We start from the raw sequence: 41476 nt of genomic DNA on the forward strand, positions 1-41476 counted from the left end.
TGCCCGATCGATATCTCTTCGGTAGGCAAAAAACAGGTCAAGCGCCCTGGACGGGACGGTTCCGGATCGATGCCGGTCAGTTCATCGTCGCCCCGATGGTCGTGCTGCCCGTCGTCAGGAATGTCGTCGCGGGCAGGGTGCCGCTCGAGCTGCGGGCGTTGTACGTCGTGGAGGCGTCCGTCGACTTGAACGCCGGTGTCGAGATCCCGGAGTCCCAGTTGTTTCCGGCCGAGGTGACCGCGGAGCCCTTGGTGACCGAGCCGCTGCCGTTGCTCACCGCGAGGTTCTTGCCGAGCTTGGCGGAGCTGGTGGCGAAGTAGTAGCCCCACTTGCCGTTGGCGTAGGCGGTGGTGCGGTTGATGACGATCGAGCCGGTGTTGGAGTTCTCGGTGAAGCCGTTGCCGGCGTTGCCCCAGGCGGCGGAGTTGTTGACGACGTGCGCGGGCGTGACGCCGTTGCCGCCGAGCTTGTAGCCGTTGCCGTTGCCCTCGAAGGCGGAGTCGCCCCAGCGGTTGACGCCGTTGCCGAAGGACCACGAGTGCTCGATGGTGACCGGGGACGAGAACGACCAGAGGTCGATGCCGTCGTCCGAGTTGTTGTACAGGCGCGCTCCGGTGACCAGGTTGCCGGTGCCGGAGCCGAATTTGATGGCCACGCCGTCCGCGTTCTGACCGTGGTTGGCGGCGTCGTAGTTGCCGTAACTGTCCAGGTTCTTGACGGTGTTGTTCACCGTCCCATCCCCGGTGAGCGTGAAGCCGGAGTCGCCGCCGTTGATGGTCTTGATGTTGTTCCAGTTGGTGCCGGTGCAGGACTGGCAGACGACCGCGCTGTCCGGGGAGTTCTGGAAGGTGATGTTGGAGACGTTCCAGTAGTCCGCGGTGAGCTTGAAGATCCAGGAGCCGGAGGGCAGCGAGGAGCCGTCGATCTTGACGGTCTCCGAGCCGTACGCGGTGAGGGTGATCGGCGACGACGAGGTGCCGTTGGCCGTGGACTGCAGGGTGGCCGTCGGGTAGTAGGTGCCGCCGCGGACCTGGATGACGGTGCCGGCGGTGGCGCTCTTGATGGCGTTGGACAGGTCGGTCGAGTTGCTGACGACCACGGTGGCGGCCTGGGCCTGGGTGGGGAGTACGGCGAGGCCGGCGCCCAGGGTCAGGGCCGCCACGGTGGCGAGTGCGGTACGACGAGACATGGAGAGCGGTTCCTTTCTCGTGCTGCTCGTGCGGGTTGGGGGACGGTTCACAGGACGGCCCTACGCACCGGGCCGCCAGTCGCCGAGGTATGTCTCCCGGGTGTGCAACCGCGCCTCGTCCTCGGTGAGTTGAGGCCGGTTCTCCGGGACCGTGATCACGGCTCCCGGGCCCGTGTTGCGGTACTCCCTGAAGCGCATGCTCTGCCAGGGGTAGGCGTCGCGCATGTTGATGTAGGGGGTGACCGGGTCGATCCCGGGCCCGATCCGGGAGTCCCGGACGACGAGGGACGGCCGGGCGGTCGTCTCGTACGACGGGACCCAGGGCCGGGCCAGCTTGTACGCCGCGTCCTCGGCGCCGGAGGTGATGCGGGAGCGGACGGCGAGGATGCCGTGCGGGTTGGCGCGGGCGGTGGAGGGGGCGAAGACCATGCCCTTGGGGGTGAAGTCCACGTCCCGCTGCAGGGTGTGGAAGTGGCACTCCTCGAACACGGCGGTCGCCCGCCCGAAGACGAAGTCGACGTCGCCCTCGATGTAGCAGTGGCGGAAGTACTGCCGGTCGAAGGCGTCGAGCGCGGTCGTGTCGACGAAGAGGGTGTCCTGGTGGGCCAGCAGCCGGACGTTCTCGAAGTGGGTGCGGTCGCCGTAGGTGTACGCGGCCACCGCCTGGGTGCCGGTGATGTCGGGGAAGTGCGCACGCAGCCAGTCGTTGGCGAGGGTCAGATCGCGGACGGTCAGTCCGGGGGCCGCGGAGGTGAACGTGGCGGAGCCCGGTGTCCCGTAAGTCGTGCCGTCGGGCTTCTTCGTGCCGTTCGCACGGTCGAAGACGATGACGGTGTCGCGCGGGTCGCAGGTGGCGCCGCGCATCGTCAACTCACCCTTGTCCGCGGGGATGTTGACGACCTCGCGATACGTCCCCGGATGCACGACGATCGTCCCGCCGGGCCCGTCCACCGCGTCCACGGCCGCCTGGACCGAGTCGCCGGGGCGGACGTGCAGAACCGTGCGGAGGTCCGGCTCGGGGCGGGCGCGCGCGAAGGCCGGTGTGGCGCCGACGGCGACGAGACCCCCGGCGATCGAGGTCAGGGAAGCCAGGAGGGTGCGCCGGGACAGCGTCTCAGCGGTCCTCATCTCAGCGGTCCTCGTCTCAGCAGCCCTCATCTCAGCAGCCCTCCGTCCATGGCGCCCAGTCGCCGAGGTAGGCCTCGCGGGTCGCCGACTCGGCCTGGGCGTCGGTGAGTTGGGGCCGGTTGTCCGGGACGCTGATCACGGCGCCGGGTCCGGTGTTGCGGTACTCGGCGAACCGCTGGTTCTGCCACGGGTGGGTGTCCGACATGTTGGTGTAGGGCGCGACCGCGTCGATGCCGGTGCCGAGGTGGGTGTCCCGGACGGTGAGCATCGGGCGGGCGGTGGTGTCGGAGCCGGGCACCCAGGGGCGGGCCAACTTGTAGCAGGCGTCGGGGGCTTCGCTGCTCACCCGGCTGCGCGTCACCAGGTAACCCCGCGGGTTGGCGACCGCCGTCGAGGGCGCGAAGACGAAGCCGTACGGGGCTGCGGCCAGGTCGGTGCGGTTCAGCGTCCGGAAGTGGCAGTCCTCGTACACCGCGGTCGCCCGCCCGAAGACGAAGTCGACGTCGCCCTCGACATAGCAGTGGGCGAAGTACTGGCGGGCGAACGTGCCGAGCGCCGTCGAGTCGGCGTACAGGGTGTCCTGGTGGCCGAGGAACCGGCAGTGGGTGAACGAACTCCGGTCGCCCTGCACCTTGATGGCCACCGCCTGTGTACCGGTGATGTCGGGGAAGTGCGCACGCAGCCAGTCGTTGGCGAAGGTGATCCAGCGAGCGGTGAAGCCGTCCGCCTGCACGGTCGTGGTGGCGGAACCGGTGGTGCCGTAGGTGCCGCCGCCGGGCTTGGGGGTGCCGGCGGCGTTGTCGTACACGATCACGACGTCACGGGGGTCCTCCGAGGCACCGATCCAGGTCGCCTCCGTGCGGGTGACGTCGACGGCGACCGTCTCCCGGTAGACGCCGGGGGCGAGAACCAGCGTCCGGCCGGTGCCGCTCGCGGCGGTCACGGCGGCCTGGACGGTGGTGAAGTCGCCGCGGCCCTGCCGGTCGACGTAGAGGGTGCCGGGCGTGCGGCGGCGGTCCGGCGAACCGTACCGGCCGAACGGGCGCGCCTTCGAGTCGGCCCGCGCGGGCGCCGAGGCGAGTCCGAGCGTGGCGGCCGCCCCGGCACTTGCGACGAGGAAACCCCTTCTGGACAAGGGGAGTTGAGGATGGAGCGAGGGCATACGGATGCTCCCTTGCAGTGCGGCTCTTGAGGGAAGCGGCCGGGGCGAGCGGTGCCCCGGCCGAGGGGCGTCAGCGCAGGCTGCCTGCGCCCGCGCAGTGGTCGACGATCCCGGGGACCGCCTCGGCCGGATCGACCTTGGTGCGCAGGGCCGGCGTCCAGCCGGCGCCCGACCGGAGGATCTCGGTGGGCACTTGGGCGTTGTGGACGGCGATCAGATCGGTCGGCTCACCGTTGACGTAGTTGTCGTCGGCGGTGAGCGGCGAGTCCTTCCACTTCTTCAGGATCTTTCCGGCCCCGACCCCGTCCGGCAGCGTGAACGCGTTGTGCTCGGCGACGAGTTGGGACTCCATGCCGATGCCGTAGCTGTAGGAGTAGCCGTCCTTGGCCACGAAGTGGTTGTTGTACGAGTCGACCTGTCCGAAGCGGACGCGCGGAGCCCGCTCCACCAGGTTCGAGAACAGGTTGTGATGGAAGGTGACCTTCAGATGCCCGCGGTCCACGGCGGCCGTCGAGGCGCTGTCGCTGTTGCCGATCAGGATCGTCTTGTCGTGGTCCTCGAAGACGTTCCAGGAGGCCGTGACGTAGTCGGCACCCTTGACGATGTCGAGCTCGCCGTCGTGCTGCTCGTAGATCCGCCCGTAGTAGTACGGCAGTGTGCTGTCCGGGTGGTCGCCGTCCGTGAACGTGTCGTGGTCCATCCACACATGGGTGGATCCGTAGATCACCGCGCTGTCGTACTCGGAGTTCCAGTTGCCGTCGGCGGTGTCGGTCGGATCCCACTGCGGGAAGCAGTCGAGCGGGCTCTCGAAGGTCAGGTTCCTGACGACGACATTGTCGACGGCCTTGATCTGCAGGCTGGCGCCCTTGAATCCGGCGTCCTTGCCGACGCCGATGATGGTGGTGTCGGCGGGCACGGCGGCCTTGATGTAGGCGTCCTGGTTGGCCTCGGAGGCGCGGCGCAGGCCCTCGGGGCTGTTGTCGGGCTCGCCGTCCAGGTTCTTGTCGTGGCCCCAGACCGCGGGGTCGTACGTCTTCAGATAGGTGTCGAAGTCGTACCCGGGCGCCTCGAAGGAGGCGCAGCTCGGGCCGTCGGCGTCGATCGTCCCCTTGACTCTGATGATCTTCGGCGCGCTGCCGCCGTCGGCGAGGGCGGCCTTGAAGCCGGCCCAGTCGGTGACGGTGTAGACGTGCGCGGCGTCCGCGGCCGCGCCACCGGTGGTGCCGGTGCCGTAGGAGCCCCAGCCGTCGTTCGCGCCGAGCGTCTGCCGGCCGAGGTCGCGGACCTGGGCGTGGGCGGAGGCGGCCCCCGTGACGCCGAGCACCAGGGCGGTGCACCCCACGAGGGACACTATGACGCGTCCATGACATTTCTGTGTACGCACTGTGCGGCTCTCCTTGGTCAGGCGACCGAGGCGCTGCTCGCCTCGGGCCAGGTGATCCAGGACGTGGGAATCTCCTCGTCCAGCCGGATGACGTCCCGCGGCGCGAGCACCCGCGTGCGCAGCAGCTCCCGCGCCACGAGCCGCGCCACGGCGATCGCGCCCGGCGGATTGAAATGGGTGTTGTCCTGCTCGGTCCCGGTCCAGTTGAAGTAGACCTTCGTCTCCTCGACCCCGAGCCGCTGCCACAGCGCGAGCGACAGCGCCTCGATGTCGAGCAGCGCCACCCGCTCCTGCTCGGCGAGCGCACGCATCGCCGCCGGATACTCGCCGTGGGTCGGCACGGCGTTCCCGTCCGCGTCGAACCTGCGACGCTCGACGGGCGTCGCCAGCACGGGCCGGGCACCGTGCGACCGCGCGCCCTCGATGTACTGGCGCAGATAGTCCTGGTACGTCGTCCAGGGCTCCGTGTAGCGGGTGGGGTCCTCGCTCTTCTCGTCGTTGTGCGCGAACTGCACGAGGAGGACGTCGCCGGGCCGGATCACGGAGAGGATCGCATCGAGCCGCCCCTCGTCGACGAAACTCTTCGAACTGCGCCCGTTCACCGCGTGATTGGCGACGGAAAGGTCCTTGCGCAGAAAGAAGGGAAGAGCCATGCCCCACCCGGTCTCGGGAGCGGCGTCGGCGTATTTCTGGGCGGCGGTGGAATCACCGGCGATATACAGCATGCGATGGCGCTGCACGGCCTGCGCACTGCCGATGCCCGCGAGCGCGAGAGGAACGGCGGCAACAGCCGCCAGGCCGACCTGTCTACGGGTAAGGGACACAACGGTTCCTTTCAGAACAGGGCTCGGGGAAATCCCCCTAGGGGCGCGGGGAACTGCGCGACCAGCCACAACGGCCCCGCAGTCCCCCACAAACCGAAACCACCCGATCTCAGTGGTTCTTCTTCCAGTCCACCTGCGCCTTGTTCAGCTGATCGGCCAGCGTGTCCAGAAACTCCTTCACGCTCATCTTCCCGAGCAGCACCTTCTGGAAATTCGGCTCGTTGTCGGCCTTGGAGATCGTGTTCCAGTCCGGCAGGTAGTACGGCAACTGCACGATCTTCGTGTCGGCCCCGTTCAACGCGGCAGCAGCCAGCTCCGTCGGCTCGGCCTTCTGAATCCACGCATCCTTCGCCGCTTCCGTGTTCGCCGGAATCTGCCCCGCGGACTCGTTGAACTTGGAGTTCTCCTCGTGCGAGACGGCGAACTCGACGAACTTCCAGGCGGCCGCCTTGTTCTTGCTGGACTTGAAGACACTCAGCCCGTCGACCGGGTTGGAGATCTGCACCCGCGTGCCGTCGTCCTGTGTCGGGTTGGGCAGCCCCCGGAACTTGTCCGCGCCCAGCGCCTTCAGATGGTCCTGATACGAACCGAGGTTGTGGCTCAGCATGCCGATCGTGCCGCTGTCCCACTGCGCGACCATCTTGGTGAAGTCGTTGTTGACGTCGGCGGACGGGGTGTCCTTCTTGTAGAGCGCGACGTACTTCTCCAGCGCGGCGACATTCCTCGGGTCGTTGACCGTGGTCTTGTCGCCGTTCCAGAACGAAGTGATACCGCTCTGGCTGTACGCCGCGTCCAGGGCCGGCGCAATGGAGCCCTCGCCGCCCCGAATGGTGAACCCGAACTCGTTCTTGCTCTTGTTCGTGAGCTTGTCGGCGGCCGCATAGAACTTCGACCAGGTGGTCGGCGCGTCCAGACCGGCCTTCTTGAACAGGTCGGTGCGGTACCACAGCGTGCCGTTGTTGGACGAGGTCGGTATCTGGTACAGCTTGTCGCCGCCGCCCGCGGCCTTGCTGCCGGCCAGCAGGTTCTCGCTCAGCTTGCCGTTCAGCGAGCTCTTCTCGAGGCGGCTGTCCAGCGGTTCGAGGGCGCCCTGGACCGCGACCTCGGCGAGCATCGCGGTGCCCACGCCGCCGACGTCCGGCAGTCCGCCGCCCTGGATGGCGGTGTCGTACTTGGACTGGGCACTCGCGGCCGGAATCCCGACGTAGTTGACCTTGATGTCCGGGTTCTTCTTCTCGAAGTCGGCGATGATCTCCTTCCAGATGTCGGTCCGGACACCGCCGTTGTTGTCCCAGAAGGTGATCTCGCCCTTGCCGGAGCCCTCGTTGCCCTTGTCCCCCGCGCTGCCGCTGCCGTCGTCGCCGCAGGCGGTGGCGGTCAGCGCGAGCACGGAGCCCAGGGCGACGGCGACGGCCGCGCGCCTGCTTCTGCGGATGCTGCTCTTCATTGGTCGGCTCTCTTCTTCTGGATCCAACGGAGATATGAAGTTGTGGGGGGTCTGCAGGGCCGGTCCGCCGTCACACCCGCCCCCGGCCCGACGTTGCGTAGGTCGTGCCGATCCGCTTCTGCGGCCCCGAGAACCGCGTCACCAGCGCCGGCACGGCAGCGGCCGGGTCCAGCCGGTAGTCGTAGAACTCCCGCGGATCGAAGGCGGCACCCCACTCGTCGGTCCGCCCAGTGGTGTTCTTCAGGATCGATCCGCGCTGTACCAACTCCGCGGTGGCGTCAGCCTGGTAGGGGTGCTGGACACCGTCGTAGTAACTGTTCTCGATGACCATCTTGGTGTGGCCCCGCGACCAGTTCCCGTATGTCCACACCGGGTCGCCGTCGGACACCTGCGCCGACAGGTAGTTGTTGTAGAGGTGGGCGTACGCGCAGTTGTCCGCGGACGGATTGCGCTGTTTCGTACCCGTGAACCAGTTGTGGTCGATGGTGACCTGGGTGATCACATTGGGTGTCCAGCCGATCCCGAACGCCTTGTTGTGATTGCTGAACACGTTGTACGAGACGGTGATGTACTGACTGTCCTTGCGCAGGTCGATCAGTCCGTCGCCCATGTGCGTGAGGCGGTTGTGGTCGATCCAGACGTGGTCGACGGTGTCCATCTGGATGGCGTCGAAGTCCTGCGTCTTGCCGTCCCAGTCGCCCTCGACGTAGGAGTCCCGGATCGTCAGATTGCGGATGATCACGTTGTGCGTGCCCGGGTTGAGGTGCAGTTCCCCGTGCACGATCTCGCCGGAGTCTCCGGCGCCGATGATGGTCTTGTCGGAGCCGACGACGATGTTCGACCCGAAGGGCTCGACGGCGATCGATCCCGAGACCCGGATGATGTACGGGTCCTCGGCCGCCGCGTACTTGGCCAGCGAGGCCTGGTCGGTGACTGTCACGACCCTGCCGCCCGCCCCGCCGGTGGTGCCACCGGCGAGCGAGGCGAAGCCGTGCGGCTTGTCGGTCCAGCGATCGGCAGAGGCAGAAGCCGATGCGGGTGCCGAAGTCCCCACCGGGCTTGCGGCCTTGGCCTGCCCGATCATCCCGAGGCTCAACGCGGCCACTGAGCCGATCACGGCGGCCAGAACTCTGCCGGCCCCCGGTCTCAGTCCTGGCAAGCGCTTGCTATGAAGGTGCTGCGTCATTGCGGCTCCCAACAGGCTTACGGGTGCGGTGGGTTACTCGGATGCGATGGGTGACAAGGGGTCGATCCTGAAGTGCGCGAAGGTTGCCGCGCCGGCGTGACCCGTGCCGACGGGCGCGAGCGCGAACAGGCCGAGCAGGGCGCCGACCCAGCGCCAGGGGGTGGCGGCGAAGACGGGGCCGGACGGACGCAGGCCCTCGCCGATGTCGTAAGAGAACCGGCAGCGCGCCCCGGCCCCGAGCTCGATCCGCAGCCGTACCCGCCCCTCTGGGGCGAGCCGCGGATGGGCGGCGTCCCGTTCCTGCTCGGCGACCCCCTCGGCGAACCGGTGCACGAGATGCACCGCCCCGTCGGCGCTCCGTTGCAGGCCGATCCAGCTGAACGCGTCCCCGAGGACGGCGAGCCCGGCCCGGGCGCCCGGCTCCTCGCTGTGCAGGGCGAGCTCCACCTCGACCGCCGACGGCGTGCCGGGCAGCCTCTGCGTAAGTACGTTCGCGAGTTTGCGCAGGTCGTGCGCGTCGGCCGAGCGGACGCAGGACAGCCGCAGCCCGTCGCCGGAGTGCTGGGTAGCCCAGCCGTCCTGCGGATTGGCGGTCCACGACCACTGGCGGCCGAAGCGTCCGCCGGGGAAGTCGTCGTCGGTGGCGGGCGCGGCGGGCGGCTGCGGCGGCAGGTCGGGACGTCGGTGTACGGCGACGGGGGCGCCGTCGTCCCCGAGCACCGGCCAGCCGTCCGTGCCCCAGCCCATCGGCTGGAGGTGCACGACCCTGCCGTAGGCGCCCCGCTGCTGGAAGTGCAGGAACCAGTCCTCGCCGGACGGGGTGCGCACCCAGCCGCCCTGGTGCGGCCCGTTGACGTCGGTGTCCTTCTGCTCCAGGACGACCTTCTCCTCGTAGGGCCCGAAGAAGCCGCGGGAGCGGAAGGCGCCCTGCCAGCCGGTCTCCACTCCCCCGGCGGGGGCGAGGATCCAGAACCAGCCGTCGTGTTTGTAGAGCTTGGGGCCCTCGAGGGTGAACCAGCCGGGGATGCGGTCACCGTCGACGATCAGCTTGCCCTCGTCGAGGAGTTCGGTGCCGTGGGGGTGCATACGGTGGCCGGTGAGGCGGTTCTTGACGCCGGAGCGGGACTTGGCCCAGGCGTGCACGAGGTAGGCCTCGCCGGTCTCCTCGTCCCACAGGGGGCAGGGGTCGATGAGTCCCTTGCCGGCCTTCACCAGGTGCGGTCGGGTCCAAGGGCCGCGTATCTCGGGGGCGTTGATCTGGAAGATGCCCTGGTCGGGGTCGCCCCAGAAGATCCAGAAGCGGTCGTCGTGGTGCCGGATCGAGGGTGCCCAGATTCCGCAGTCGTGGCGGGGGGTCCTGAACTCGCCTGCGGGTTCGAGGCGTTGGAGGGCGTGGCCGACCAGGGTCCAGTTGACGAGGTCTCGGGAGTGCAGGAGGGGCAGGCCGGGGGCGCGGCCGAAGCTGGAAGCGGTGAGGTAGAAGTCGTCGCCGACGCGGACGACGTCCGGGTCGGACCAGTCGGCATTGAGGACCGGGTTCGTGTAGACGTCGAGAACCGGGGTCGTGCAGCCGTCGTTCGTCACTGGCTCACCGCCTTGCGGACCAGCGCCGCCGCCTCGTTCCGGCTCGGGCGGCCGTCGGCGACGACGGTGACGATGCGCCGTACGACGGTCTCGCCGGGCGGGATCGGAAGCCGTTCGGTGTGCGCCAACGACGAGCCGACCCCCGGGTATTCGGCGGTGCGCACGAACCACGGGTCCCGGCGGGTCGTGTCCGTGGCGCCGGCGAAGACCAGGGTCCAGGTGGTGCCGGCGAGGGCGAGCCAGGCGGCGCGGGTGCCGTGCACCTCCGGTTCGCCCTCGCGGTCGGCGGTGAAGACGTGCGGGGTGTCGTGCTCCTTGCGGGCACGCCAGAAGAAACCGCCGTAGGCCGCGCCGGGGCGTCCGTTGGTGGCGGGGCTACCGATGGACAGGGGCCCGTCGGTGACATTCGTGAGCGAGAACGTGAAGTCCAACGCCCAGGCGGTGTCGGTGAGTTCGGTGGCCGCGACGGTGCGGCGCTCGCGCAGCAGTTCACCGCCGGACGCCACCCAGCGCAGTTCCTCCACGAAGCCGTCGGGGTCGCGGAGCTGGAAGGAGGTGTGGCGCTGGGCGCCGTGGTTGTCCAGCTCGGTCGGCCCCTGGTCGCGGACGAAGGTCCGCCCGCCCCAGAAGTTGTGCCCCTCGACGTCGGGAACGGCGACACCGACGCCGAGGTGGTGGGTGTGGTCGGCGGGGCTGAGCTCGGTGACCGCCGTGCCGGCCAGGGTGGTGACGGGGTGCAGATAGGGGCGCGGGGAGAGCCGGGCCGGCAGTTCGGGCCGGGTGACGTAGCGGCCGACCGGGCGGCCGGCGACGCGCAGGACGGGCGAGTCGGTGGTGGTCATCACGTGCTCACCTCTTTCGGTGGCACCCAGGTGGCGCCGAGCTCGGAGTAGAGGGAGAGGGTGTCGGCGGCGGCCGCGACGAGTCCGTCGATGCCGTCCACGACCCTGCGGCCCTCGTCGGGGATCAGGTGCCAGGCCCCGGCCGGCAGCGGGGCCGGGTCGGGGGCCTGTCGAATCGCTTCAACGACCTTCATGAAGGCGCCCGTCGACGCGGGAGTGACCAGGAGGTCGGTGCCGTCGGTGAGGTGGTCGACCAGGTTCTCCAGCAGGTCGGTTCGGCCGTACTCGTACTCCTCGGGCCCGTGGCCGGCGCGCTGGAGCAGGACGCGGTCCTGCTTGTACCAGAAGGTGATCCGGCCGCGGGTGCCGTGCACGACGACGTACGGCTCGTCGTCCCGCTCGGCGCACAACGTCGCTGCCACGGTGACCTGGCGGTCCTGTGCGGTGGTGACGCGGACACAGGAGGTGTCGTCGGACTCGATGTCGTTGGCGCGCAGCAGCTCGAGCTCGATGCCGGTGACGTCCTCGGCGTGTGTGGTGCCGTTGAGGGCGAGGGCGGTGGCGACGGCGTGCGCGAGGGGGTTGGTGAGCACTCCGTCGATCACGTCGACGCCGTTCAGGCGCCGCTTGCCCGCCCAGGGCGCCCGCCGGTAGTAGGCCTCGGCGCGCACCCAGGCGCCGGCCCCGCCGACGCCGACGACCTCGCCGACAGCTCCCTCGGCGACCATCCCCAGGATCGCCGGGACGGCGTGCGAGCCCAGCGACTGGAAGCCGATCTGGCAGACCACGCCCGCCTTGGCGACCCCGTCGGCCATCCGCTTGAACTGCGCATACGACGGCGCGGGCGGCTTCTCAAGCAGCAGGTGCACGCCCCTGCGGGCGGCCGTCAGCGCCAGGTCGGTGTGGGTGGGGATCGGTGTGCAGACGACGGCGATCCGGGCGCCGGTGGAGTCGAGGAGGGCGCCGAAGTCGGCGGACTGCTCGGGCGCGCCGAGGCCGTCCGGGATCTCGGCCCCGGTCAGCGGGGTCAGCTCGCAGATGCCTGCCAGCCGTACGATCCCCTTGTCCTGGAGGCGGCGGATGTTGTCCAGGTGCCAGCGGCCGTGGCCGCGTGCGCCTGCGAGAACGATGTCTGTGCTGCTCACGGGATCCTCCCTGCGCCCGCGCCGCGCGCCACCTCTCGGTCGGCCACCTCGGCGCTGTCAATCTTTGTGTGCAGGGTAGGCGTCCAGCCGACGTCGGCCGTGAGGTCGCGCTCGCTGCCCGAGTTGTAGGCGTTGTGGATCGCGAGCAGGTCGACGGGCCAGCCGTTGAAGAGGGTGCCGGTCTGGTGGAGGGCGGTGCCGTTCCAGCTCTTCACGAGGTCGGCGGCCTCGACATGGCCGGGCGTGTGGAAGGCGTTGCTCTCGGCGTAGATGCCGGACTCGGTGGAGACGCCGAGGGAGTACCGGTATTCGCTGCCCTCGGGGACGACGTACCGGTTGTCGTAGAGGTGCACCTGCCCGAAGCGGACGCGGGGTGCGCGCTGGACGACGGACTCGAACTGGTTGTGGTGCAGGGTGACCCGCAGCTTGCCCCGGTCGCCCGTCGCCGAGTCGCTGTTGCCGATGAGCATCGCCTTGTCGTGGTCGGCGAACCGGCTCCAGGAGACGGTGACCAGGTCGGAGCCGTTGGTGATGTCCAGCAGGCCGTCGTGGCGCAGGTAGTTGCGGGCGAAGCAGGTGGGCTCGGCGGAGTCCGGGTGCCCTTTGTCGGACGCGGTGACGTGGTCGATCCAGACGTGGGTGGCGCCGGTCAGCCAGATGTTGTCGTACGACGTCTTCCAGTCGCCGAGGCCGCCGGTGTTGGGCTGCCAGACGGGGAAGCAGTCGTAGGCGTCGCGCAGGTCGAGGTTGCGGATGATGACGTTGCTCGCGTCCTTGACCTGGAGATTTGCACCCTTCAGGACGGCAGAGTCGCCGAGTCCGACGAGGGTGGTGTTGGAGCCGACGGGCAGTGTGACCCGCTCCGCCTGCCGGGCCGCCGAGGCCTGCCGGGCCTCCTCCGGCGCGCCGCTGGGTTTGGCCGAACCCCAGGTGCGGGGGTCGTAGGCGGTCAGGTACTTCTTGAGGCTGTAGCCGTCGGTGGCGTAGTCGGCGCAGTCCAGGTGGTGGCCGTCGTCGTCGGTGTTGGCGTCGACGGTCCCGGCGATCTTGATGATCTTCGGGGTGTCGCTGCCGCCGTCGAGGGCGCGGGCGAGGCCGGCGCGGTCGGTGACGGTGTAGACGTGTGCGTTGTCGGCGGCCGACCCGCCGGTGGTGCCGGTGCCGTAGGCGGCCCAGCCGTCGTCGGCGGGGAGGGTGTCGCGGCTGATGTCCCGCGAGTCCCGGGAGTCGGCGTGTGCGGGGACGCACAGCGCCCCCAACACGGCGGCTGCTACGGCAATCTGACGGAGTCTCATCCCTTCACCGCCCCCGCACTGAAACCGGTGATCAGCCACTTCTGGATGAAGGCGAACACGATCACGACGGGTACGGCCGCGATGATGCCGCCCGCGGCGAGCGCGCCGAGGTCGACGCTGTCCGCGCTCATCAGGGTGTTGAGGCCGACCGGGATGGTCTGCTTGCTCTGGTCGCTCAGGAACATCAGGGCGAACAGGAAGTGGTTCCAGGCGTGCACGAAGGCGAAGGAGCCGACGGCGATCAACCCGGGCCGCAGCAGCGGGAGTACGACGATCCGGAAGGCGGTGAACCGGTTGCAGCCGTCGACCCAGGCGGCCTCTTCCAGCGAGTACGGCACGTTCCGGATGAACCCGCTGATCAGGATCATCGACAGCGGCAGCTGGAAGACGGTCTCGGCGATGATGACGCTGGCCAGCGAGTTGATCATCCGCAGGTTGGCGAAGATCTCGAACAGCGGCACCAGGAGCAGCGCGCCCGGCACGAACTGCGTGCAGAGCAGGGCCAGCATGAACGCCTTCTTGATCCGGAAGTTGAAGCGGGCGAGGGCGTAGCCACCGGCCAGCGCGACCAGGGTCGTCATCACCAGGGTCGCGACGCCGACGAGCACGCTGTTCTGGAAGTAGGTGCCGAAGGCCCGCTCGTTCCAGACCTTCTCGAAGTGGTCGAACGTCATCGGCCAGGGCACGAGCGAGGTCGAGCCGGCCGGGCGGAGAGCGAACAGGAGGATCCAGTAGAAGGGGATCAGAGTGAAGAGGAGGTAGATCGACAGGGGGACGTAGATCTGCCGGCGGGGGACCTCGTCCCAGGACCGGCGCTTCTTTCGCGGCCGGGCGGGCTCGGCCGCCAGGCGCTGCGGCGCGGGGGCGATCTCGGTGATCACTTCTCCTCACCTCCGAACTTGCTCAGCCGCAGATAGACCATCGAGCAGAAGAGCAGAATCACGAACGCCACCGTGGTCAGGGCGGATGCGTAGCCGAAGTTGTGGGCGTCGACGCTGGTGTTGGCGATGTAGAGCGGGAGCGTCGTCGTCTCGCCGGCCGGTCCGCCGCCGGTGAGGGTGTAGAGCAGGTCGACGTTGTTGAACTCCCACACCGCGCGCAGCAGCGTCGACAGGACGATGGCGTCCTTCAGGTGCGGCAAGGTGATGTGCCAGAACTGCTTGATGCGGCTCGCCCCGTCGACCTCGGCGGCCTCGTACAGGTCCTTCGAGACGGACTGCAGGTCGGCGAGGATGAGGATCGCGAAGAAGGGGACGCCTCGCCAGAGGTCGGCAACTATCGCCGCGGGGAAGACGGTTGAGGTGTCCGACAGCCAGCTGGTGCCGTACGAGCCGATGCCCATGTCCGCGAGGTAACGGGTGATGCCCGTCTGGGAGTTGTAGAGCAGCACCCAGATCGCGGAGGTCAGCACACCGGACACGGCCCACGGGGAGAAGACGAGCGCACGGCCCACCGCGCGCCCCACGAAGGTCTGGTTGACGATGAGGGCGAGTGCGAGACCGAACAGCAGCTGCAGACCCACCTCGACAATGACCCACTTGGCGCTGAAGGTCAGCGTGTCCCAGAACTGGGTGTCCTTGGTGAAGATCTGGACGAAGTTGTCGAAGCCCGCGTAGCCGTTCCGCCACGGCTTGGTGGGGTTGAAGTTCTGCAGGCTGTAGTAGAAGACACTGATCACTGGGTAGGCGATGAAGCCCAGCATGAGCAGGGCCGCCGGGGCGATCAGCAGATACGGCAGTCTGCGCGGCGTGGCGGAGGCACGGCGCCGCCGGGGTGGCGCGGGCGGTTTCGCCACGGCTGCGGCTTGGGCCATGACTGTTCTCCGTTCTCGGTACGTCGTGTCTTGCGTCGTACGGGAAGCGCTTTCTCCCTGTGCATGCGTGTGCGCTGTCGTGCTGCTGTGCGGGTCAGCCCGCGTACGGGTCCGCGACCTTGCCCGGACGGGCCAGGAACTCGAAGTCGCAGCCGGTGTCGGCCTGGGTGATCTGTTCGTTGTAGAGCGCGCCGTAGCCACGCTCGTAACGGGTGGGCGGCGGCGTCCACTCCGCCCTCCTGCGCTCCAACTCCTCGTCGTCCACGTTGAGTTGAAGGGTTCGGGCCTCGACGTCCAGGGTGATCGAGTCGCCCGTGCGGACAAGTGCGAGTGGCCCACCGATGTACGACTCGGGCGCGATGTGCAGCGCGCACGTGCCGTAGCTCGTGCCGCTCATCCGGGCGTCGGAGATCCGCACCATGTCCCGCACGCCCTGCTTGAGCAGGTGGTCCGGGATGGGCAGCATCCCGTACTCGGGCATGCCCGGGCCGCCCTTGGGTCCGGCGTTGCGCAGCACCAGCACGCTGTCGGCGGTGATGTTCAACTCCGGGTCGTTGATGGTGCGTTGCATGGTCTTGTAGTCGTCGAAGACGACCGCGGGACCGGTGTGCTTGAGCAGGTGCGGCTCGGCGGCGATGTGCTTGATGACGGCGCCGTCGGGGCAGAGGTTGCCGTGCAGGACGGCAACGCCGCCCTCGCTTGCGACCGGGTTCTCTCGGGTGCGGATGACGTCGTCGTTGTGGACGACGGCGCCCTCGATCTGCTCTCCCAGGGTGCCGTTGACCGTCGGCCGGTCCAGGTGCAGCAGGTCGGCGATCCGGGAGAGGAAGGCGGGCAGGCCGCCGGCGAAGTGGAAGTCCTCCATGAGGTACGTCCGTCCGCCGGGGCGGACGTTCGCGAGCACCGGCACCGTACGCGCGACGCGGTCGAAGTCGTCGAGAGTCAGGGGCACTTGGCAGCGTCCCGCCATCGCGATCAGGTGGATGACGGCGTTGGTGGAACCGCCGAGCCCGAGCACCGTGGTGACGGCGTCCTCGAAGGCCTCGCGGGTGAGGATCTCCGACGGCCTGAGCCCGCTCCAGGCGAGCTCCACGGCGCGGCGCCCGGATGCGGCGGCCATCCGCTCGTGCCCGGAGTCGACGGCCGGGATCGAGGAGGCACCCGGCAGTGTCATACCGAGTACTTCCGCCGCCGCGGTCATCGTGGACGCGGTCCCCATGGTCATGCAGTGACCGGGTGAGCGCGCCAACCCGCCCTGGAGCTCCCGCAGTTCGCAGTCCGACAGGTTGCCCGCGCGGTGCTCGTCCCAGTACTTCCACATGTCGGTACCGGACCCGAGGGTCTCCCCGCGCCAGTGCCCCGGCAGCATCGGCCCGGCGGGCACGAAGATCGACGGTACGTCGGCCGAGGCCGCGCCCATGAGCAGTGCCGGCGTCGACTTGTCACAGCCCCCGAGCAGTACCGCCGCGTCGACCGGGTACGACCGCAGCAGCTCCTCCGTCTCCATCGCGAGCAGGTTGCGGTAGAGCATCGGGGTGGGCTTCTGGTACGTCTCCGAGAGCGTGGCGACGGGGAACTCGAGCGGGAAGCCCCCGGCCTGCCACACGCCCCGCTTGACCGCTTCGGCGCGCTCGCGCAGATGGACGTGGCAGGGGTTGATGTCGGACCAGGTGTTGAGTACGGCGATCACCGGGCGGCCCCGGTACTCCTCCGCCTCGTAACCCAGCTGGCGCATACGGGCGTTGTGCGACCAGGTGCGCAACTGGCCCTCGGCGCCGTACCACTGGTGGCTTCTGAGCTCCTCCGGCGACTTCATATGGCCCAACCGGCGGCTATGGCGGCGACCTCGGCGCGCTCGTCCTCGGGCAGCAGCTTGCTCGGCGGGCGCACGTCACGGCGGCACAGGCCGAGGGAGGCGAGGGCCTCCTTGACGACGGTGACGTTGTTGGCGGAGCCGCCCGCCGCACGGAGTTCCTCGAAGCGGCGGATCTGCTCCCAGACCTTCATGGCGGCCGGATAGTCGCCGGATCGAAGCGCTTCGATCATATTCAGCGAAACGGACGGGGCGACGTTCACGAGTCCGGAGGTGAAGCCGGTGGCGCCCGCGGAGAAGTACGAGGGCGCGTACGGCTCGGCCAGCCCCGCCACCCACACGAAGCGTTCGAGGCCCGCGTCCCGGGCGAAGGCGGCGAACTTGGCGGCGTCCGGGACGGCGTACTTGACGCCGATGACGTTCGGGCAGGCATCGGCGAGTTCGGCGAGGCGGGCGCCGGCCAGCTGGGCGTTGCGGATGTACGGGACGACGCCCAGTTCGGGGACCGCCTCGGCGATGGCACGGTGGTAGTCGACCCAGCCGCCCTGGGAGACGTACGGGTGGACGGGCTGATGGACCATCACCATCTGGGCGCCGTGCTCGCCGGCGTGCCGCGCGGAGGCGATGGCGGTGGGCACGTCGTGGCCGACGCCGACGAGAACGACGGCGCGACCGCCGGTCTCGTCGAGGGTCAACTCGGTGACGAGCCTGCGTTCTTGGGGGGCGAGGGCGTAGAACTCGCCGGTGTTTCCGTTGGGGGTGAGGATGCTGATCCCGCCCTCGAGCAGCCGACGCAGCAGGGCCCGGTGGGCGTCCTGGTCGACGGTGCCGTCCTCGGCGAACGGGGTCACCGGGATCGCCACCACGTCGGCCAGGGCCGCCCGTTGGGTCTCGAACGTCACGCTGCTCATGCGGTGCCTTCCTGGTTCGCTGCCGGGTTCGCTGCCTGGTCCGTTGCCTGGGGGAACGCTCGCTCGACGAAGGACGCGATATGGGCGTGCAGGGCGCGGGCCGCGCCGTCGGCGTCACCCCCCAGGGCGAGCCGCAGGATCTCCCGGTGCTCGCCGGCCTCCCGCTCCCAGGAGGGCGAGGCCGCCCAGGCCACGGCGGAGACGAGGGCGGCCTGGTCGCGGACCTCGTCGAGCATGCGGCCGAGCAGCGGGTTGCCGCAGGGCAGGTACAGGGCGCGGTGGAACTCCCGGTTGGCGAGAGACCGTTCGGCGGTGTCGGTGGCGTCGTCGGCCCTGGTCAGTGCAGTGCGTGCGGCGTCGAGGGAGGCCCCCCGCCGCACCGCCCGCCTGAGGGCCTCGGGCTCCAGCAGCAGCCGCACGTCGTACACCTCGCGCGCCATGTCCGCGTCCACCATGCGCACCGTGACGCCCTTGTACTGGCTCATCACGACGAGCCCGGTGCCGGCCAGGGTCTTGAGCGCCTCGCGCACGGGGGTCTTGGACACCCCGAACTGCGCGGCGAGCTCGGTCTCGACCAGGGCCTGGCCCGGCGTCAACTGCCCGGTGAGGATGCGGTGTTTGATCGCGTCCAGCACGTACTGCGTGCGGGACGGGATCGGGGTGGGCACAGAGGTCATGCGCGCCTCTCGGATCTCGCGTATCGGATCTCGCGTATCGCGTCTCATATATGACGTACGAAGTACGACGCGTTGAAGGTAGGAGGGGGCGCATGTTTCGTCAATGCTTCTGACAAAGGGAGTTGGGGTTGCCGGGGCGGGTGGCTCAGACGGTCCTGGTCACGCCCTCGCGCGCGGTGGAGGTCGGTCCGCCGAAGGCCCAGGCGGCACGTTCGGTGGCCGACTCCGGGGTGAGCGTGGGTCCGACGTGGGTGATGAGCAACTCTCGTACGGCGGCGACGCGGGCGGCGCGTCCCGCATCCTCCGGCGTCAGATGCACCTGTTCACCTTCGCGATGCGCGTCGATGTCAGCCTCGCAGAGGAACAGGTCTGCGTCGGCGGCGAGTTCGGTGAGTCCGTCGCACGGCCCGCTGTCCCCGGAGTAGGCGAGCACCCGCCCCTCGCACTCGGCACGCAGCCCGTAGGCCTCGACGTCGTGGGCGACGGCATGGGAGGTGAGGAGCAGGTCGCCGTGGCGGGCGGTATGGCCGTCGTGGAGCGGACGGAAGTCGAAAATGCCGCTCAGGAAACCGGCGTCGGGGCGCCCGAAGAACCCGGCGAGGCGCTGGGCGCATTCGCCGGGGGCGTACATGGGGATGGGCGCGGGCGGGGTGAGACCGCCGTACGCGAGGCCGTAGACGGCGGACAACAGATCGGCGTTGTGATCTGCATGGAGGTGCGAGATCCAGATCCCGCTCAAGCGCGCCGGATCCGTGTGCCGCTGCAACTCAGCGAAGGTCCCGGGCCCGGCGTCCACCCATACTTCGGCGCCACCGCCACGCACCAGATACCCGGAGCAGGGGCGACCGGGCTGCGGGTGCGGGGAGGCGGTGCCGAGGACGGTGAGGGTGAGGGGCATGCGGGGAGCGTACGGTCCGGCCGTGGGCCGCGCGCCCGGTTTACGGGCGGGCGCCGGGCTCGACAGCGGGCACGCCTTGCTCGCCGGGTGCCGGGCCCGGTATCCGTGTCTGGTCCGATGCCGGCGTGGGCTCCCAGCCGGTCTGCGGCATCCACGCCCGCTCGTCCACAGCGAACGGGCCCGGCCGCCGCCCATACGAGGCGGCGTGCGCGCCCGGCCCGATGCAAGCGTCCACGCCCGCGCGTCTACGACGTGCGCGCCCAGTTCGGATCCCGCCCGCTCAGCCCCACCGCCCGGTCCAGCAGCGAAGCATCCGCCGGCACCGGTACCACGGGGCCGAAGATGCCGCCGCCCCGGCTCGGGTCGTTGGCCGCCGCCAGCAGGAAGTCGTGCGAGGCCTGCAGCGCGGCCGGGTCGGGGGCGTAGTCCTGGCCGGTGGCACTGGCCAGGTCCCAGCCGTGGATCACCAGTTCGTCGACGGCGACGAGACCCGCCACCTCGCCCGGGAGGTCCACGCCGCCCGCGCGGGTCATGCCGGTCCAGGCGGCCGGGTCGCGCCAGGCGTCGGCAAGTTCGTCGAGGACCTTCGGCAGCTCTTCGCGCCAGCCGGGGCCGATGTCGGGCGCGGCGGCGTCCGGGGCGGTATTCGTCGTGACGCCCAGGTCCTTGCGGGCGGCGTCGCGGAAGGCGACGGACAGCCCGAGCACATGGCCCAGCATGTTGCGCACCGCGCAGTCCGGGCAGGGCGTCGCGTCCGCCAGCTGCCCGTCGCTCAGGCCCTCCGCGAGCCGCGCGATCACGCGTGTCTGGGGTCCCAGGTCGAGGGTCGTGTCAGTCATGCACTGCTCCTCACGATCGTGTCTCGTGGATGTAGACCGACGGCGCCCGGGAAACTCATCGGCCCGCTGTTTCCAGGGCATCTGCCCGATGCTCACGCCGCCGCCTTAGACCCACGATGACCAGGCATGACGACACCGACACCGACATCGACTTGGACGGCCCTTCGTGTCCTGCGAAACCGCAACGCGGGCCTGTATCTCACCGGCGTGGTGGTCTCCGGCTTCGGCACCTCCGCGCTGTGGCTCGCCTCGGGCGTCTGGGTCAGGGAGCTGACCGGCTCCAACGGCCTGGCCGCGCTGTGTCTGCTCGCCATGTGGGCGCCGACCCTCGTCGGCCCCCTGCTCGGCACGCTCGCCGACCGCGTCCCTCGCAAACCCCTGCTGATCGGCGCGAACCTCCTCCTGGCCGGCCTCCTGCTCACCCTCTTCACCGTCGACTCCCCCGGCCGCCTGTGGCTGATCTACACGGTCCTTTTCGTGTACGGCGCCGCAGGCGTCGTCCATGACGCGGCCGAGTCGGCGCTCGTCGCCGCCGCCGTCGACCGCGCCCTGCTGGGCGACTTCAACGGGCTGCGCATGACGGCGACCGAGGGCATGAAGCTGGTCGCCCCGCTCGCGGGCGCGGGCCTCTTCGCGGTGTACGGCGGCCCGGGCGTCGCCCTGCTGGACGCCGTCACTTTCGTGCTGGCCACGGGCGTGTACGCGCTGCTGCGCGTCCGCGAGGAGAAGCCGGAGCCGCCCCTGAGCGGCTGGTGGGCGCGGACGGCCGAGGGCGCGCGCTTCCTCTGGGCGCACGCACGGCTGCGCCCTCTGGTACTGGCGGGCGGCGCCATGATGCTCTGCGCGGGCATCACCGGGGCGCTCCTTTATGCCGTCATCGACAGCCTCGGGCACTCCCCCGCCTACGCCGGTGTCCTTTACGCCGTCCAGGGCGTCGGCTCGGTCGCCGTCGGACTGGGCTCGGGCCCTGCTCTGCGGCGGCTGGGCGAGCGCCGGTTCGCGGCAGCCGGGATCGCCCTCACGGCGGTGGCGGTGGCGGCGCGGGCGGTCCCGTCGGACCCGGTGGCACTGGCGTCCAGCGTGATGAGTGGCGTGGGGCTGCCCTGCGTGCTGATCGCCGCGATGACCGCCGTGCAGCGCGAGACGCCGGATGCGCTGCTGGGCCGTGCGGCCGCCACGGCCAACACCCTGATGTTCACGCCGAACGTGCTCGGGTTGGCCGCGGGGGCGCTGCTGGTCGAACTGGCCGACTACCGGCTGGTGTTGGCCGCCGCAGGCGCAGGGCTACTGCTGACCGCGGCCGCGCTGCTTCAGATCCCGGCGAGCGCCGACCGCACCGCCTCCAGGTCGCCGTCCGACGCCAACCCGGCGTGATACAGCCGCAGTTCGGTCGCTCCCCGCCGCCGCGCCTGCGCCGCGTCCGCGGCCAGTGTGTGCGGGCTGCCGCCCATTCCCGAGACCACGGGGAAGTTGGCGGCGATGACGGCCCCTTCCCGGTTCTGTTCGGCGAAGGGTGCCAGCAGGCCCGTACCGCCCGCGCACGGCACGACCACGCCGTCCGCGACGGACAGGATGTGTTCGGGGTCGACGCCCGGGTTGGCGCCGACGTGGTAAGTGACCGGGTCGGCGTGCAGCAGCACCTGGAAGCCCTCGGGGGCCGCCTCGCGTACCACGCGGACCGCCGTCTCCTGGAGCGTGCGAGAGGTTTCGTCACGCCACGCGCGCGTGGCCGCCGACTTCGCCTCGCCGAGCAGCTTCTCGACCCCGGCCCAGCCCCCGTCGTCGGGCGCACCCTGCCACAGCGGCTCCAGCGCGTCGCGTACGGCGGCCGCCAACTCGTCGGCTTCCAGGCCCTGTTCGCCGTAGCCCTCCCGGCAGGCCGGGCAGAAGCAGAGCGCCATCAGGTACATCCCGGCGTCGCCGAGGCCGACCCCGCCGGTCTTGTCGTGGGCGTGCAGATGCTGCAGCCCGTACCAGCCGAGCGACTCCAGCTCGGTGCCGCGCGCTCCCGGCCGTACGGCCGCCTCGGCGGCCAGGTCGACGAGGTACGCGCGCGTGGCGGGCTGGGCGATGCACGGGGCCCAGGGGTAGCGGTCGCCGTAGGCGTTGACGACGGAGGTGTCCGGATGGTCGGCGCCCAGGCGGGAGTTGTGGGCGAGGACGACCCAGGTGTGCACCTCGAGGCCGGCGTCCGCGAGGGCTGCGGCGGCCTCGCCGTAGGCGTCGCCGGGGGCCCAGTCCCCGGCCGCGTACGGCTTGAGCTCCCGTCCCTCCCAGCGGCCGTCGGCCGGATACAGCACGGCCGCGTGCTCGGCGGTGACGATGCGGTGGCGCGGGTGGCGGGGCGTGAGCGCGCGTGTGGAGTGGTACGCGGAGGCGAGCGTCACCTGCTGCACGCCGAGCGCGGCGATGCGGCCCGCGGCCTCCGGGTCCCCGTTGACGTCCCAGGGGTAGACGAAAGTCGACGCCTTCACGTGCTCTCCTCCAGCAGCGCATACCCGCGCTCGATCAGCCCGGCGAGCTGCTTGACATGATCCTCGGTGGGCTCGTGCAGCGGTGGCCGGACCTCGCCGACGTCGAGCCCGCGCAGCCGTACGCCCGCCTTGACCAGGGCGACGGCGTAACCGCGCCCCTGTGCGCGCAGTTCGACGAACGGCCGGTAGAAGCCGTCGAGGAGCCGGTGCGCGGTGGTGGTGTCGCCGGACTCCAGCGCCTGATGGAAGGCGAGCGCGATCTCCGGGGCGAAGCAGAACACGGCGGAGGAGTAGAGCGGGACCCCGATGGCGCGGTAGGCGAGCTGGGTCTGTTCGGCGGTCGGCAGGCCGTTGAAGTAGAGGAAGTCGCCGGGAACCTCGGTGCGTACGGCGCTGACGATGCGCTGCATCAGGTCGAGGTCGCCGAGGCCGTCCTTGAAGCCGATGACGCCGTCCGTGCGGGCCAGTTCGACGACGCTCTCCGGGGTGAACACGGCGTTGTCGCGCTGGTAGACGATGACCGGCAGCGCGGTTGCGGCGGCCACCTCCCGGTAGTGCCGCAGCAGCCCCTCCTGACCGGCGACCACGAGGTACGGCGGCATGGCGAGCAGCCCGTCCGCCCCGGCGGCCTCGGCCACGCGCGCGTACCGGACGGCGAGCGCGGTGCCGTACCCGGCACCGGCGACGACGGGCACCCGGCCGTCCGCCGCCTCCACCGCCGCCCGCACGCATGCCTCGAACTCCTCGGGCGTGAGCGCGTGGAACTCGCCGGTGCCGCAGCACGCGAAGACCGCGGCGGCCCCGGCCTCGACTCCGCGGCGCACATGGGCGCGGTACACGTCGAGGTCGACCGAGCCGTCGGGGCCGTAGGCGGTGACCGGGAAGAACAGCGGCCCGCTGGGGATGCTGAGTCGAGCGGCGAGAGGGACTGGCGTCACGGGCACTCCCGATTCCATGTTCATGATCTGCGTCTACATTTCTGAACGCCACCACGCTAAGGTGCCCCTTTATGGCCGGTCAAGCGCACCTACCGGCATCACATCAGCGGATTTCCGCATTTCGCAGAGCAGTGGAGCACTTGACGGGCTCCGCCCCGGCTCCTTAGCGTGTCCATGGATGTGAATATCGTGCACGCATGCGCCCGCCGACCGAAGGAGAAGCGAGGATGCCAGCCCCCCGCACCGTTCTGCTCACTGGCGCCGCCGGCGGGCTCGGCACCCTGATGCGGAACCTGCTGCCGGCCTTCGGCTACGAGCTGCGCCTCCTCGACGTGCGCCCGATCGAGGGCGACCCGGACGCCGTCACCGCGGATCTCGCCGACAAGAAGGCCGTGCGCGAGGCCGTGCGGGGCGTCGACGCGATCATCCACCTGGCCGGCATCTCCCTGGAAGCCCCCTTCGAGAAGATCCTCGCCGCGAACATCGAGGGCACGTACAACCTGTACGAGGCCGCGCGGGAGGAGGGCGTCGGCCGTATCGTCTTCGCCTCCTCCAATCACGCCGTGGGCTTCACCCCGCGCCCCCAGGGGGACACGCCTCTTGATTCAAGCAAGCTGATCCCCATCGACACCCCCCGCCGCCCGGACACCTTCTACGGCCTGTCCAAGTCCTTCGGCGAGGACCTCGCGCAGCTGTACTGGGACAAGCACGGCCTGGAGACGGTGTCGGTGCGCATCGGCTCCTGCTTCCCGGAGCCCACCAGCGTGCGCATGCTGTCGATCTGGATGAGCCCGCCCGACGGCGCCCGCCTCTTCCACGCGGCCCTGACCGCCGAGAACGTCGGCCACACCGTCGTCTACGGCTCCTCGGCCAACACTCGCCTGTGGTGGGACCTGTCGACCGCGCGGGCGCTGGGCTACGAGCCGCAGGACGACTCCGAGCCGTACGCGGAGAAGCTGATCGCCGACCAGGGCGAACTGGACCCCGACAACATCGCGCACGCCTACCTGGGCGGCCACTTCGTGAGCGACCCGCCGATCTGGCCGTACTGAGGTCACCGACACCGCCGGAACAGGCGGTGCGCAGTCCGCCGCGGTCCGGCAGCGCCCCGTAAGGGGCGCGGGGCTGCGTCTATATGCGGCTCCGCCGCGTGGGCGCGACCAGCCACGAAGGCGCCGCAGACGACCGCCGCCCCAACTCGGCACCCCAGCGGAGCGCCCGGGCACCGAACGGGCCCGCCCGCCCACATATTCGGGCATCGCACCTGCCCGATCCCACGCCCCCACCCACAGCCACGCAGGTCCGAGGCGGGCACTCCGCTGCGCAAACGGGCATACACGGGCAGCATCGGACCTGCAACAGGCCTGGTCAGTGCCGCACACCGGGGGTAGAACTTGCTCCGTGGGCCCCATCGGGCCCGAACGGGCAGTGAGCAGGGAAGCGGGTGCGGCGATGACGGCGAACACTGCGAAGACGGCAGAGGAACGCCAGCGGGAGATCGTGCGGGCCGCGCGCGCCACCGGCTCGGTCGACGTCACCGTGCTCGCCGCCGAACTGGGCGTGGCCAAGGAGACCGTACGGCGGGATCTGCGCGCCCTGGAGGACCACGGCCTGGTCCGCCGCACCCACGGCGGCGCCTACCCCGTGGAGAGCGCCGGCTTCGAGACGACGCTCGAGTTCCGGGCCACCAGCCATGTACCCGAGAAGCGCCGGATCGCGGCCGCCGCGGCCGAGCTGCTCGGGGACGCCGAGACGGTCTTCGTCGACGAGGGCTTCACCCCGCAGCTCATCGCCGAGGCACTGCCCAGGGACCGGCCGCTGACCGTGGTCACCGCGTCCCTGCCGGTCGCGGGCGCGCTCGCCGAGGCCGACGGCATCTCCGTGCTGCTGCTCGGCGGCCGGGTCCGCTCCGGCACGCTGGCCACCGTCGACCACTGGACGACGAAGATGCTGGCCGGTTTCGTGATCGACCTCGCCTTCATCGGCGCCAACGGCATCTCCCGCGAGCACGGCCTGACCACCCCCGACCCCGCGGTCAGCGAGGTCAAGGCGCAGGCCATCCGGGCCGCGCGCCGCACGGTGTTCGCGGGCGTGCACACCAAGTTCGGGGCGGTCAGCTTCTGCCGGTTCGCGGAGATCGGCGCACTGGAGACGATCGTCACGAGCACCCTGCTCCCCTCGGCCGAGGCCCACCGCTACTCACTGCTGGGCCCACAGGTCATCCGCGTCTAGAAAACCCGTCCACGCCCGGAAAGCGCGCGTCCGAGAATCCAACTCACCCTCCCCGGGGCACCTCCACGCCCGCAACCGCCCTTTATCCCCCCATATGTTCAGGAGCGATCCATGCGCACCCAGAGCCGACGACGGCCACCGCGAGCCACGCTCGCCATGGCCGCCGCAGGGACGCTGCTCGCCCCGCTGCTCTCCGGCTGTTGGGTCGGGGCGGGCGGGTCCGGTTCCGGCGGCAACTCCGTCAACGTCCTGATGGTCAACAACCCGCAGATGGTGGAGCTGCAGAAACTCACCGCCGCGCATTTCACCAAGGAGACCGGCATCAAGGTGAACTTCACCGTCCTGCCGGAGAACGACGTCCGCGACAAGATCAGCCAGGACTTCGCCAACCAGGCGGGCCAGTACGACGTGGCGACGCTCAGCAACTACGAGATCCCGATCTACGCCAAGAACAGCTGGCTGCACGAGATGAACTCGTACGTCGCCAAGGACCCGTCCTACGACGAACAGGACGTCCTCAAGCCGATGCGGCAGTCCCTGACCGCCGACGACGGGAAGCTCTACGGCCAGCCCTTCTACGGCGAGTCGTCCTTCCTGATGTACCGCAAGGACGTGTTCGCCGAGAAGGGTCTGACGATGCCGGCCCACCCCACCTGGGACCAGGTGGCAAAGCTCGCCGCCGAGGTCGACGGGGCCAAGTCCGGGATGCGCGGCATCTGCCTGCGCGGCCTGCCCGGCTGGGGCGAACTCATGGCACCGCTCACCACCGTGGTGAACACCTTCGGCGGGACCTGGTTCGACAAGAACTGGAAGGCCGAACTCGACTCCCCCGCCTTCGAGAAGGCGACCAAGTTCTACGTCGACCTGGTGCGGCGGCACGGTGAGTCCGGCGCCGCACAGTCCGGCTTCGCCGAGTGCCTCAACAACATGACCCAGGGCAAGGTCGCCATGTGGTACGACGCCACGTCCGCCGCCGGATCCCTGGAGGCCAAGGGCTCCCCCGTCAAGGGCAAGCTCGGCTACGCCCCCGCCCCCGTCGAGAAGACCGACTCCTCCGGCTGGCTCTACACCTGGGCCTGGGGCATCCAGAAGGCCTCCCGCAACCCCGACAAGGCCTGGAAGTTCGTCTCCTGGGCGTCCAGCAAGCAGTACGAGCAGCTGGTCGGCGACACCAGCGGCTGGTCCAACGTCCCCGCCGGCAAGCGCGCGTCGACGTACACCAACGCCGACTACCGCAAGGAGGCCGGCGCCTTCCAGGAGATGACCAAGGAGGCCATCGAGGGCGCCAGGCCCAACAATCCGGGGGTGCAGCCGCGCCCCGCGCCCGGCATCCAGTTCGTCGGCATCCCCGAGTTCACCGATCTCGGCACCAAGGTCTCCCAGGAGATCAGCGCGGCCATCGCCGGACGCCAGTCCGTCGATTCGGCCCTCAAGAGGTCTCAGCAGCTCGCCGAGAAGATCTCGAAGGAGTACGAGGGACGATGAGCGCCACGACAACCGCCCCCATCACGGCAACTCGCGTACGCATGACACGCCGGCCCTCCGCCCGGCTGCGCGCCTGGTCCACCCGGGCCCCGCTGCTGCCCGCCCTGGTCTTCATGATCGTGGTGACCCAACTGCCGTTCGTGGCCACCCTGGTGATCTCGTTCTTCGACTGGAACGCCCTGTATCCCAAGGCCCGGCACTTCACCGGCGTCGACAACTACAAGCAGGTCCTGACCGACGCCGACCTGCGCCACTCGGTGTGGACGACGATCCTGCTGACGGTGACGGTGGTCCTGGTCAGCCTGGTCCTGGGCCTGGTGCTGGCGCTGCTCCTCGACCGGAAGTTCCGGGGCCGAGGAGTGGTCCGCACCCTTCTGATCGCCCCGTTCCTGGTGGTCCCGGTCGCCGCGGCCCTGCTCTGGAAGCACGTCCTCTACAACCCCGAATACGGCCTGCTCAACGGCCTGTTGCACTATGTGGGCGGCCCACAGCCGGACTGGATCTCCAACACCCCGCTGCTGGCGGTCGAGGCATCCCTGATCTGGCAGTGGACGCCGTTCATGATGCTGATCCTGCTGGCGGGCCTGCAGAGCCGCGACAACGAACAGCTCGAAGCCGCGCGAGTGGACGGCGCGAACGACTGGCAGATCTTCCGCCATCTGACGCTCCCGCACCTGCGCCGGTATCTGGAGTTGGGCGCCCTGCTCGGCTCGATCTACATCGTCCAGAACTTCGACGCGGTCTTCACCATCACGTCCGGCGGCCTGGGCACGGCGAATCTGCCGTACACGGTCTACCAGAGCTTCTACCAGGCCCACGAGAACGGCCTCGCCTCGGCCGCGGGCGTCCTGGTGGTCATCGGCTCGATCATCATCGCGACCTTCGCCCTGCGCGTCGTGTCGTCCCTGTTCCGCGAGGAGGTGTCCCGCGCATGAGCACGGTCGCCGTACGAACCAGCCCCCGCCGCAAGGGCGCAGGCCTGGGCCTGGTGGCCTGGCTGCTCGGCATCGTCTTCTTCCTGCCCATCGCCTGGATGGCGCTGACGTCCTTCCACTCGGAGTCGGACGCGGCCACCAACCCGCCGTCCTTCGGGGCCGCCCTCACCCTGGACGGCTACCGCGAGTTCTTCGGCACGGGCGGCGGCGCGAGCCCCTGGCCGGCGCTGGTCAACTCCGCGGTGGCGTCGGTGGGTTCGACGGTTCTGGTCCTGCTGCTGGCCCTCCCGGCGGCGTACGCCCTTTCGATCCGGCCGGTGAAGAAGTGGACGGACGTCCTGTTCTTCTTCCTGTCGACGAAGATGCTCCCGGTGGTGGCGGGCCTCCTCCCGATCTACCTGTTCGCCAAGAACGCGGGCATGCTGGACAACATCTGGCTGCTGGTCATCCTCTACACCTCGATGAACCTGCCGATCGCGGTGTGGATGATGCAGTCCTTCCTCGCCGAGGTGCCGGTGGCGGTGATCGAGGCGGCGCAGATCGACGGCGCCCGGCTGCCGACGATCCTCGCGCGCGTGGTGGCCCCGATCGCCCTGCCGGGCATCGCCGCAACCGCCCTGATCTGCTTCATCTTCAGCTGGAACGAGCTGCTGTTCGCCCGAGTCCTGACGGGCGTGGTCGCGGAGACCGCCCCCGTCTTCCTGACCGGCTTCATCACCAGCCAGGGCCTGTTCCTGGCGAAGGTCTGCGCCGCGTCGCTCGTCATCTCCCTGCCGGTGCTCGCCGCGGGGTTCGCCGCCCAGGACAAGCTGGTCCAGGGCCTGTCACTGGGAGCCGTGAAATGAAGGCCGCCGTCATCGAGTCCGTGGGCCGTGCCGTCGTCACCGAGGTCCCCGACCCGACACCAGGCCCCCGCGAGGTCGTCGTGGAGGTGGCCGCCTGCGGCCTGTGCGGCACGGACCTCCACATCCTCCAGGGCGAGTTCGCCCCGAAGCTGCCGATCGTGCCCGGGCACGAGTTCGCGGGCCAGGTGGTCGGGGTCGGGACCCAGGTCACGGAGGTCGCGGTCGGCGACCGGGTGGCGGTCGACCCGTCCCTGTACTGCTACGAGTGCCGGTACTGCCGTACGGGCCACAACAACCTGTGCGAGCGGTGGGCCGCGATCGGGGTCACGACGGCGGGAGGCGCGGCGCAGTTCGCAGTGGCGCCGGTGGCGAACTGCGTGAAACTGCCCGAGCACGTACGCACCGAGGACGCGGCCCTCGTGGAGCCCCTGTCGTGCGCGGTCCGCGGCTACGACGTCCTCCAGTCCCGCCTGGGCGCGCACGTCCTGATCTACGGCTCGGGAACGATGGGCCTGATGATGCTGGAACTCGCCAAGCGCACGGGGGCGGCCAGTGTGGACGTGGTGGACCTGAACCCGGCGCGGCTGGAGACGGCGGTACGGCTGGGTGTGTCGGGGTCGGCGGCGAACGCGGACGAGCTGGACCGGCCTCAGGGCTGGGACGTGGTCGTCGACGCGACAGGCAACGCGGCTGCGATCCAGGACGGTCTGGACCGGGTGGCGAAGGCGGGCACGTTCCTGCAGTTCGGGGTGGCGGACTATGCGACGCGCGTGACGATCGACCCGTACCGGATCTACAACCAGGAGATCACCATCACGGGTTCGATGGCGGTGCTGCACAGCTTCGAGCGCGCGGCGGAGCTGTTCGCGAACGGTGTCCTGGACCCGGAGATCTTCATCAGCGACCGGATCCCGCTGGACCGGTATCCGGAGGCACTGGACCAGTTCGCGGCGGGGGTTGGCCGCAAGATCGTGGTGGTGCCGTAGGGGGTTCACCCGTCCCGGGGGCCGGCCCCCTTACCCTGCGGCCAATTGGCCGCAGGGTAAGGGAACGGTAAAGCGCCCTCGCTCGTTCACCGGGCATGACAGCTATGACCCCCGGCTCGAACATCCCTCTCTCCACCGCCCGCGTGACGGTGGACGTCGCCGCCCCCGTGCGGCTCGACGTATCGGGCCTGCTGCTCACGGGCGACGGCAAGGTGCGCTCCGACGACGACTTCATCTTCTACAACCAGCCAGTCGGCCCGGGCGTGACGTACCGGTCGGGTGGGGGTACGGCCCCCGACGCGATCGTCGTCGACACCGCCGCCGTCCCGCCGGGAATCGAAAAGATCGTCGTCACCGCCAGCCCGGACGCCCAGGGCCAGACCTTCCAGGGCATCGAACCGACAGCCACGATCCGCAGCGCGGACGACAACACCGTCCTGGCCACGTTCACGCCCCCGCAGCTCGGCACCGAGACCGCACTGGTGGTCGTCGAGATCTATCTGCGAAACGGCCAGTGGAAGGCCCGCGCGGTCGGCCAGGGCTACGCCAACGGCCTGGCGGGCATCGCCACAGACTTCGGCGTCACGGTGGAGGAGCCGGCCGCGGCCGCCCCGCCCCAGCCGGTCGCCCCGCCGACGCCCACGATGCAGCCCTCGGTGACCCCGCCGACCCCGCCCCTGTCCACCACGCCGCCGCCTCCCCCGGCCCCGCCCGCCGCCGCGGCCGCCGCGCCCGGCACCGGAAAGATCAACCTCGACAAGGGCCGCGTCAACCTCCAGAAGAACCAGACGGTCTCCCTCGTCAAGGGCGGCCGCCCGCTGCTCTCCCAGGTCAAGATGGGCCTCGGCTGGGAGCCCGCCTACGGCGGCAAGGACATCGACCTGGACGCGTCGGTCATCGCGTACGGCCCGCAGCGCAACCACATCGACAGCTGCTACTTCGGCAAGCTGTCCATCCTGAACGGCGCGATCAAGCACTCCGGCGACAACCTCACGGGCGAGGGCGGAGGCGACGACGAGGTCATCGTGGTCGACCTCGGCCGTATCCCGCAGGATGCCACCGGCCTCGTGTTCACGGTCAACTCCTTCTCCGGCCAGAAGTTCACCGAGGTCGCCAAGGCCTACTGCCGCCTACTGGACGCGGCAACCGGCGAGGAACTCGTCCGCTTCGACCTGACCAACGCCGAACCCCAGACGGGCGTAATGATGGCCAAGTTGATCAAGCAGTTCTCAGGCGAGTGGGAGATGACAGCAATGGGCGAGTTCGTAAAGGCCCGCACGGTACGGAACATGGTGAAACCGGCGGCCCAGGCGCTGTAGAAGCACTCAACTGCTGACACGGGTGCCGCTCCGGCCGCCGCAGCTACAGGCGCGCGTGCCTCTCCGGCCGCCGCAGCCACGGGCGCGCGTGCCGCTCCGGCTGCCGCAGCTACAGGCGCGCGTGCCCCTCCGGCCGCCGCAGCCACAGGCGCGCGTGCCTCTCCGGCCGCCGTAGCTGCGGGCAGTCGTGCCGCTGGGGCGGCACGGGTGGGCGCAGCGGCACCCCGCCAGCGCCGGGTTGCGCGCCCCGCCCAGCCCCAGCACCGGCCACGTCGAACGTTACGGCCGCAGCCCCTCAGTCAGCAGCGACAGATACCGCCGGATGAACTTGCCCTCGCCGTCGGCCAGTTCCGCCGCATGCGAAACCCCGTGGGCCAGCCGCAACACCTCAAGCGGCTCGACATCCGCCCGCAGGGTCCCCTCCCGCTGCGCAGCCTCCACCAGCCGCGCCGCAGCCCCCTTCATATGGGTCCCGCACGCCGTGAGGGCGACATTGCTGCCGTCCGTGACGGCCGAGCCCAGCAGGGACTTCAGACCGCGGACCTGGATCGTGCCGATGCACACCTGGTACAGCCACTCCACCAGCGCCTCACCCGGCGGCAGCTCCTTCGCGATCTCGTCGGCCCCTCCCGCCATCGCCTCGACGGTGTCGACGTACACCGCCTCCAGCAACGCCTGCCGGGTCGGGAAGTGCCGGTACAGCGTGCCCGACCCGACGCCCGCCCGCTTGGCGATGTCGTCGAGGGACGCGTTCTCCCCATGCTCGGCGAAAGCCTCCGCCGCCACCTTCAGCAGCCGTTCGTAATTGCGCCGAGCGTCCGCACGCATGGGCCTGACCTGCGTCATCCAGATACTCCTTGCGAACCGGGGACCCTCTCCGTATCTTAGCGAGAGTTAAACGGAGACAGTCCCCGGTTATCTCCGCGGGCAACCCTCACCTGCCCACATTCCCTTGCTCAGTGCTGCCCGCGCACATCCCGCCCGGGGGACATCGAACGGGAGAACTCCATGTCCAGCCCGTCCAGCACCACCGAAGCACCGCTCACCGCACCACAGCACCCCGCCAGGCTCCGCACCGTCCTCTTCGTCATCGTCACCGCCTACCTGATGGTCGGCGTCGACTCCACCGTCGTCAACGTCGCACTGCCCGACATACAGCAGGACCTCGGCTTCAGCCGCACCGGCCTGTCCTGGGTCCTCAACGCCTACACCCTCGCCTTCGGCGGTCTGCTGCTGCTCGGCGGCCGCGTCGGAGACATCCTCGGCCGCCGCCGCACCCTCGCCACCGGCGTCCTGCTCTTCGCCGGCTCCTCCCTGCTCGGCGGGCTCGCCACCGACAGCGCCTGGCTGCTCGCGGCCCGCGCGCTGCAGGGCGCGGGCGCCGCACTCACCGCCCCCAGCACGCTCGCCCTGATCACCACCAACTTCCCGGAGGGCCCGCGCCGGCACCACGCCCTCGGCATCTACTCCTCCATGGCGGGCATCGGCGCCTCCATCGGCCTGGTCCTCGGCGGCATGCTCACCTCCTGGGCGTCCTGGCGCTGGGCCCTGCTGATCAATGTCCCGATCGGCATCGGGGTGGCCCTCGCCCTGCCCCGCTTCGTCAACGAAACACCGCGCCACACGGGCCGGTTCGACGCGGCCGGCGCGCTCACCGGCACGGCGGGCATGACCTCACTCGTGTACGCGTTCATCCGGGTCTCCGAGTCGGGCTGGAGCGACACCCAGGCGCTGCTCGGATTCAGCACGGCGGCTGCCCTCCTCGCCGGATTCACCATCGTCGAGTCCCGGGCCGCCCAGCCGATCATGCCGCTCAGGCTCTTCTCGGACCGCAACCGCGCGGGCGGCTACGCGGGCGTGCTGTTGCTGCCGGCCGGCATGTTCGGCGCGTTCTACTTCCTCACGCTGATCAGCCAACAGGTCCTGGAGTACAGCCCGTTGCGCGCAGGATTCGCCTTCCTGCCGATGACCCTGGCGATGTTCACCACCGTCCGCTTCGTGCCGCGGCTGCTGGCCCGGGTCGGCGCCAAGCCCGTCCTGCTCACCGGCATGGGCCTGCTCGTCGCCGCGGCCGCCTGGCTGTGGCGGCTCGAACCCGGCGACGGCTACGGGGCCGGTCTGCTCGGCCCGCTGCTGCTGATGGGCATCGGCGTCGGCCTGAGCTTCATGCCGCTCAACGCGACGATCCTCGCCCGCATCGAGCCGCGCGAGGCGGGCGCCGCCTCCGGTCTCCTCCAGACCCTCCAGTGGCTCGGCGGCACGCTCGGACTGTCCGTCCTGGTCACCGTCTTCGGCACGGCGACCCGGCACGCCTCCGGCACCCCGGCCGAGATCCTCACCGAGGGGTCGGCGCGAGCGTTCGGCGTCGGCGCACTGATCGCGCTCACCGCCTTGCTGGTGTCGGCGTTCGTGATCACCGGGCAGAAGCGTGAACCCGCCTAGATCCTCGCTCAGAACAGTGCGCTGTAGGCATTGAGGGCGGGCTGCCCGCCCAGATGGGCGTAGAGCACCGTCGACTCCCGGCCGATCTCCCCGCGCTCGACCAGGTCCACCATCCCGGCCATCGACTTCCCCTCGTACACGGGGTCGGTGACCATCCCCTCGGTACGGGCCGCGAGGCGCATCGCCGCCAGGGTGGTCTCGTCGGGGATGCCGTACGTGCCGGCGTGGTACCGCTCGTCCAGCTCTACGTCTGCCTGTGTCAACTCCCGCTTGACGCCGATGAGTTGACCGGTGTTCTGCGCGATCCGCGCGATCTGTTCCCGGGTGCGGGCGGGGGCCGCGGAGGCGTCGATGCCGAGCACGCGCCGCGGCCGCCCGCCCGCCTCCTCCAGGGCGGCGAACCCGGCGACCATGCCCGCCTGGGTCGACCCGGTGACGGAGCACACCACCACCGTGTCGAAGAAGACCCCCAACTCCCGCTCCTGCTCGGCGACTTCATACGCCCACCCGGCGAACCCGAGGCCGCCGAGCGGGTGGTCGGACGCCCCCGCCGGAATGGCGTACGGCGTGCCGCCCGACTCCTCGACCTCCCTGAGCGCCTGCTCCCAGCTCTCCTTGAAGCCGATCCCGAAGCCGGCCCGCACCAGCCGTACGTCCGCCCCCGCAAGCCGGCTGATCAGGATGTTGCCCACCTTGTCGTACACGGAGTCCGGCCACTCGACCCAACTCTCCTGCACCAGCACGCACTTGAGCCCGGCACGGGCGGCGACGGCCGCGACCTGGCGGGTGTGGTTCGACTGCACTCCGCCGATCGACACGAGGGTGTCGCAGCCCTTGGCGAGCGCGTCGGCGACCAGATACTCCAGCTTGCGGGTCTTGTTGCCGCCGTAGGCGATACCGGAGTTGCAGTCCTCGCGCTTGGCCCACAGGGAGACGCCGCCGAGGTGTGCGGTAAGGCGCTCCAGCGGGTGCACCGGCGAAGGGCCGAAGAGGAGGGGATAACGCTCGTACGAGGAAAGGGACATGGGTCCTCCCGGGGTCGGGATCAGTCGCCGTCGGCGAGGTCGGCGAGGTCGGCGAGTGTGCGCCAGATCTCCGCCGTGACGCGGACCGCCTCATCCGCATGACCGGCCGCGCAGGCGTCGATCAGCTGCTCGTGCAGGCCCGCCGAACGGCACGTGCTCTCCCCGAAGCGGCGTCGCTCCAGGCGGCGGATGAGGGGGGTGTAGCGGGCGATGGTGGCTGCGGCCGCGTGGTTGCCGGCGACGCGGACGAGGACGTCGTGGAGTTCGTCGTCGGCACGCAGGGCCCCGTCGACGTCGCCCGAGCCGACGGCCGCGGCGAACCGCTCGTTGGCCGTGCGCATCGCCTGGACGTCCGCGGCGAACAGCCGGGGCACGGCGACCCGCGTGGCCAGCTCGTGCATCGAGCCGACCACGGCAGCGGCGTCCCGTACGTCGGCGCCGACGACCGGGGTGACCCGCGTGTAGCTCTGCGGCTTGCTCTCCAGCAGCCCCTCGTCCACCAGCCGCGAGAACGCCTCCCGCACCGGTGCCCGGGACAGCCCGAGCCGCTCGGCAAGCTCGGCGTCCCGCACCAGCGCACCGGGTTCGAGCTCCCCGGCCACGATGGCGTCCCGGATGGATTGGTAGGCGCGGTCCCTGAGGAGGGTGCGCTGGACGGGTCGTATGGCCTCCACGAACTGAAATGTTAGATATCAATGAGAGGTGCAGACAAGAGTGCGGGCAAGGTTGTGGCCCGCACCCCCGTGGAAGTGCGGGCCACGCCTGCGCGCTCAGGCAACCCACGGCCAGTCGGCGTCCCGAGCCGTCTCGAGCAGAGGCACCATCCGGAAAGCCGCATCCGAGAGACCCCCGAAGGTGTGCCGGTTCGCCTTGCCCGAAGGGCCGTGGCCCGCCCGGTACCCGGCAAGGTTCCAGGTGTAGACCGGCACGTTCGCCGGGACCTGCTCGGTCGGGTCGCCGTGGTGGCTGTAGGCGTACTGCTCGTCGGTGACGATCAGGACGCGGTCCTGCCCGCGGTAGTGGGCGCGGATCGCGCTGGTGGTGTCGGTGCCGCCCAGGTCGCCGAAGCGGCCGAGGATCTTGAGCACCGACTCGCCCTCGTCGAACGACAGTCGTCGGCTCGTCGTGCCGAACTCGACGAGGTCCGCCTCCGCCGCCCGCAGCGCGAGCGCCGTGCCGAAGATCGCCGCCGCGTCGGCCCGGTTGAGCTCCGAGCGGTCCGACAGCGGCGCCCACATCGAGCCCGAGCGGTCGACGAGGATCAGCGTCCGGCCCGGCAGTGCGGGCACATTGGCCAGCGAGTGGCCGAGCGCCTGCTCCAGCGGGTACGACCAGCGCAGCGAGGGTGCGTGCTGATACGCGGCGAGGTACCGGAAGGGGAACTGCCGCGAGCGCGCGACCTCGGCGGGATCGCTGATCTTCGCCGCTACCTGGGCCGCGACCTTGTCGGAGACTCCAGCCTGGTCGAAATTGCGCAGGTTGCGGACCAACGCCATCGAACCCATGGACGGAATCACGGCCTCCCAGGCCGCCTTGTCCATCGGGCCCTGCAGCCACCCGGCCAGCGCCTCCCACGTCATGCCGGCTTCCGCGAGCCGCTTGGCCCCGCCCCGCGAGGTCACGACCGCGCGCCGCCGTGCCACCGGCAGCGACATCAGCTCACGGTGTGCGGCCAGCACACGGTTCGACGCAGGCGGCACCGCGGTGTCCGGGTTGTGCCGGCGGTCGAGGGCGTACTGGAACAGCTCGCCCTGCCACGGCTTGTCCGGATCGGGCGCGGCGTGCACCAGGTTGAGGATGTCGCCGAAGCGGTAACCCTTGGACGCGGTGTCGTACTTCAGCAGGGACTTGCCGCTGTAGAGCCGTCGTACGGCGTCGGCGATCCCTCGCTTGACCGGCTTGGGGACGCTACGGCCGTACATCGCCGTCCAGTACGCGAGCAGCTCGCCGGGCTCGTCGGGGCGCTGCAGTACGGAGGCGACGACCTGGCGGTTCGACGGGCCGTCGGTGGCGCCCGCGTCGAGGCGTGCCTTCACGTACTCGGCGGCTCCGACGATCGAGGCCGTACGGAGGTTTCCCTCGCCGCGCAGCCAGCCGAGCAGGCCGGCGGTCCAGGTCGGGTCCTCTACGGCGAGCTTGCGCACGAGTCGCGCGAAGCGGTCGTCACGGTCGGTGCCGGTCTCGTAAAAGGTCTGCTGGGACACGAAGTTGGCGACGGCGAGCAGAAAGAGTTCGGAGCGGGCGTCGCGCTCACGGCCCTTGCCGCCCTCATAGCTGCGGAGTACGCGGCCCGTCGACGTCACGCGCGACGTGGGCTGGGCCCGGGCCGCCTTGGTGTTGAATCGTGCCATGGTGAATTCCCCCGAATTCGTTTCCGTTTCGGAAGGAGGCACAGCAAAAGGAGGGTGTCCGAGGTCGAATTCGGCCGCGGTGCTTATTAACTGGCGCGTCTTCCGTTCCGCCACACCGACCCTGAGTCGATGACGGGATTCGAACCCGCAAGAGGGTTTCCCCCCACCAGCTCCCTGAAGTATCCGCTGCCTGCGCACCGGGCACCCACCTTGAGCTGCGCCTCCCCGAGATCAAATGGTTCGCACCGGGAGGTGCATGAAGTTGTGGTGTCCAGAGTTCAAGTTCGGCGGAACCGACGTAGGTGCTCTAACCCCTGAGCTACACCGGCGCGTTGTACCGGTGGCGGGACTCGAACCCGCGGCCGCCCCATTATCAGTGGAAGTAGGTCCTGCCTTCGCACCTGGACGTTCATCACTCTAAGAGGCGTACCGCGGGAGGAGCGACCGAATTAACTACCCGCGCTTCTGGCGCTTCCAGGGCCCGGTGATCGCCAGCATGATCCCCGGCTCCTGGATGTTCGCGAACAGGGTGCCGCCGTCCGGCGAGAAGGTGACCCCGGTGAACTCGCTGTACTCCGGCTCCTCTTCGGTGCCGATGTTCAGTTCGTTGCGGGCGATCGGGTATGTGCGGCCGCTGTCCGTCGCTCCGAAGAGGTGCTGGATACCCTCGCCGTCCTCGGCGATGACCAGGCCGCCGTACGGGGAGACCGTGATGTTGTCGGGGCCGTCGAAGGCGCCGTCGACGGAGGGGTCGGGGTTCACGCCCAGCAGGACCTTCAGGGTCAGGGTGCGGCGCTTGGGGTCGTAGAACCAGACGGCGCCGTCGTGGTGCACGGGGCTCTCGTCGCGGGCGTAGGAGGAGACGATGTACGTGCCGCCGTCGCCCCACCACATGCCCTCGAGCTTGCGGGCGCGGGTGACCTGGCCGGTGGTGAACTGCTTGCGGACGGAGGTGGTCTTAGCGTCGCGGTCCGGGACGTCGACCCAGTCGACGCCGTACACCGTGCCGATCTTCGTGGCGCGGGAGAGGTCGTCGACGAACTTGCCGCCGGAGTCGAAGCACTTGAAGGCCTGCAGGACGCCGGCGTCGTCGGCGAGGGTGCGCAGCTTGCCGCGGCCGTGGCAGAAGCCCTCCGGCGGGGTCCAGCGGTAGAGGAGGCCGTTGGGGGTCGCCGCGTCCTCGGTGAGGTAGAGGTGGCCGCGCCTGGGGTCTACGACGACCGCTTCGTGGGCGTAACGGCCCAGCGCCTTGATGGGCTTGGGGTCGCGGTTGGCGCGGCGGTCGGACGGGTCGACCTCGAAGACGTAGCCGTGGTCCTTGGTCATGCCGTTGGCGCCGGCTTTGTCCTCGGTCTCCTCGCAGGTGAGCCAGGTGCCCCAAGGGGTGTTGCCGCCCGCGCAGTTGGTGGAGGTGCCGGCGATACCGACCCACTCGGCGACGTGGTCGCGGCGCACCTCGACGACCGTGCAGCCGCCGGATGCGGCGGGGTCGTAGACGAGGCCTTCGGTGAGGGGGACGGGGTGCGGCCAGTTGGCGCGCGGGCCCTTCAGCTCGTGGTTGTTGACGAGGAGGGTGGCGCCGCGGGGGCCGTCGAAGGTGGAGGTGCCGTCGTGGTTGGAGGGGGTGAACTCGCCCGACTCCAGCTTGGTCTTGCCGCTGTAGGTGATGATCCGGTACTTGAAGCCGGCGGGGAGGGCGAGGATGCCGTCGGGGTCGGGGATCAGTGGTCCGTAGCCGACGCCGCCGTGTGCGGCCGCCGACTCCTCGCCCGCTTCCTCGGTGTCCGTGGACGCAAGGGCGTTCGGGGCGGTGGCAAGGGCGCCGACGCTGCCCGCCAGCGCGACACCGGCACCGGTGATCGCGGATTTTCTGGCGAAGTCCCTGCGGGTGAGCGACATGGTGTCTCCTGTGACGGTGGGTGTGCCGTGGAGGGTGGCGGGGCTCGGTCGGCGCCACCGTCCCGCCCACGTCTTAACGGGAGTTGAACACCGGGCGGCTTCACCGGACTCTCTTCCATGAATCCGTATGCACTCGCCCAGCAGCGTCAAAAATCCCTAGGGTCCGGGAAATTGGTCGGAAAATTCTTCGTAAACAAGGTCAACAGGTACGGATCGGGTCGAAATTCGTGATTCATTTCAGATTGCCTTGACTCTGCCTGCCCCGGGACATAGACAGGAAGAGCACACCACCCGAAGGGGAGGCGAGCCCGATGGACGCAAAGCGGGTGAGTCGCCTCCACGAAGGCCGGCTCATGAAGCTGGCCCATGTGAGCGGAGTCGGCACCGGGAGGGACGAGCACTCGGGACAGGACGTGATCATCGTCTTCGTCACCCGGAAAGTGCCCCGTGACCGGCTCCTTCAAGAAGACGTGGTTCCGGACGAGCTCGACGGCGTACCGGTGCGCGTGCTCGCGATCGGTGAAGTGAGCGCTCAGGAAGGCGACTTGTGAGCCGCTGAGCGCTGAGTCACCGCGCCGCGGCCCGTAAGGAACCCAGAGCCGAAAACTGAAGAGGTGGTCTGGCGTGAGCCAGCCCGAAATGATGCGAGGACCGACTGGTGGTCAGCTGAGTGACAGCTCCCGCCAGCAAGCGAATTCAGACTTCCTGCGGCCGCAGTCGCCGCTGGCCAACGTCGTCGGCTTCGGCCACGGCGTGAAGTGGATCGACGGACAGGCCACGGGCGAGGCAGCCGTGCTGGTGTTCGTGACCCAGAAGGTTCCGGAGTCCCAGCTTCCCGAGCGGGATGTCATCCCGCGGGTGATGGACGACGGCACCCCCACCGACGTAGTCGCGGTCGGCCATGTCGCCGCGCAGCGTCAGCAGCAGCGCAGGACCTCGGGCCGCTCCGAGGACCGCGGTGCCTCCTACCAGCCCGACGGCAGTGTGGCCGAGCAACTCGCGGGCCTCTCGCAGCCGTTGCTGGAAGAGCTCAGCGGACTCGGACAGTTCGAGCCGCAGCTCCTCAAGCGCCGTATGCGCCCGTCCCCTTCCGGCTTCTCGGTCGGCAACGTACGGGTGACCGCCGGCACGTTGGGCAGCGTGGTGTACGACTTCCTGCCGGGCGCCACCGTCGACCCCCCGGGGCCCGGCCTCGGCACACCGTCGAAGTTCTACATCCTCTCCAACAACCACGTGCTGGCCGACTCCAACCGAGCACAGCTGGGCAGCCCGATCCTGCAGCCCGGAGTGTTCGACGGCGGCACGGACCCGGCGGACCGCATCGCGACCCTGGACCGGTTCATCACGATCCAGTTCGCGCCGCAGATCCCGGTGGAGCGCCACAACAACGTGGTGGACTGCGCGCTCGGCGCCGTGGAGTTCCAGGACGCCACCCGTGAGCAGTACTTCAGCGGTGCGCCGCGCGCCTGGCGGCGCAAGGCCAACGTCGCGGTCGGCGACCTGGTGAAGAAGACCGGCCGTACGACGAACATCAGCTTCGGCCGGATCATCGCGGTCGACGCCACGATCGACGTCAACTACGGCACGGCGGGAACGGCCCGGTTCAAGGACCAGGTCCTGACCACGAGCATCTCGGCGGGCGGCGACTCCGGTTCGCTGGTGACCTCCCTCGACAACGTCGCGACGGGGCTGCTCTTCGCGGGCTCCTCGGTCGTCACCGTGGCCAACCACATCGAGAACGTTCGCGCACTGCTGCGGGTGGAAATCGCCGAGCAGCTGGCCTGACGGTCACTCAACACCCGCACGGGAAGAGGGAATCAGCATGACCACCCAGGCCAAGCGGCAGAAGAGCCAAGCCGGCTCCGAACACCGCTTCCACAATCCCCAGGGCGCGGAAGTCAAGACGCGCGACGAGGCGTTCGCCTCACAGCAGGACGTGTCCGACGAGGCGGTCTCCACGTCCGCCAAGCTTGAGCTGCACAACGGCGCCGTCACCTTCGGCATCGAGGTGAAGTTCAACCCCAACACCCATCCGTACGTAGTGACAGGTGGCCAGATCACCTCCGGCATCTGCGGTGCTCCGTGGGACATCACCGGCGGCTTCGTCGGTGACACGTTCCGCCTGGACGCGAAGCGGACGGGCTCGGGCACGTGCGCCAACACGATCACCATCGTCGGCGAGTTCCAGAACCCGCCGGCGTACCGGGGAACGTACGGCTTCAACGGTGCGACGTCGTCGTTCAAGCACACGACGATCTACCACTGCTGAGGCGGTGAACGACTGAGCGTTGTGGGGGGGGGGGGGGGGGGCCCCCCCCCCCCCACCCCAAAACAACAACACCGCGGAACCCCCCGGATATGATGCCAACAGCACACAGTAAGTTCGCACAAAGTTGGGGGGGGGCCGG

At 69.7% G+C, this 41476-nt stretch carries 36 protein-coding genes and 1 pseudogene; 12 read left to right on the top strand and 25 right to left on the bottom strand.

Features of this window, described 5'->3' with window-relative positions; all coding sequences use genetic code 11:
• Window positions 1–76: 76 nt before the first annotated feature.
• From ACFY10_RS00545 to ACFY10_RS00630, 18 genes and pseudogenes are all read right to left on the bottom strand, one after another.
• On the bottom strand, window positions 77–1189 hold the full coding sequence (locus tag ACFY10_RS00545; RefSeq protein ID WP_390662797.1) for a chondroitinase-B domain-containing protein: 1113 nt from the start codon (window positions 1187–1189) through the stop codon (window positions 77–79).
• 60 nt (window positions 1190–1249) lie between these two features.
• Window positions 1250–2299, bottom strand: coding sequence for a pectinesterase family protein (locus ACFY10_RS00550; protein ID WP_390664103.1), 1050 nt, complete (start codon window positions 2297–2299; stop codon window positions 1250–1252).
• 49 nt (window positions 2300–2348) lie between these two features.
• Window positions 2349–3479: a pectinesterase family protein gene (locus tag ACFY10_RS00555; RefSeq protein ID WP_390662798.1), complete on the bottom strand. Its 1131-nt coding sequence runs from the start codon at window positions 3477–3479 to the stop codon at window positions 2349–2351.
• 70 nt (window positions 3480–3549) lie between these two features.
• On the bottom strand, window positions 3550–4863 hold the full coding sequence (locus tag ACFY10_RS00560) for a polysaccharide lyase family 1 protein (protein WP_390662799.1): 1314 nt from the start codon (window positions 4861–4863) through the stop codon (window positions 3550–3552).
• 17 nt (window positions 4864–4880) lie between these two features.
• Entirely contained in the window at window positions 4881–5687 is an 807-nt protein-coding gene (locus ACFY10_RS00565) for a rhamnogalacturonan acetylesterase (RefSeq protein WP_390662800.1), read from the bottom strand.
• A gap of 109 nt (window positions 5688–5796) precedes the next feature.
• Window positions 5797–7134: an ABC transporter substrate-binding protein gene (locus ACFY10_RS00570; protein ID WP_390662801.1), complete on the bottom strand. Its 1338-nt coding sequence runs from the start codon at window positions 7132–7134 to the stop codon at window positions 5797–5799.
• A gap of 103 nt (window positions 7135–7237) precedes the next feature.
• Window positions 7238–8320, bottom strand: a pseudogene (locus ACFY10_RS00575) (polysaccharide lyase family 1 protein); the annotation flags it as partial.
• Window positions 8321–8353: 33 nt separating this feature from the next.
• Window positions 8354–9904 (bottom strand): family 43 glycosylhydrolase, encoded by a 1551-nt coding sequence (locus ACFY10_RS00580; protein ID WP_390662802.1) that lies wholly within the window; start codon window positions 9902–9904, stop codon window positions 8354–8356.
• The gene (locus ACFY10_RS00585) at window positions 9901–10746 is read right to left on the bottom strand and encodes a PmoA family protein (RefSeq protein WP_390662803.1); all 846 of its coding nucleotides are present in this window, start codon (window positions 10744–10746) and stop codon (window positions 9901–9903) included. Before ACFY10_RS00585 ends, ACFY10_RS00580 begins: the two co-directional genes overlap by 4 nt.
• Complete coding sequence (locus ACFY10_RS00590) at window positions 10746–11891, bottom strand: Gfo/Idh/MocA family protein (RefSeq protein WP_390662804.1); 1146 nt, start codon at window positions 11889–11891, stop codon at window positions 10746–10748. The genes ACFY10_RS00585 and ACFY10_RS00590 overlap by 1 nt, the downstream gene beginning before the upstream one ends.
• Window positions 11888–13186: a polysaccharide lyase family 1 protein gene (locus tag ACFY10_RS00595; RefSeq protein ID WP_390662805.1), complete on the bottom strand. Its 1299-nt coding sequence runs from the start codon at window positions 13184–13186 to the stop codon at window positions 11888–11890. The genes ACFY10_RS00590 and ACFY10_RS00595 overlap by 4 nt, the downstream gene beginning before the upstream one ends.
• Window positions 13183–14067 carry a carbohydrate ABC transporter permease gene (locus ACFY10_RS00600; protein ID WP_390662806.1) on the bottom strand — a complete coding sequence of 295 codons (885 nt, stop codon included), beginning with the start codon at window positions 14065–14067 and terminating at the stop codon, window positions 13183–13185. The genes ACFY10_RS00595 and ACFY10_RS00600 overlap by 4 nt, the downstream gene beginning before the upstream one ends.
• Entirely contained in the window at window positions 14064–14999 is a 936-nt protein-coding gene (locus ACFY10_RS00605) for a carbohydrate ABC transporter permease (protein ID WP_390662807.1), read from the bottom strand. Before ACFY10_RS00605 ends, ACFY10_RS00600 begins: the two co-directional genes overlap by 4 nt.
• A gap of 94 nt (window positions 15000–15093) precedes the next feature.
• The gene (gene araD, locus ACFY10_RS00610; RefSeq protein ID WP_390662808.1) at window positions 15094–16815 is read right to left on the bottom strand and encodes an L-arabinonate dehydratase; all 1722 of its coding nucleotides are present in this window, start codon (window positions 16813–16815) and stop codon (window positions 15094–15096) included.
• Entirely contained in the window at window positions 16812–17723 is a 912-nt protein-coding gene (locus ACFY10_RS00615; RefSeq protein ID WP_390662809.1) for a dihydrodipicolinate synthase family protein, read from the bottom strand. Before ACFY10_RS00615 ends, araD begins: the two co-directional genes overlap by 4 nt.
• Window positions 17720–18400: a GntR family transcriptional regulator gene (locus ACFY10_RS00620; protein WP_390662810.1), complete on the bottom strand. Its 681-nt coding sequence runs from the start codon at window positions 18398–18400 to the stop codon at window positions 17720–17722. The genes ACFY10_RS00615 and ACFY10_RS00620 overlap by 4 nt, the downstream gene beginning before the upstream one ends.
• 145 nt (window positions 18401–18545) lie before the next feature.
• A complete protein-coding gene (locus tag ACFY10_RS00625) occupies window positions 18546–19298 on the bottom strand; it encodes an MBL fold metallo-hydrolase (RefSeq protein ID WP_390662811.1) in 753 nt (250 codons plus the stop codon).
• Window positions 19299–19543: 245 nt separating this feature from the next.
• Window positions 19544–20137 carry a TIGR03086 family metal-binding protein gene (locus ACFY10_RS00630; protein ID WP_390662812.1) on the bottom strand — a complete coding sequence of 198 codons (594 nt, stop codon included), beginning with the start codon at window positions 20135–20137 and terminating at the stop codon, window positions 19544–19546.
• 126 nt (window positions 20138–20263) lie between these two features.
• On the opposite strand from ACFY10_RS00630, the gene ACFY10_RS00635 reads away from it, so the two are divergent.
• A complete protein-coding gene (locus tag ACFY10_RS00635) occupies window positions 20264–21511 on the top strand; it encodes an MFS transporter (protein ID WP_390662813.1) in 1248 nt (415 codons plus the stop codon).
• Here ACFY10_RS00635 and ACFY10_RS00640 read toward each other — a convergent pair.
• Both ACFY10_RS00640 and ACFY10_RS00645 read right to left on the bottom strand, forming a co-directional pair.
• Window positions 21448–22611, bottom strand: a complete 1164-nt coding sequence (locus tag ACFY10_RS00640; RefSeq protein WP_390662814.1) for a hypothetical protein — start codon at window positions 22609–22611, stop codon at window positions 21448–21450. The two genes, ACFY10_RS00635 and ACFY10_RS00640, sit on opposite strands and share 64 nt — an antisense overlap.
• Complete coding sequence (locus ACFY10_RS00645; RefSeq protein WP_390662815.1) at window positions 22608–23549, bottom strand: 5-dehydro-4-deoxyglucarate dehydratase; 942 nt, start codon at window positions 23547–23549, stop codon at window positions 22608–22610. The genes ACFY10_RS00640 and ACFY10_RS00645 overlap by 4 nt, the downstream gene beginning before the upstream one ends.
• A 227-nt stretch (window positions 23550–23776) precedes the next feature.
• Between ACFY10_RS00645 and ACFY10_RS00650 the strand changes: the two genes are divergently transcribed.
• From ACFY10_RS00650 to ACFY10_RS00680, 7 genes are all read left to right on the top strand, one after another.
• Window positions 23777–24601, top strand: coding sequence for an NAD-dependent epimerase/dehydratase family protein (locus tag ACFY10_RS00650; RefSeq protein WP_390662816.1), 825 nt, complete (start codon window positions 23777–23779; stop codon window positions 24599–24601).
• Window positions 24602–25001: 400 nt separating this feature from the next.
• Window positions 25002–25781: a DeoR/GlpR family DNA-binding transcription regulator gene (locus tag ACFY10_RS00655; RefSeq protein WP_390662818.1), complete on the top strand. Its 780-nt coding sequence runs from the start codon at window positions 25002–25004 to the stop codon at window positions 25779–25781.
• 111 nt (window positions 25782–25892) lie between these two features.
• Complete coding sequence (locus ACFY10_RS00660) at window positions 25893–27266, top strand: ABC transporter substrate-binding protein (RefSeq protein WP_390662819.1); 1374 nt, start codon at window positions 25893–25895, stop codon at window positions 27264–27266.
• Window positions 27263–28201 (top strand): carbohydrate ABC transporter permease, encoded by a 939-nt coding sequence (locus tag ACFY10_RS00665; protein WP_390662820.1) that lies wholly within the window; start codon window positions 27263–27265, stop codon window positions 28199–28201. Before ACFY10_RS00660 ends, ACFY10_RS00665 begins: the two co-directional genes overlap by 4 nt.
• The gene (locus ACFY10_RS00670; protein ID WP_390662821.1) at window positions 28198–29046 is read left to right on the top strand and encodes a carbohydrate ABC transporter permease; all 849 of its coding nucleotides are present in this window, start codon (window positions 28198–28200) and stop codon (window positions 29044–29046) included. The genes ACFY10_RS00665 and ACFY10_RS00670 overlap by 4 nt, the downstream gene beginning before the upstream one ends.
• Window positions 29043–30032, top strand: coding sequence for a zinc-dependent alcohol dehydrogenase family protein (locus ACFY10_RS00675; RefSeq protein ID WP_390662822.1), 990 nt, complete (start codon window positions 29043–29045; stop codon window positions 30030–30032). The genes ACFY10_RS00670 and ACFY10_RS00675 overlap by 4 nt, the downstream gene beginning before the upstream one ends.
• 104 nt (window positions 30033–30136) lie before the next feature.
• Window positions 30137–31351 carry a TerD family protein gene (locus ACFY10_RS00680; RefSeq protein ID WP_390664104.1) on the top strand — a complete coding sequence of 405 codons (1215 nt, stop codon included), beginning with the start codon at window positions 30137–30139 and terminating at the stop codon, window positions 31349–31351.
• A 279-nt stretch (window positions 31352–31630) separates the two neighbouring features.
• On the opposite strand, the gene ACFY10_RS00685 is transcribed toward ACFY10_RS00680, so the two are convergent.
• Entirely contained in the window at window positions 31631–32197 is a 567-nt protein-coding gene (locus ACFY10_RS00685) for a TetR/AcrR family transcriptional regulator (RefSeq protein ID WP_390662823.1), read from the bottom strand.
• Window positions 32198–32359: 162 nt separating this feature from the next.
• Between ACFY10_RS00685 and ACFY10_RS00690 the strand changes: the two genes are divergently transcribed.
• Window positions 32360–33793 carry an MFS transporter gene (locus tag ACFY10_RS00690; RefSeq protein WP_390662824.1) on the top strand — a complete coding sequence of 478 codons (1434 nt, stop codon included), beginning with the start codon at window positions 32360–32362 and terminating at the stop codon, window positions 33791–33793.
• An 8-nt stretch (window positions 33794–33801) separates the two neighbouring features.
• On the opposite strand, the gene ACFY10_RS00695 is transcribed toward ACFY10_RS00690, so the two are convergent.
• The 4 genes from ACFY10_RS00695 to ACFY10_RS00710 form a co-directional block, all read right to left on the bottom strand.
• Complete coding sequence (locus ACFY10_RS00695) at window positions 33802–34818, bottom strand: 1-aminocyclopropane-1-carboxylate deaminase (protein WP_390662825.1); 1017 nt, start codon at window positions 34816–34818, stop codon at window positions 33802–33804.
• A 20-nt stretch (window positions 34819–34838) separates the two neighbouring features.
• Entirely contained in the window at window positions 34839–35492 is a 654-nt protein-coding gene (locus tag ACFY10_RS00700; RefSeq protein WP_390662826.1) for a GntR family transcriptional regulator, read from the bottom strand.
• 96 nt (window positions 35493–35588) lie between these two features.
• Entirely contained in the window at window positions 35589–37169 is a 1581-nt protein-coding gene (locus ACFY10_RS00705; protein WP_390662827.1) for a TROVE domain-containing protein, read from the bottom strand.
• Between the two features lie 453 nt (window positions 37170–37622).
• The gene (locus tag ACFY10_RS00710) at window positions 37623–39068 is read right to left on the bottom strand and encodes an alkaline phosphatase PhoX (RefSeq protein WP_390662828.1); all 1446 of its coding nucleotides are present in this window, start codon (window positions 39066–39068) and stop codon (window positions 37623–37625) included.
• 413 nt (window positions 39069–39481) lie between these two features.
• On the opposite strand from ACFY10_RS00710, the gene ACFY10_RS00715 reads away from it, so the two are divergent.
• From ACFY10_RS00715 to ACFY10_RS00725, 3 genes are all read left to right on the top strand, one after another.
• Window positions 39482–39619 carry a hypothetical protein gene (locus tag ACFY10_RS00715; protein WP_390662829.1) on the top strand — a complete coding sequence of 46 codons (138 nt, stop codon included), beginning with the start codon at window positions 39482–39484 and terminating at the stop codon, window positions 39617–39619.
• Window positions 39620–39692: 73 nt separating this feature from the next.
• A complete protein-coding gene (locus tag ACFY10_RS00720; protein WP_390662830.1) occupies window positions 39693–40853 on the top strand; it encodes a hypothetical protein in 1161 nt (386 codons plus the stop codon).
• A 37-nt stretch (window positions 40854–40890) separates the two neighbouring features.
• Window positions 40891–41337: a hypothetical protein gene (locus tag ACFY10_RS00725; RefSeq protein ID WP_123964355.1), complete on the top strand. Its 447-nt coding sequence runs from the start codon at window positions 40891–40893 to the stop codon at window positions 41335–41337.
• The last annotated feature ends 139 nt before the right edge of the window (window positions 41338–41476 follow it).

Origin of the sequence: Streptomyces sp. NPDC001401, assembly GCF_042895385.1 — a bacterium.
Lineage (GTDB): Bacteria > Actinomycetota > Actinomycetes > Streptomycetales > Streptomycetaceae > Streptomyces.

What these genes read in the sequence shown, in the direction of transcription:
- ACFY10_RS00545 (WP_390662797.1), bottom strand. Translation starts at nt 1,189, where the DNA reads ATGTCTCGTCGTACCGCACTCGCCACCGTGGCGGCCCTGACCCTGGGC.
- ACFY10_RS00555 (WP_390662798.1), bottom strand. Translation starts at nt 3,479, where the DNA reads ATGCCCTCGCTCCATCCTCAACTCCCCTTGTCCAGAAGGGGTTTCCTC.
- ACFY10_RS00570 (WP_390662801.1), bottom strand. Translation starts at nt 7,134, where the DNA reads ATGAAGAGCAGCATCCGCAGAAGCAGGCGCGCGGCCGTCGCCGTCGCC.
- ACFY10_RS00585 (WP_390662803.1), bottom strand. Translation starts at nt 10,746, where the DNA reads ATGACCACCACCGACTCGCCCGTCCTGCGCGTCGCCGGCCGCCCGGTC.
- ACFY10_RS00595 (WP_390662805.1), bottom strand. Translation starts at nt 13,186, where the DNA reads ATGAGACTCCGTCAGATTGCCGTAGCAGCCGCCGTGTTGGGGGCGCTG.
- ACFY10_RS00605 (WP_390662807.1), bottom strand. Translation starts at nt 14,999, where the DNA reads ATGGCCCAAGCCGCAGCCGTGGCGAAACCGCCCGCGCCACCCCGGCGG.
- araD (WP_390662808.1), bottom strand. Translation starts at nt 16,815, where the DNA reads ATGAAGTCGCCGGAGGAGCTCAGAAGCCACCAGTGGTACGGCGCCGAG.
- ACFY10_RS00615 (WP_390662809.1), bottom strand. Translation starts at nt 17,723, where the DNA reads ATGAGCAGCGTGACGTTCGAGACCCAACGGGCGGCCCTGGCCGACGTG.
- ACFY10_RS00620 (WP_390662810.1), bottom strand. Translation starts at nt 18,400, where the DNA reads ATGACCTCTGTGCCCACCCCGATCCCGTCCCGCACGCAGTACGTGCTG.
- ACFY10_RS00625 (WP_390662811.1), bottom strand. Translation starts at nt 19,298, where the DNA reads ATGCCCCTCACCCTCACCGTCCTCGGCACCGCCTCCCCGCACCCGCAG.
- ACFY10_RS00630 (WP_390662812.1), bottom strand. Translation starts at nt 20,137, where the DNA reads ATGACTGACACGACCCTCGACCTGGGACCCCAGACACGCGTGATCGCG.
- ACFY10_RS00635 (WP_390662813.1), top strand. Translation starts at nt 20,264, where the DNA reads ATGACGACACCGACACCGACATCGACTTGGACGGCCCTTCGTGTCCTG.
- ACFY10_RS00650 (WP_390662816.1), top strand. Translation starts at nt 23,777, where the DNA reads ATGCCAGCCCCCCGCACCGTTCTGCTCACTGGCGCCGCCGGCGGGCTC.
- ACFY10_RS00655 (WP_390662818.1), top strand. Translation starts at nt 25,002, where the DNA reads ATGACGGCGAACACTGCGAAGACGGCAGAGGAACGCCAGCGGGAGATC.
- ACFY10_RS00660 (WP_390662819.1), top strand. Translation starts at nt 25,893, where the DNA reads ATGCGCACCCAGAGCCGACGACGGCCACCGCGAGCCACGCTCGCCATG.
- ACFY10_RS00665 (WP_390662820.1), top strand. Translation starts at nt 27,263, where the DNA reads ATGAGCGCCACGACAACCGCCCCCATCACGGCAACTCGCGTACGCATG.
- ACFY10_RS00670 (WP_390662821.1), top strand. Translation starts at nt 28,198, where the DNA reads ATGAGCACGGTCGCCGTACGAACCAGCCCCCGCCGCAAGGGCGCAGGC.
- ACFY10_RS00675 (WP_390662822.1), top strand. Translation starts at nt 29,043, where the DNA reads ATGAAGGCCGCCGTCATCGAGTCCGTGGGCCGTGCCGTCGTCACCGAG.
- ACFY10_RS00680 (WP_390664104.1), top strand. Translation starts at nt 30,137, where the DNA reads ATGACCCCCGGCTCGAACATCCCTCTCTCCACCGCCCGCGTGACGGTG.
- ACFY10_RS00685 (WP_390662823.1), bottom strand. Translation starts at nt 32,197, where the DNA reads ATGACGCAGGTCAGGCCCATGCGTGCGGACGCTCGGCGCAATTACGAA.
- ACFY10_RS00690 (WP_390662824.1), top strand. Translation starts at nt 32,360, where the DNA reads ATGTCCAGCCCGTCCAGCACCACCGAAGCACCGCTCACCGCACCACAG.
- ACFY10_RS00695 (WP_390662825.1), bottom strand. Translation starts at nt 34,818, where the DNA reads ATGTCCCTTTCCTCGTACGAGCGTTATCCCCTCCTCTTCGGCCCTTCG.
- ACFY10_RS00705 (WP_390662827.1), bottom strand. Translation starts at nt 37,169, where the DNA reads ATGGCACGATTCAACACCAAGGCGGCCCGGGCCCAGCCCACGTCGCGC.
- ACFY10_RS00710 (WP_390662828.1), bottom strand. Translation starts at nt 39,068, where the DNA reads ATGTCGCTCACCCGCAGGGACTTCGCCAGAAAATCCGCGATCACCGGT.
- ACFY10_RS00725 (WP_123964355.1), top strand. Translation starts at nt 40,891, where the DNA reads ATGACCACCCAGGCCAAGCGGCAGAAGAGCCAAGCCGGCTCCGAACAC.